This window comes from Peribacillus sp. Hz7 (genome assembly GCF_042136355.1).
In the GTDB taxonomy this organism is placed as follows: Bacteria; Bacillota; Bacilli; order Bacillales; family DSM-1321; genus Peribacillus; species Peribacillus asahii_A.
On the sequence record NZ_JBHHJV010000024.1, the window covers coordinates 1 to 46,980 of the forward strand.

Here is a 46,980-nt window from a genome sequence, read left to right on the forward strand (position 1 = left end):
ATGGATTATATCCATTGGTACAATCATATTAGAATCCATGGGACGCTAAACTACACGAGCCCAATTCAATATAAACTTGAACACCTTAAAAAAGTTGTTTAGTTTAGTGTTGACAGTCCAATACCAAATTTAGTGTGAAATTTGGTTAAGGAAAATGTTTTTACAAGGTGTTCGGTAACTCTGTTTATCTGAACAATTACTTAGCGTATGTTTATAGCGTTTGCTTGTAGTACCCCATGAACCAAAGTACGAGTGGCTTCAATTTCTTATAGATTAGGAAGTTACTCCGTAAACGGGTGCGTTAGTTTAATAAGAATTAAGTGATATTTTAGAACTAATCCCTCTCCTTTGTAATAAACCGTGCACTACATAATAGGGTCATAAAAAACACCACCTTATAAGCTTGAATTAAGATGGTGTTTTTTATTTACAGAAAAGCTTTCATTTTTTTCAACTTTATTAAAGTACTTTGGCTTTTGATTATTGGTTCATTGATATAATTTCGTTTCTAGGTACATGAAAGATGTAAAAAAAACAAACATTAAATTAAGTTGCTTGGAGATGGTAGAGATAAGGAGATGTTAATCATTGTACTTTCTATTAAATGTAATCGGGGTATTTGTGGTAATTGGTTTGGTTTACTTATGTTCTCCTAAAAAACGGGATGTTAAATGGAAAGCTATTTTCTTTTTGTTGATCGCTGAATTGCTTATGACATGGTTCATGCTATCAACTACCATAGGCACGTGGGTCATTAATCAAATCGCATCCTTTTTTACATGGTTAGTTGATTGTGCAAATCAAGGGATCTCGTTTGTATTCCCATCAGCAATGGGAAATGAGCAAATTGATTTCTTTTTTAGTGCCTTAATGCCAATTATATTCATTGTCACTTTCTTTGACATTTTAACCTATTTCGGAATATTGACATGGCTCATCGATAAGATAGGTTGGCTCATCTCCAAACTATCAGGTCTGCCAAAGCTGGAGAGCTTTTTTTCTATTCAGATGATGTTTCTTGGAAACACTGAAGCGTTGGCAGTTCTCCGCCATCAATTCAGTGTATTAAGAGAACAGCGCCTGCTGACGTTCGGAATTATGAGTATGAGCAGCATCAGCGGCTCAATCATTGGAGCATATTTATCTATGGTGCCTGCTACTTATGTATTTGTTGCTATTCCATTAAATTGTTTGAATGCCTTACTGATAGCAAACATGCTGAACCCAATCAAGGTGAGCAAAGAAGAAGATATTGTTTACGTTCCTGATAAAGGGGAACGAAAGGATTTCTTTTCAACTATTTCAAACAGCATGCTTGTTGGCATAAAAATGGTTATTGTTATCACAGCTATGGTTATTGGATATGTAGCTTTAACGGCAGCTGTAAATGGTATATTAGGAGTATTTGCTGACGGTTTGACCATACAAAAAATATTCTCCATTATTTTTAGCCCATTGGCATACTTGCTAGGTTTAACTGGAGACGATGCTATGTATGTAGCTCAATTAATGGGAATAAAAATGGCTACAAATGAGTTTGTTGCAATGCTCGACTTAAAAAATCATATCAAAGACTTGGCTCCGCATACTATTGCGGTAGCAGTGACTTTTTTAACTTCATTCGCAAATTTCAGTACAGTTGGCATGATTTACGGAACGTTTAATTCTATTCTAGATGAACAAAAATCGCATATCATCGGAAGGAATGTATGGAGGATGTTAGTGAGTGGGATGGCTGTCTCCTTGTTAAGTGCTATGGTAGTCGGCTTGTTCATTTGGTAGTCACTAATTAAGTAGCCAAACGAAAACAAATTAACAAAAGGTGCATCAGTAAGATGAGCCATTTTGAGGCGGAATAAATTAAATTTGTATTTCTTAAATGTATTGTGCTTCTTCAACTACCATGAAAATAAACTTCTCTTATTACAAAAAAAGACAACACCAAAGAAGGCCCTTCTAATTCGTAAAAAAAGAGAGCTGCAATTCATTGATCTATAGATTGGTTGACTGGATTAAGAACCATTATAGACATCTTAGTATTTTTTCATTCTCTGTGGTGAAGCGCTGATTTTTGCGCTTCATGGATGGCTAACGGTGCAGTTAGTGTAATAAAGGGTACAAGCGTTATAATTAAGGATTCATCCTTATTCAGCTTTTCCTATTTTCGTTCGAAAGAATTAAGTAAAAAGAATCGCTGCTCGGATACTCACTAAGAGGCATAATATTAAAGAAAATGATAATTGTTTTATCAATAGTACAATCATATAATTGTGTGAAAAAGGATGCGTATGATGCCGATTAATTCTTTTGAAAACTATCCAATGAGCTGGAAGCCATCGATTGATAAAACTAAAAAGCCTATTTATCAAACAATCGCAGGGCAATTGGAACAGGATATATTAAACGGAGTTTTATTACCTGGAACAAAACTTCCTCCGCAGAGAGAACTGGCTGATTATTTGGATTTAAATTTAAGTACCATTTCAAAAGCTTTTAAAGTTTGTGAGTTAAAGGGCTTACTAAGTGCAGCTGTCGGAAGTGGCACATTTGTATCGTATGATGCGTTATCGAACGCATATTTACTTGAAGATTCAAAGCCGAAGCATTTAATTGAAATGGGAGCAACACTACCAGATAATGCTTCGTATGAGCCGCTGCTACTCCAACTAAAAAGTATGCTGCAAGAGACAGATTATGAAAAATGGTTTGGTTATGGCCGGACAGGCGAAAGCCTTTGGCAAAAGGATGCAGCTATAAAGCTAATCCGAAGAGGTGGGTTTGAAACAACCGTTGATCACATTTTATTTGCAAATGGGGGTCAAAATGCGATTGCTGCTACATTGGCAAGTCTTTGTAAGCCTGGAGATCGCATTGGTGTTGATGATCACACATATCCTGGATTAAAGACTGTTGCAGCAATGCTTAGTGTGCAAATAGTACCGATAAAATCAGAGAACTATGAAATGAGTCCAACGTCTTTTGAATATGCGTGTAAAAATGAAAATATTAAAGGTATTTACTTGATTCCAGATTATCATAATCCGACAGCTTCCTTTATGTCGGTCGAGAATCGAAAAAGGATTGCAGCAATTGCCAAAAAGTATAATCAGTTCATTATTGAAGATGGCTCGTACCATCTTCTTAATCAAAAACCACTTCTAGCAGTCGCATCATTTGCCCCAGAACAGGTCATCTATATTGCAAGTTTATCTAAATCATTAGCACCGGGGTTACGACTAGCCTATGTAGCAGTACCAAGTCAATTTAAGGAGCCGATTTCAAAGGCACTTTATAATTTAAATATAACTGTTTCCCCGTTATTAGCAGAACTTACAGCACGTACGATTGTATCGAATCAATTTGAAGTCTTAATTGAAGGTCATCGGGAACAAACCATTCGCAGAAACCAAATCGTAAATCGATATTTTGCAGACTATACGTGTTTAGGTGTTGAAACAGGTATCTTCCGTTGGTTGTTATTACCAGGCGAGATTACAGGTGCTGAGTTTGAAAAGTTAGCTGCTGGGCAGGGAGTACAAGTGTATGCGGCTGAACGTTTTGTAGTTGGAAATAGTTGTCCAGAAAGGGCTGTAAGGGTTTCTGTCTGTGCACCCAAAACACTCGAAGAGCTTGAGCAAGGATTGATTACCCTTAAACGTTTGCTCAACGATCTTACATAATATTGTTTGCCATACAATTATAATATTGTGTGGCTTTTTTTGTGCGTGTTATGATGATTCAAATCTAGTTGGAGGTTTATAGAAAGGGAGGTTAGATTATGTTGCACAAAGATAGTGTAAAAGCGTTAGACGTCCAAACAGCTTCGTTACAAAGCTACATTGGTTCTTCAGAAAAACAAAAAGCGTTATACAAGCGTACGCTATTCGTTGTAAGTATTTCACAAATTTTTGGTGGTGCAGGGTTAGCAGCAGGAGTTACTGTGGGGGCACTTCTTGCACAGCAAATGCTCGGTACAGATGCGTTTGCTGGACTTCCTTCAGCTTTACTTACTTTAGGGTCAGCAGGAGCAGCCCTATTTGTTGGGAGACTTTCGCAAGCGTTTGGACGTCGTACAGGTCTTACAGCGGGTTTTATGATTGGTGGACTTGGAGCAATAGGAGTCATAATTGCAGCAATAATAAATAGTGTTTTCTTGTTATTCACTTCCCTACTTGTTTATGGTGCAGGGACAGCAACAAATTTACAAGCCCGTTATGCAGGTACGGACTTAGCGAATAGTAAACAGCGAGCGACTGCTATTAGTATTACTATGGTTTTTACAACATTTGGCGCAGTTGCAGGGCCAAATTTAGTGAATGTGATGGGGAATTTCGCTCTTTCTATTGGTGTTCCATCACTTGCTGGTCCTTTCATTTTAGCGGCAGCGGCATATATCTTGGCGGGTGTTGTGCTTTTCATAATGCTTCGTCCAGATCCATTAGTTATAGCAAGAACGATAGAAGCGACCAACCAAGAGCCTAGTGATAAAGGACATTTGACAACAACTGAACATGCAGAAAACAAAAGAGGCATAATCGTTGGGGCAACCATTATGGTTCTTACTCAAATTGTAATGGTAGCTATTATGACAATGACACCAGTTCATATGAGACATCATGGACATAGCTTGGGTGCAGTAGGTCTTGTTATTGGTTTTCATATAGGTGCCATGTATCTCCCTTCGCTAGTTACAGGTGTCCTTGTTGATAAGTTGGGGCGTACTGCGATGGCTATTGCTTCCGGAACTACGTTGCTTCTGGCAGGTTTAATAGCAGCATTTGCACCCGGAGATTCTATGGTTCTTCTAGTAATTGCTCTTTCTCTACTTGGATTAGGATGGAATTTTGGTTTGATAAGTGGGACTGCACTTATTGTTGATTCAACTGAAACTTCCACACGGGCTAAAACTCAAGGTACAGTGGATGTTTTAATTGCATTGTCAGGAGCTGCTGGCGGAGCATTGTCTGGAATGATTGTGGCGGGTTCAAGTTATCTAACATTATCAATTACTGGAGGAATTTTATCCTTATTACTAATTCCAGTAGTGATATGGTCTCGCGGAGGTAAAAAATAAGCCAGATTGTTTTACGAAAACAGTATTTTTTGGGGAAATATTCTTGGAACTAAATGGATGAGATTGTTCAATATGAGCAGTCGCTTTTTACTAACTGGGCAGCATTCCTGTAATAAAAAACTGTGAAAAAAGGACAAATTTGTGAAGAAAAGTACTTAAACAAACGGGTTCGTTAATTGAAGAAGAATTAAGTGGTATTATGAGTGAGCTTAGATTTTAGTTAGTCAATTAAAGGGCGCTCTAATTGAACAGGCAGCTAAGCTCATATGCCATTAATTTTATATTGCGGCTTACTTGAAGGGAGTCTGCAAGTTGACGAATTAAGGGCAATTTTTAATTTAACGAACATTTATGTAGTAAAAGAAGGCTTTTAAAATCAAACCTAAAACTATTCGTATAATACTAATTTTACGCATATTTAGTAAAACTGAGAAAAAACTTCCTTTTCCTAACTTAAAATAATAAGCTAACAGTAAATACCGATAAAGCTTTATATCGAGCCAAAAATACTGGACGTAATAAAATATGTGTTGCCAACGCGTTTCGCCTAAATGAGTCAAAAATCAACACTAGGCTTTAACATAGCCTTTATTAAAGAGTTAGAGTACAGTGCTGGCTTTATTATTACACTACGCGCAGCACTATTTGTGTTCTTATGCAACAAACGGGGGTAGTGGTGAAAGAAGAAGCGAAGTGTAGCAAGGACAAAACGGTTCTGGTGCAAATATTTAGAGGCCATATAAAGGAGCAAAAAGTTTTCTAGTGGAATCCATTTTATACTGAAAAAAATAGTTGATAAATGAAATTGATTTGGGACAGACTTCTTCTCTTGAAGGGTTTGTCCCTTTTTCATTTGTATCAGTATGTTCAGGATTTAGAGGTTACTTGGAATTTTCCTGAAGTTTTTTGCGCTAGAACTGAACCGATTGATATGTATAACAGTCATTTTTTAAACTTATAATTTTTTTTGTAGTTATTTGTAGTTTTTTGTTAAATTCCGTAGTTCTTGTTATAAATTAAACCAAACTTTTCATTGGAACAAATATGAAGACGTTTAACAAGTTTTATGTTTTGTAGTTTTTTAAATATTTTTGAATGCACTTGCCTAGTATTGTAATGTTTAACACTTGGAATTCTAGTTGATAGTTAACTAGAGCAAAATAGGTAAAGTAGCTAAGGATTCATACTATCTTCTTTACTATCCAGCTGTTCTTCTAAGGAGGTGGGGTATTTTCCGAAGAGGGTTACTCTAACATTAGATAAAATCAGAAACGAATGGAGTCGCAAAATATTTTCATATAAAACAACTTATAACATAAGAGGTGTAAAGAATGAAAGTGACAGTACCTGTTAATAGTGATCATGTTCAAAAGCTAGAAAGTACGCAAAATGAAACGTTAAATTTATTAAATTCCACTCAGCTCATTATAAAAGAGGCGGTTCAGAAGTTAGGCTACAACGATGAGATGTACGAGTTACTAAAAGAACCAGTTAGAATCCTCACGGTACGTATCCCAGTTCGAATGGATAACGGTTCCATTAAAGTGTTTACCGGCTATCGCTCTCAACATAACGATGCAGTAGGTCCTACGAAAGGAGGAGTCCGCTTCCATCCTGAAGTAAATGAAGAAGAGGTAAAAGCATTATCTATTTGGATGAGTTTGAAGTGTGGCATAACAAATCTTCCTTACGGCGGAGGAAAAGGTGGTATTATTTGCGATCCTAGGAACATGTCGTTTGGGGAGCTGGAGAGATTAAGCCGCGGGTATGTTCGTGCCATCAGCCAAATTGTCGGCCCCGCAAAAGATATTCCAGCACCGGATGTGTATACGAATTCTCAAATTATGGCGTGGATGATGGATGAGTACAGCCGTCTTCGAGAATTCGATTCTCCTGGATTTATTACGGGCAAACCGATTGTTTTAGGGGGCTCACAAGGCCGTGAAACAGCAACAGCACGCGGCGTCACGGTTTGCATTGAAGAAGCGGTAAAGAAAAAAGGCATGGACTTACAAGGTGCACGCATCGTGGTTCAAGGCTTTGGGAATGCGGGAAGCTTTCTGGCGAAATTCATGCATGATGCAGGGGCGAAAGTGATTGGGATTTCGGACGCGCATGGGGCTCTTTATGATCCGGAAGGGCTTGATATCGATTATTTACTTGAGCGACGCGATAGTTTTGGAACCGTTACCAATTTATTTACTAATGTCATCACGAATCAAGAATTACTCGAAAAGGAGTGTGACATTTTAGTACCGGCTGCCATCTCAAACCAAATTACGGCACAAAATGCCCATCGTATTAAAGCATCGATTGTAGTGGAGGCGGCAAATGGACCAACAACCCTTGAGGCTACCAAAACTTTAGATGAAAGAGGAGTCCTCCTGGTACCAGATATACTGGCAAGTTCAGGTGGTGTCACTGTTTCTTACTTTGAATGGGTTCAAAATAATCAAGGATATTACTGGTCAGAGGAAGAGGTGGCTGACAAACTGCGAAAAGTCATGGTTGATTCTTTTGAAACGATTTATCAAACCTCACAGGCCCATCAAGTGGATATGCGTTTAGCAGCCTATATGGTTGGAATAAGAAAAACGGCTGAAGCTTCACGTTTCCGTGGATGGGTATAAAATGTAAATCACTCTACCAATCTATTAAAAAGGGTTAAAACATACTCTTTTAATTGGATGGAATTCTTCATGTGGTTAATCACTGTCCGTTCAAAGAGCAGTATTATAATGTTTGAGTTTGACGCTGAAAAAGAAGCTGTCAGTTTCCTGGTTATCGTAAAAAAGCTTTGGAAAATCTAGAATTATTATTATTAGAAGGTTAAAGCTTAATAAAATAGGTTTTTGGAAACGATTTCTCAGTAGGAAAGAGCCTTGGCTTTATACTTAGAAACCAAAAGAGAGTCCTTAAAGAAATGGCCCTGTTAAAGATTAGTGTTGATTTTCTTATTCAATTAACGGTGCAGGATAGTTGAGGAGGTTTATGTATGGCTTGGTTTTCATTAGAAAAAAGACGATCGAAGTTTGGGAAGTTTTTAGATAAGCACGATTTAACGCAGCAGATTGTAGTCACAAAAAGCGGAGTTTCTCGCAATACAATTAGCAGACTGTGTCAGCCGAAATATGAAGAAGGACCGACAATGAAAAATGCCAGGAAAATTATAAAAGCTCTTCGGGATATTACCGGAAAAGACATTGATTATGATGATCTTTGGAGTATGTAATGATGTTAGACTGTAAAATCAAGAGCGTTGAAAGAAATGCTTTTTTAAAGTGGATAGAAAAAACTTTATTTAGGGATAACGTGCTTTAGACAACCAGGCTTGTATAGGTTCTCATATAAGATTATTGGATAGGGAATACCATTATTTGAAGGCATTCCCTAAAATTTTTACTATTTTTCAACATTAACATTTAACACAGCCAAAGAAATAAAAATGTTAGATTCCTATTGACGAGCATGTAGGATTGGAGCTAATTTCCAGAATGGAATAAATATAACGCTAACAGATTGATATGTTTTAGGGAGATGTGTTTATGAAAGCAAAATATTGCAAAGAATCACGAGTGATACGAACAAGCCGTGTATTCCCAAACGATGTAAATAATCACAATACGTTATTTGGTGGTCGGCTAATGAGTCATTTGGACCAAGTTGCGTCAACCTCTGCAGCTCGTCATAGCCGAAGAGAATGTGTAACTGCATCAACAGATTCAGTTGATTTTTTACATCCTATCCTGTTCGACCAACAGATTCCGTCTGCTTTGAATCGTATGTAACATGGACAGGTACATCATCGATGGAAGTGTTTGTAAAAATCATTGCTGAAGACTTAAAAAGCGGTGAGTGTAAAATTGCAGCGACTGCCCTCTTAACATTTGTGGCACTTGATCAGCATAAACGCCCAACAAGTGTTCCACAAGTTATTCCGGAAACCGAAGAAGAGAGAAAATTACATGAAACCGCACCAGAGCGGACAAGAATGCGTAAAGAACGGAAACAAAAAAGTAAAGAGTTGACCGCATTTTTAACGCTGAATTATCCTTTGGAGCAATATAGCCTATGATTTGTTAGATTATGGTGCAGAAATCTATAAATTTTGGATATGCTACATCTTTTGATCATTACTTATCAATCTATGAGAAAAGGGGATAATCTTGACCTTGTTTTTTGCATTTTATTGTCTGTTCCCCATAAAGAAAAATTTATACTGTATAAAATTAATGGGATGGAGGAATATGGTTAAATGATAAAGGAGCATAACGTTCAGGTTGATAGTCAAAGGAAAGCTTACTTAGATGAATGGGTAATACATTATCGCTCCTATGCTACTAAAGGACAAAACGCCACTTATATTCCTGCTTTAGGAAAAGTAAATTCATCGCAATTAGGCATTAGCATAATGGGGTCAGATGGAACAATGATAAAGTCAGGAGATTGGGAAGTCCCTTTCACCTTACAAAGTATATCAAAAGTGATTAGCTTTATAGCTGCATGCTTAGGTCGAGGTATTTCTTATGTGTTAGAGCGGGTTGATGTGGAACCGACTGGAGATGCTTTCAACTCAATTATTCGTTTAGAGATGCATAAATCAGGAAAGCCTTTTAATCCTATGATTAATGCAGGAGCGATTACGGTAGCTTCACTCTTGCCAGGAAATTCAGCACAAACTAAATTAGAATTTCTTTACACATTAATCGAAAAAATGATAGGGAAACGTCCAGCTATCAATGAGGAAGTGTTTCACTCTGAATGGCAAACAGCCCATCGCAATAGGGCCTTAGCTCACTATTTAAAAGAGACCGGTTTTTTAGAATCGGATGTAGAGGAAGCCCTAGAGGTTTACCTGAAACAATGTTCTATCGAAATCAATACAGAGGATATAGCCTTGATAGGATTGATTCTGGCACATGATGGATATCATCCTATTCTTAAAGAACAAATCCTACCTAAAAAGGTGGCTAGATTAACTAAAGCCTTAATGCTTACTTGTGGAATGTACAATGCGTCTGGCAGATTTGCTGCTTTCATCGGATTGCCAGCTAAAAGTGGAGTGTCCGGAGGAATTATGGCAGTTGTCCCTCCAAGATTGAGAAGGGAACTGCCGTTTCAAGATGGATGTGGTATTGGCATATATGGGCCAGCCATTGATGAATATGGCAATAGTTTGCCAGGCGTGATGTTATTGGAACATATCGCACAAGAATGGGATTTAAGTATTTTTTAAAATCATGGCAAGCAAAAAATGTTCAGACATCGTGCTGAACATTTTTTGTCATGTATTAACGGGCAATAAAATTCTTGCCTTTATATAAAAGAAGCGTTAGAGAGGTGAACGTGCCTGCTTGATTTACGTGTATGCACAAAATGAAAACGGACTTAACAAGTCTTCTTTCATTTTTCTTTCACAGTAACTTTCGCTGTTCTCGGCTTTTCTGTTCTTACATCTTGAATGGCTGAAAAATATTCGTATGAGTATTTGCCAAGAGATTGGCAAACACTCATACATAAACAATTGGACATGGATAAACATCCATGTCCAATTGTTTATTTAGATAGCATCTTCTTTTTTGGAAGGTGAAGCAACTTGAGAGCGATCCCAACATTCAATGTTTTCAAGACCTTTAATACTGTCTTTATAAAAGACGGGATCTTTACCAGCCTTTTTCTGTTTCATATAGTCTGTTAAAGCAGCGAAAGCTACTTTTGATAATAAAAGAATGGCAATTAAGTTCACGATAACCATGAAGCCCATAAATAAATCAGCCAAATCCCATACAAGTTGAATCTTTGCAACTGAACCGAATATAATCATGGCTAATACGCTTGTTCGGTATAGCATCAACAATGCTTTACTTTTGTGTAAAAAGCGAATATTTGTTTCCCCATAATAATAGTTACCAATTAACGCGCCGAATCCAAATAGGAAAATAAAGATGGCAAGGCAGCCTGATGCCCAGGAACCAACGTGTTCACTTAATGCTGCTTGTGTAAGTGCAATACCATTTAACTCTGGTTGTTTGTAAGCATCGGAGAATAAAATAATAAATGCTGTGCTTGTACAGACGATCAGTGTATCCGTTAATACGCCAAAGGCTTGAATAAGTCCTTGTTTCACCGGATGACTTGTCGTTGCCGTTGCGGCAACGTTTGGCGCACTCCCCATACCCGCTTCATTCGAGAATAAGCCACGTTTAACTCCATGCATGATCGCAGCGCCGAGTGAACCGCCTACAGCTTGTTCAAAGCCAAACGCGTTTTTAACAATAAGAGAAAGAACTTCCGGCAGTTGTGTTATGTTCGTAACGATGACAAATAATGCAATACCGATGTATAACACAGCTAAAAGCATAACCTTGTATTCAGCTACTTTTGCAATACTCTTCACACCGCCAAAGATAATCGCAGAGAAAATAAGTGCCATAATAATCCCCAGGGTTAAACGATCTGCACCAAATGCATTCTCAAAAGCAATCGAAACGGTATTTGATTGTACAGAATTGAATACAAGACCGAAAGAAATCGTAATTAAAATGGAGAATAATACTCCCATCCAACGTTTGTTTAATCCTTTTTCCATATAATAAGATGGACCGCCGCGGAAACCGTCTTTATCTTTTACTTTGTATACTTGTGCTAACGTACTTTCAATAAAGCTGGATGCTGAGCTAATAATAGAAATAATCCACATCCAGAATACCGCTCCAGGACCACCCAATGCAATCGCAATCGCAATTCCTGTGATATTACCTGTTCCAACGCGAGCCGCCATTCCAACACAGAACGCTTGAAATGGGGAAATGCTATCTTTAGAACTAGTTTTCCCCTCCAATAAAACACGGACCATTTCCTTCAACATTCGAAATTGTACAAATTTCGATTTAAATGTGAAATAAATACCGAATGAAACTAGCATAATAATCAATAACTTTGACCATAGAAAATCGTTTGTTGTGCCAATCATATTTTCCAGTAAATGCTGCATATCGTCACCTCTTGTTAAAGTTTAGTAATTTATGTTGAAGCAAATAAAATAGATAAATATTATGAAATTTTGTTCGTTACTTCTTTTAAATAGGCGGCTTTATCGTTTTCGTTAAATTGACCTTCCTATTTAGAAATAACAACCGCTGCAAGCGAGTTACCTACGACATTAACGGCTGTTCTCGCCATATCTAAAAGACGGTCAACACCGGAAATAAATGCCAATCCTTCTACCGGAATTCCAACTGTACCGAGTGTCGCTAATAGTACAACGAATGATACTCCAGGAACCCCTGCGATTCCTTTAGATGTAACCATCAATACAAGGACTAAAGAAATTTGGTCAGCAGGGAGTGACGTAGAAGGACGCATGGAACCAACCATGATGATCGGCTTGTCAGAATGAACAGTCAGGTTGAGGAAGTAAGCCGTCTCTTCCATGGTGTCCGTACCGTGAGTGATGACAATGCCGTCACATCTTGGATCATCCAATTCCTTTTGGACTTCCTTCGCCGATTTGACCATTACGGCATTGGTATTGGACGTACAGGAATCTATGCGTGCCACCTGCTCAGTAGAAATGTTAGCTGTGTTTTTTAGTACAGGAACCGCTACTATCAGTTGATCTGGAGTTAGGACACCAGCTTGATAGCCAGTGGTTTGGGTCGAAATAGAACCAGTTCCGGCGATGGTACCGCCCGTTGCCAGAATTTTAATGTTAGGCAAGTTTTTCTTAATGGGACTGGTTGTAGCAACTGCCGTAGTCTATTTGGCTTCAACAGGATTTAATGCATAAGTGTAAAAGAGACGGTAATAATCTCCGAAGACATTAACGCCAGTGCGGTGAGAGCAGCCTATTTCTTTGTAGTTAGTTTCTTCATTAGAAGTTCCTCCATTAACGTGTGATTAGTAAAAATCATTAAGCGCTTTCATATTTGTCCATTAAAAATAAAAACGTAGGTTTAACTTAAAATAGGAGCTACAGAATTATACGTAAAACTACAAAAAACTACGGAAAAAAATTAAAATTTCTAAAAATAAATAAAAGTAGGACTTTTTTTACAAATTCTGGTGCGGATATTATGGACAGAAAAATAGATTGTTTGCTGCCATACTTGGTACAAAGCCTTTAAGATTAGCAGTATGAGTACGTTACGTCCAAGTTGGGTGGATTTCTTATAATCGAATCCGTAATTTTTTTTCGAAAAATAAAGTAAGCGTTGTATTAAGGTGAATGAGGCTGTATACTGATTTTCAGTCAAAATGGGGAAGTGATTAATTTGAATCTTAGCACGTTAGTGAAAAAAGATATCTATATTCTTGTTCTGATGATGGTTACTGTGCCATTAGCTGGCGAAATAAAGTCTTTCCCCTTAAATGAGACGTTTCGAATGAGTTTTGGTGCACCAACATTTTTCTTCTTTTTGTTATTGTTACGGAGAATGCCAGCATTTTTACCGGGTTTTTTAACAGGAGTGGTGGTTGTGGAATTTCGTATCCTGTTAGGCTTCATCATGCAGGAGGATTTTGACTGGACATCTTCTTTCCAGACCCACTATCCTAGTTTTTTCTTTTATTTCACTTATTCTTGTCTCTTTTATTTAGCAAAAATCAATCGCTTTCACCACCAACCTTTAATGGTTGGATTTATTGGCTTCATAATTGAAATATTGTCTGACTGTGTGGAATTAATCATTCAATATTTCGTATTAGAAACAACGATTACACTAGCGGCACTGAATGAGATAATCGTTATCGCATTTTCCCACAGTTTTATCGTTCTAAGCTTTTTCAATATGATGAAGTTGTATGAAGCACAGTCGAGGGAGAGACACATTAGAAAACAAAATGAACACATGCTTATGCTCATTTCCAATTTATACGAAGAATCGATTCATTTAAAGAAGACGTTGCAAGATGCTGAAAATATAACCAAAAAATCGTATGATCTATACAAAAGCTTAGACAGTTTAGAAAATGAACAACTGAGCTTTCCGGTCGAGGATTTCCGACGACAAGCATTGAAAATTGCTGGTGAAGTCCATGAGGTTAAAAAGGATAACCAACGTATTTTTGCTGGACTCTCCAAGCTGATTTCCGATGAAAGTTTTACAGATTATATGTCCATACATGAACTGGCAAACATCATCGTACGAGCAAACGATAAATACGCCCGTTTACTAGGGAAAGACATCCAATTTGTGTACACGGTTGATGGCACACATCCTCATTATCATATTTACACCATTCTATCGATCATTAATAATGTCGTTGCAAACGCTGTAGAAGCCATCAAAGATACAGGAACCATCACAATTGACATTGATAAGAAGCATGATTCGGTTGAATTTCGGATAGGAGATAACGGTCCTGGTGTTGCACTGAAGGATAAAGAATTAATTTTCAAGCCTGGGTTTACTTCTAAATATGATCTTAATGGTAACCCATCGACAGGAATTGGATTATCGTATGTAAAAGAAATGGTCGAAGAACTTGAAGGTGATGTTACGTTCCAGGACAGACCGGAAGGAAAAGGATCGATTTTCATAATTCGATTATTGGTGGATCATTTAATTGAGAAAGGGTGATTCGATGTTTTTTTATATAATAGATGATGACGAAGTGGTTCGCTCGATGTTGGCCCGAATCATCGAAGATGAGGATCTTGGGGAAGTGGTAGGAGAAGCTGAGGACGGTTCATTGTTGGATCAACAAATGCTAACTTTGAAAAATATCGATATTTTATTCATCGATTTGTTAATGCCGATTCAAGATGGAATTAAAACGATTCGTCAAATAAAACCGTCATTCAAAGGGAAAATCATCATGATTTCTCAAGTGGAATCGAAAGAACTGATTGGTGAAGCCTATTCGCTTGGTGTTGAATACTTTATAATCAAACCGATTAACAGGATCGAAGTGTTAACGGTCATTCAGAAAGTCATCGAACGAATCCAATTGGAAAAATCGATACAGAACATTCAAAAGTCGCTCAATACGGTGCTTAAATTGGATTGTCATCAAAGTCTGCAGGAAAAATACCGCAACGAAAAACATATAAGAACTTCCAGTCATTTTCTTTTATCCGAATTAGGGATAGCTACTGAAAATGGGAGTAAAGATTTACTGGATATGTTAGATTATTTATATCAATATGAACAAGATAAAACGTTTGAACAAGAGTTTCCTACTCTAGAAGAGATTTTTGTGAATTTAGCTCGAAAAAGACTTGGAGAATCAGCTGCAGAGATGGAATTAAAAAGAGAGGTTAAAGCATCCAAACAACGGGTCCGAAGGGCAATTTACCAGTCATTAAACCATTTGGCGTCCCTTGGACTTACTGATTTTTTAAACCCGAAGTTCGAAAATTACGCTTCTAAGTTTTTTGATTTTACAACCGTAAGGAGAAAGATGACAGAATTAAACAATGAGTCAACACTACCCGCTCGCATCGATACGAAAAAATTCATTCAGGTTCTCTATTTTGAAGCGAAACGGATACATTTGGAATCGCAATGACGAATTTCATTTTGGGCAGACTTCACTTGGTGAAGCTGTCCTTTTTTCATTATACACATGGCTTCAGTGCCACTCAATATAGAGGCGGTCGTTTCATACAACTTGAATCCAAACATAGAACGAACATGAAGCTTTCTTTAAGAATGCTTTGAAGCCTTTTTTCTTGTTTTACTTAGATAAAAATCAATGGTATCTCCTTTCGAATCGACAGCACGATATAAATACATCCATTGACCTATGACTTTCACATACGTCTCATCGACTCGCCAAGAATCATTGGTTGGCTTAATATGATGTCTTACTCGCTCATCTAATGTAGGACCATACTGATGAACCCAGCGCATGGTCGTTGTATGAGCAATGAAAAGTCACCTCTTTTATTTGTGATTGCCATGGATATTATGCCCATATTTTATAAAAAGAACCGGACATAATAGGCGGAAAAAGACGATTTGAGAAATTTCAAGATGGGTAAATTGAGGAAATAAAAGGAGAAAAACTGCCCGTTAAATAGGTGTGGTGAACCGTATCATAAGTAAATGAGGTTTTATTATACTGAAATATGTTTTTTTAACTTGGAATGTATGCTTTTGAAAACTTTAAAATACAAGACTGAACTAAACCCTAAAAGTTAAACACAATTAACAATTAGGGTTCAGTTCAAACTATCTGTATCAATCCATAGAGTCTTTTTCAATAGTTTTTACATATTTAATAACTGGATCCTTTACTAGTTTATTCAACTCCAATGGTAGATGAATACTAGAACAACAGTGGCTTCTCAATTATATAGTATTCTCTATAGTTTCCTTTAATCGTTTAAGATGAATGATAAAAAAACCGCGAGTACTTGTTCTGTTTACTACTCCTTCAGAAATTAACTCATTTAATAACTCTGTTACGGTTTCACGAATGCTTCCCATCATGCTAGCCAACTCTTGGTGTGTAACCTTTACCCCTAATTGAATCCACTCAGTTCCACCACCAGCATGCTCGTTTAAAGGTTCTCCAAATTTTTCTGATAATCTGTTTAATAAAAAAAGTAGCTTGTTTCGTACGCTCCCATATGCCATTTGCTCCATCATCTCTTCCATTTCCTTTAAACGAGTGGAGAGAATTTTTATTATCTTTAATGCAATATCTGGTTTTTCCATTATAATTATAATTTGTTCAAACTGAACCTTGTCTATTGAACAAATAACAGAATCCTCTATAGCTTTAGCGTATATAAGGTGGGACCCAGGGGCAAAAAGGCTAATTTCCCCAAATATATGTCCCGATCCTAATACATCAATCGTAAGTTCTTTTCCGTTGTTAGATATGGTATACATACGGACTTTTCCCCATTTTATTAAATACAGTCGTTTTTGACTCTTGTTGGGAGAGGTAATTAAAGTACCTTTCTTAGTTACAGTGATTGGAGCAATGGATTCCATTTGTTGTAGTTCTCCTATGTCCAAATCATGGAATAAATGGATTCTCGATAAGTATTTAATTTTATCCACCAAATTTCCCCCTTATACGTTAATTGGTAGGCTAGACTACAGATTACTATTACATTATCAATTATAGTAATTTTAAGTGGGGAATTTTCAATTTTTTGTTTAAGGAGTGTTTATTAATTGAGGATACTTTTAATTATTGCTCAGGTTATTTTAATATGTATGTTTGCATTTTCCGCGGCTATCAAATTTTTACGTAAACCAATGATGGTACATCATTGGAACGAGTATAGGTATCCTATGTGGTTTATGTTTGTCATTGCTACATTAGAATTAACAGGTGTATTAGGATTATTAGCAGCATTTTGGGTTCAAAGAATGTTGATATTTGCAGCTGTTCTTTTTGCTATTTTAATGATTGGTGCAATACATGCCCACTTATTCCGTGCGAAGCATAGCCCACTGATGGCCATTAATGCTGTGATAATGCTTCTTTTATCTATTATTCTTATTATTACCTGAGGTGTTAATGGATAATTGGAGAAGGATGAGGAGAGGAAATCTATTCAAAAAGAAAACTAGAGGCTGAAAGATCTTGTAGTGATTTTTGTAGTAGTATTTTTAGAATGTAATTATTAAAGGATAAGTCTTACCACTTTTTTATACAGATGAAGTAGAATAGATTGGACTAAATCGTAAAAATGAGAGACCAAGAAGAATTTACGCAGCTGGGAAAAAAGTGAGCTTTGCTGAAGATAAACTGTTCGGATTAAGAAATTGATAACTATTAGGCAGATTTCTTTCAATTACAGTTAGGAATAACAAAGGCAACTTACGAGTTTAATTGGAATCCTTGGAGTAAATTTTATGATGAAATCCGGATTAATTATTGATTTCCATGAATTTAGTAAAAAGAAAAGGGATTATATGAATCCCACCTTATAACCCAAAATCTCTAACCTCATTTAGATACATCATGGAAATGTTTGTTTTTATGTAAATAAGTCGAAAATATATAAAGGTGAACAAAACCTTGTATATTTTCGACTTTTTGCTAAAGTACCAGTTTATCAATCACATCTGTACTTGAACTGAGGCTCTGTCTGAATATAAAAAGCATTTCTTACTTGTGTACACCAATTTGCAAAGGCTGATCTCCATTCAGGAGTGTTAAAGAATTGATCTACAGTTTGAGTTTCAGAATGCCAAACTATAAACAGGTTGAGTAGGGCAATTCCTCCTGCCCAAATTCCATTATTTGTGTCAGTATCTTCTTCCCTTACTGGGGTACGGCAAGAATTCCTTCTTTTTTGAGCCACTTGAAGAAAAGCCTTTTTATCCATTTAACGCTTGCTAGGTGTCAATATTTGTACGAAAAAAGCTGTGATTAATGATTTTAACTTGACAAAATAATTTATTTATGCTATTATGTACTTTTGTGATTTTAAATTATATAATAGGATTCCCCTGGCCAGGGGAATCCTATTTTTTTTGTTCTAAAATGAAGGAGTGTGTTTGTATGAAGAAAGATGAGTCAAGTGTAACTTCGTTAATATCAGCTTTTTATCTATTCTTCTTTGGTAAAAATGTATAGATTGTGAAATAATCACTTAAACTAAAGTCATATTTAATGGTACTATATTACTACTAAAACTTAAATATATTCTATACACACGCTTAATTAAGGGGAAAGAAAAGCATGAATGCAAAAAAAGGATTAAAACTACAGGTTGCAATAAGTATATTGGTCATATTTTCACTGATTATTTCTATTCTAGTTAATTGGTACTCAGCTACAAATGCAATGAAAAAATCATTAACAGAAGAATATCTAGAAAACAACTACAATTACGCAAAAAAATTATCCTTAAACACCTATAATTTACTTGAAATTATGCAGCAAAATCTTAATGCAGCAGCACAGCTCGTAGGAAATAAAGGGTTTACCCAAAAAGATCTAGATACATGGAAATCTGCTAATGGTCTTGATTTTAATTCTACTTTTATTGTTGATCAAGACGGAGTTATTCAAAGAATGAGTCCTTCTATTATTCCAGCTAAGGGAGGAGTCAAGATACAAGCAGGACAAAAAATTAGCACAGATACTATGAAACTCGCTCTCTCTAAGAGAGAACCTTTTATTTCAAAACCGTATCGCGCGACTTCTGGTCGGTTAGTATTGCTCCTATCTGCTCCTATTTTTGATCAATCAGGAAACTATAAAGGTCTGATCGTTGGTACCATTTATTTAGAATCAGAAAATGTGCTTAAAAGTACGTTGAAAAACCATGGATATGATAACGGTTCTTATGTGTATGTTGTCGATCATACTGGTCGCATTATTTATCATCCTGACGCAAGCCGAATTAATGAGGTCGTGACTAACAATGCCGTTGTTGATAAAATTCGACAAGGAGAAAGTGGGAAAGCTCAAACTACAAATAGCCAAGGAATCGAATTTTTTATGGGATATGCCTTCGAAGAAAGTACAGGATGGGGAATTGTTTCTCAAACCCCTGTATCCGTACTTCAAGAGCCACTTCATAAATTATTTAAAGAGATGGCTTTTCAATCGCTTCCATTTTTAACGATCCTCTTAATCATTGCTTGGCTCTCAGTTCGCAGCCTTGTAAAACCATTAAATAATTTGGCGGAATTTTCAAAGCATGCAATCACTCAGAAGAAAGTTGTATCGATTGAGAATCTACAAATTCATTCGAGTATCTATGAGTTTCGTGAGCTTTTCTATCACATCAAAAATCACATACATTTATTAAATATGCACATTCAAATCGATGGTTTAACAGAAATCGCTAATCGGAGAACGTTTGACTCCATTATTATGGAATACGTGGAAACAAGAACTCCCTTTTCGCTTATCCTGCTAGACATTGATTGTTTTAAACTAGTAAATGATACGTACGGACATTTAATCGGGGATGACGTGTTAAAGTATTTATCTCGGATTATGGAAAGTTTTTGTGAAGAAGAGGATTTGTGCTTCCGTTATGGCGGAGAAGAGTTTGTCATTTTAATTAAACACAAAACGGAATCTGATACCTTTCATATTGCCGAACGGTTACGAACAAGGATAGCAGAAACGACTAGTCCAACTGGCAAACCGATTACAATATCATTAGGGATTACTTCTTTACAACCAGAAGATCAACATCCAAAAACCATTATTGAAAGAGCTGATAAAGCTCTCTACCAATCCAAATCAGATGGTAGGAATAGAACAACGATTTATAAGTATGAAAATCGCACACAACCTGCTTAAACACAAAAATACCTGTATCCAAAAGTTCCTTCTACTATGCCATATATTTCATTTTATGTATAACGATGTATAAACTTGTGCATTATTTTTAGAAACCCTTGCTACTGGCAGGGGTTTTTATTCGTATATCTTTTTTTGCGAAACTTGGAGCGGTAGCGGAGAGTTTGCAAAATAAAGTATGCGCCTACGAAACGTAGTAGAGTATATGATTTTCTTGTCACTTAAAAATTATTTATTGTACTTTGCTATATTTTATTTCGTCTGGAATACTTCTTGTACGAATAAATTTGAATGAAGCAGATCATTTTTTAGACTCTTTAAAAGAAATTGAAGAGATGACAGGGCAGATGCCTATGGTCATTTTAGAATTTACAGGGCATTACCATACTCCTGTTATTCAATAGTTGGCGGAACAGGGATTCTATATATCTTACTAAATCCGATTATTTTTTATCAGGCAAAGAAGACAGTTTACGGAAGGTAAAAACAGACGCTATCGATACGTACCAGTTGTATGTGCTGTATTACAAAGAGGATTTTGAACCTCATAAAATTAGAGGAATTCAGCTATTAGACCTTCGGAATTTGTCAAGACAACAGGAAATCGTAATGAATATGTTTGTGGAAGCTAAATTTCAGTTTCATACCATTACAGAACAAGTGTTCTTTGGGTGCCGGAAGGTTTTTGGGGGTCTATATTCAAGGGTTTCTTTATTGATATTAAAGAAATATCCCACTTCAGAGGCCGTATTAACAGCCGGGAAAGTAAACTAGCAGAGAGTGTTATAGAGTTCTGTTCTAGCCAATGGGATCAATGGGCATGGAAAAATGCAAAAAAAATAACGGACTCTACATCTCGAAATCCATTCCAAAAAAACGTGTATCAAAGTTACGTAATCAATGTTCGTATGTATATTGAGTTGCTTTTTCATTACCAGGGACACCTCTCTGCGTATAGTGGTCCTGGCAAATGAAATGAAAGAATATAAGATCATCCAATCGATTCCCGGTATAGGAGAAAAAATCGCAGCCACGATTGTCTCTGAAATTGGTGAAATCGATCGGTTTAATCATCCGAAAAAACTGGTTGCCTTCGCTGGAGTAAATCCAAGTGTTCATTCATCGGGGAAGCTTACGGCAATCATTAATCGTATTACTAAAAGAGGTTCGAGCAGACTACGTCATTCTCTGTATCTTGCCGTACTATGCGGCATAAGAAGTTCAAGGAACAAAAAAGCTTAAAGAATTCTATGATAAGAAAAAATCAGAAGGAAAACCTGCCAAAGTGTCAATCGTTGCCTGTATTAATAAGTTGCTTCATTGGAATTACGCTTTATTAAAGAGAAAAGAAACGTTCCTAGATTTAGCCTAATTAACGGTTTTGTGAAACAGAGAAAAATCCTTCCAAAAGGGTTTTGGAGGGTTATTTGGCATAGACAAAAATAGTATATCATAAGGGGGGATTTTAGAGGAATATAGTTACATCCTGTTAGCTGGTTTAGTTCATTAAGAAACACAAAAATGATCAATCTTTTTAATAAAAAATACTCCAATTAAATATTATAAGAACATGTTTTGATTAATCTTTTCTCAAAACATGCTCTTTCTATTTATTCATGTATCAAAGGATCTAACACTTCTATACACCATAGAATGCCGATTAATAATATCTATATCAAATTCTGCACGAACGATAAGGTTCACTTCTATGATCCTAATGTTCCATAATCTTTAATCGTTAATTTTACATGGTAGTTAATCGGGGTCTCACTAAATGTTTGATCCCAATCCTTTTTGACTTTCTTCCATACTTTGGGGTTCTCAATTTTCAAGTAATCTCCGAAGCCAGCAACGTCCACTCGGTATTCTTTTTGCATTTTTTCTATTACATTCCCTACCAAGCGTTTCACTTCATTTTCAAAAGATTTTTCTGCTTTTTTGAGAAATTCACTTTCAAAAGCATTTCCTGAAAGCACCCAATTTTCAGAAAGTCTTCCATCTGATTCAATGTTTACATCAAAAGAGATGTTGTTTCCATTAACTCGAGGTATAATACTGCTTTTCATGGACTCTATCTCATACACAAGCAGCTGACCAGTTTCTTTATCAAAGCTTTTCACTACGCCGCCTTTTCCCTTACCTGTTATCCATGTTATGCCCTCTAGTTCTTCCTCATTCAAAAATCCAGTCATTGTGTGTGTCTTTCCATCGATCACGGCAGCTCCCGCAAATTTGACTTCCCCATTCGCTGACAGTACATTTTGCAATAGAAAACTAGATTCTGATTGGATTTTGCTCTCTACTTTATTATACGACATAGGAGGTAAAATCCTCGTTGAACGATATGCATTTTCTACAATGCTAACCAGACGAAAGGCTGGAATTCCTCCTGCAGTCTTTGTTTCCAGTGTCTTGCTTGCCTTTCCTTTACTAATGAGCACAAGACAGCTTAGTCTAACCTCGCTGTCTCGAAGATTTTGATTAAGTAATTGTTCCAATTTATACGATTTTGCAAGATCTTCACTGATAACAACCACTTTCATATGGTAACCGGTTAGGGGTTGTTCACTTCTCAATGATAATTCACGAACTATTTGATGGTTGGAATCTCCCGTTTCAGAAGCATTAACATAAGATTTTTGTTGTGGTCCGGCTTGTTTTGTTGTTGAACTTGCTACTTCTGGCGTGATAAATTGATAGGTTGCAGTAATCAGGTTTCTTTTTGAATAACCCAACCCTTGTTCGTTTAACTTTTTCTCAATGGAGGACTGCTTGCCTTTATCCAATGCCAAACCTATAACTAGACTTTGCTCTTCAATTTCATGACTGCTCCAACATCCTGTAAGGGATAAGAACAAAAGAGCCGAGATGGAAATGAAGAGAGGGCGTATATGGCTATGTGATTGTTTCATATTTTCCTCCCTTTATTCTTGAGATAATAAGCAGGAGAAGCGGGAGTAAACCAAATAAAAATAATGCGAAATTGCCGATGAAATCTCCAAATTTAAAGAGGTCATTGACATTTTTCCAAATCATGGAAATGATATATAGAATCGGAAGCAAGCCAAACATAAATGGTTGAATGCTCTTTTTTGAAAGTTGAGCTAGCCCTAAAGAAGCTGCATAGTATGTGATGGTGAATGTGGAAAATATTTGCATAATCCAAACCACGAGCAATAAAGATTCAAACCGTTCAAAGATCAAACCGGAGACTTCAAAACTTCGTATAAGATCAAGTGTCGGCCATGTTCTCGTTACCACTCCATCAACGGATAATGCTCCGATAACCATTACGACCGTTATCACGTAAAAAATTAATGAAATGGACGCTCCAACAAGCACGGCTTTTACTGCTTTTTTTGGCTGATTCATAAACGGAATAAGCAGTAACATGATTTCAGGCCCTGTAAAAGCGAGAGCCGTTGTCTTTACTCCTTTTAGTACAGGGATAACTCCTTCTCCTAATACTGGACGCAGATTATTGATCTCAAATATTTTAATGCTCATAAAGGAAACAACCAAAAAAAGGATAAGTGTCAAAGGTAATATAATTTCAAAAAGACGGGCGATTGGGTTAATGCCGCCGATAATCAGATAGAGACTCACCCACATGAAAGTCATAGTAATAGCCCATGTAGGGGTACCTTGCAGAAGTAAATACCTTATGACTTCCGCCATTGAACGGAGTTGAAACCCGGAAGTCATAAGAAAATAACAGATTATAGCTAAATTGAGTAACCCACCCACCCATTTTCCTACAATTTCATTGATGTATTGATAAAAGGTCTTTTTTGGAAACTGCTGGCCTAATTTAACCATGATCACCCCTGCGATTATGGCGATAACCCCGCCTAAAATAACGCTTATCCATACATCTGGTGTATGCGCTTTCTCCGTAGATGATCTGGGTAGGGTGAGTAATCCTGTACCAAGTATAAAGTTGATGACAATGACAGTTGCTTGAGGAGTGGTAATTTGGTCTTTCGGACTGAGAATCATTTTTTAATCACTCTTTCATCGATAGGTTATCCTTTACGTATAGGATTTTTCGTATGCATCATCTTTGGCCGGCGTTTCATCATCATGAGTGGCATGCGAATCATCAGGTCTTTCCATTCACTTAAACGATAAGGAACGGCTGGACTCAAATAAGGTACACCAAAGCTTTTTAATTTCACTAAATGGCTGGCCATAAAAAGAAAAAAGAGAATGACCCCGTATAATCCAAATGTGGCAGCACATAGCATTGCGGGAAAACGAAGAATCCGTAATGTAAACCCCGTACTATATTGCGGAATGGAAAATGATGAAATAGCGGTTAACGCTACTACAATGACCAAAACAGGGCTAACGATCCCGGCCTGTACAGCAGCTTCCCCAATGATTAAACCGCCGACAATTCCCATTGCCGGACCGATTGGCTTAGGTAAGCGCAGTCCTGCTTCCCTCAAAATTTCGATGGATATTTCCATGAATAATGCTTCGATAAGTGCCGGAAACGGAACGCCGGACCTGGTTCCTATAATGGAGATGGCCAGTTTGGTCGGAATCATCCCTGAATGAAATGAGATAAAAGCTATGTACAAAGACGGCGTAAAAAGAGCCAGAATAGCTGCGAGGTAACGAAGCATTCGTATGAATGTGCCAGGAATCCACCTTTCATAATAATCTTCCGGTGATTGCAACACCATGCTTAAGGTAACCGGAGCGATCAAAGCAAAGGGCGTCCCATCTAATAAGATGGCCACTCGACCTTCCATCAAAGCAGCGATCACACGATCCGGACGCTCTGTATTCTGTACCTGCGGAAAAGGACTTAGGTAATTATCTTCAATGAGTTGTTCTACATAACCTGATTCAGGCACATTATCAATATCAATTTTCTTAATTCGATTTTCTACCTCTTGAACTAGTTCGGGATCAACAATATCTTTTATGTAAGCGACAACTAAATCTTTTTTTGAACGCTTTCCTACTTGGAATTTTACTAACGATAAATTCTCAATTTCACCACTGCCCCTTAAAAAAGCTGTATTATCACTCAAAGATTCAGTGAAACCGACTCGTGGACCTCTGACTAGTGCCTCTGATACCGGCTCTTCAATCGTTCTTGTTTTAAGTTTTGTAGTTCCAAGGATTTGCGCATCCAATAATCCATCAATTATAAGAGCGGTAGAGCCTGTTAGTACTTTTGATGCTAACTCTTTAATGGAACGAACTTCTTCCACATCACTAATGGATAACACTTCATTTTTTATAAATTCTTTTGAAATGCCTTCTTTGAAGGAAGGAAGGTTCTGCTTATATTCTGCTGAAAAATCAACCATCAATGATGGCATAATATGCTTATCAATGAGGTCTTTATCCGATAGTCCGTCCACAAAAATGATAATAGACCTTATACCTGTACGCCCTAAATTAAATTCCCGAAAATGCACATCCCAATTATGTCCAATTTCTTGCTTGACCATTTCAAGATTTAAAATGAAATTATCTGTAAACTGACCGGTTGTACCTTGGGAGGTAGATGATTCTTGTTTGTCATTGTTAGTGACTTTGCCTTTTTTATTAATCTTTGATATCCAGTCTTTCATTATCATCACTCATCCTTTGAGGTGCGAAGCCATTTAAACAATTGGCTGATTAGATACGGAATAAAAAACACAATAAAAGCTTGTATAAAAACCTGCCATTCTGGAAGGTAGGAAACAATCGCTTTCCACATTTTTATCACCCTATACTTATCTCAGATCAGCAGCTAAATCTGTAAAATTCCTTTATTTTTTAAATAGTATTAATAATTTCTACGTTCCTTATGCAAAGTAGTTAAAAGTAAAGCCGTATTTCTATCACTCTATATTTAGTATTAGCTTTACCGGACAATAAATGGCCCCATACAATATGGATAGGCTACACTTAGTTGGACAGATATTTTAAGGTCAAGTAGACTACAGTTAATATAGTCGAGGAGAACCTACCATGACCAAAAGAGAGCGAAGAACATTTCCACAAGAATTTAAGCAACAAATGGTGCAGCTATATATGAATGGGAAGCCTGGGAAAGATCTCATTCAGGAGTACAGTCTGACGCCATCGGCTTTAGATAAGTGGATATCTCAATATAAAACCTCCGGTTCTTTCAAAAAATCTGATAATCGAACATCAGAAGAATCAGAACTAATGGAACTACGTAAGCAACTAAAACAATTGCAAATGGAGAACGACATTTTAAAGCAAGCTGCGCTGATACTAGGACGAAAGTAAATGTAATCAAAAACAATCAACACAAATACTCGATATCAGCCATGTGTAAAGTCCTGAAACTTCCCAGAAGCACCTATTACTATGAAGCAAAAGAAAGAGCATCTGAAGATGTTCTTTCTTCTAAAGTAATCGAGATCTTCCGTTCGAGCCGTCAGAATTATGGTACTCGCAAAATCAAAGTAGAGTTGAAGAAATAGGGGTGTGTCGTATCAAGACGTCATATTGGGAGAATTATGAATGAACAGGGATTAGTATCTTCTTATTCAACAAACGGAGGTTAGTGTAAGAAGAAAATCGAATTTTATAAAGTGAAATAAAGAAATGGATGGAGGAATAAAATTGCTTGGATTGCCAAGAGGAAAGGTGTTTTTAGTTCCTTGGACAACTGAATGGGAAAAGGAATTTTTATTAGAGAAAGAGAGAATTCAAAATATTATTCGTGAGTATATAGTAAATGTCCATCATATTGGAAGTACAGCAGTAAAGAATTTAAGTGCAAAGCCAATTATAGATATTGCTATTGAAATTAAGGATTTTCGAGATGGTCAAAACTGTGTAGAGTTTCTAGAAAAGCTGGGATACTCTTATAAAGGGGAAAATGTATTACCTGATAGACATTATTTCAGCAAAGGTGAGCCAAGGACACATCAAATACATATGTATCAAAGTGGAAACAAATATTTACTCGAACAACTAAAATTCAGAGATTATTTAAGAAATAACGATGAATCAAGAGTTGAATATGAACGACTCAAACTTAAACTGGCAACATTAAATAAAAATAATAAGCACAAATACGCAGACAAAAAAACTGATTTCATTAAATCAACCTTAGAAAAAATTTAAAGTATTATAACTTCCTTATTGCTAACGAGGGCGTTAGTTTAAGTAGCATAAGTGTTTTTTTGAATAAGGTCTTATTTTAGTTATTCCATTAAACCAGCTAATAGTTTGTCAATATTTTTCAATAAAAACTTAAAATATTTCATGCTATAAACAGTTTAGTGAAGATGGGATGGTTGGTCTTAGAGAAAAACGTGGCAGAAAAAGTGGGTCTAGAGTCTCTTCATCTACCTTTGAAAATAACCAACAGAAAATAAAGCGATTAGAAGCTGAGAATGAACTGTTAAAAAAGCTTTTAAAGATGTGAAAGGAGGAGTGGATCTAAAGCTTAGTATTCTATTTCAAATCATTAATGATTTATCTAAACAAGCTCATTCTATACAGCTACTTTGTCATCTAGCTAAAGTATCAAGAAGTGGATACTACAAGTGGGTAAAGCGTAAAGCATTACCTTCGGAAAAGCAGATAGAGGATGAGAAGCTAAAGCAGAAAATAATAGAATGTCATCAGAAATATAAGGGCATCTATGGCTATAGAGGAATACAAATTTGGTTAAAGAGGACCTATGATATTCACATTAATCACAAAAAAGTTCAACGGTTACTAAGTGAGCTAGGTATTAAAGCAATTATCAGGAAGAAACGAATTTATTACGGTAAGAAAGAACCTTATCTGATCTCGAATAATTATTTAAATAGAGCCTTTTACGCTTCTCGCCCTAATGAAAAGTGGGTAACTGATATTACGTACCTCATTTTCAATGGACAGAAACTATACTTGTCTGCCATCAAAGACCTATATAATAACGAAGTTGTTGCGTACCAAATTAGTAGACGTAATGATTATAAACTAGTCTTGGATACTCTTAAAAAAGTCATAAAAGGAAGGAATGTAAAGGGACTTCTTCTCCATAGTGATCAAGGATACCAATACACTTCCCATAACTATAATCAGCTACTCACAAGAAATAAAATGAAAGCTAGTATGTCTAGAAAGGGCAACTGTTGGGATAACGCTAGTATGGAAAATTTCTTTAGTCATTTAAAAACAGAATGTTTTAACCTGCATACTTTTAAAACTTCGCAAGAGGTTAGAAGGGCTATTAAAGACTACATTCACTTTTATAACCACGAAAGGTTTCAAACCAAGCTAAACAACCTGACTCCTATCGAATATAGAAGTCAGGCTTCTTAACTGCGCTTATTTTTTGTGTCTACTTGACAGGGGTCAGATCAGAATAAGGATAAGCGCTCATTTTTTATTTAAGTCCCATATTTTAGAATTTTAAAAATTCCTAAATCACGGAATTTAGTATCCAATCGGATTGACGAAATCGACCTAAAACCGATACTAAAAAATAAGCCTCTATTTTTATAAAGAGGCTGTTAACTCGAATAGGACTACAGTCTATTGGTAACTTTAAACCTAATGAAACATAGAGATAAGGGGATTACTTATGACCACCGATAAAGAATTTAATCCAATGGATGTTATGAAACCAATTAATTTAAGTTCAAAAGAATTAGACGGGTCACAGCCATTTACATCGGTTGAAATCGGTAAACTTTGGGTTACCTATATGGGGAACAGTATGGCAAGTCAAATCTTGCCTTATTTTCAACAACATTGTGAGGATGAATATATTAGGACTTTACTTGAAAATGGTTTAGCCTTATCCAAAGATTTTATGCAGAGGATAGAAAATGTTTTTAAAAAGGAAAATTTCCCTATACCTGTTGGTTTTTCAAAGGATGATGTAAATCTTGGTGCCCCTCGTTTATACGAAGATGAATTTTACGTGCAATATTTAAAATATACGGCTAAGGCGGGGCTTAGTATCTATTCAGTAGCAATTCCGTTAATAATAAGAGAGGATATAAGGGAATTTTTTGTTTATGCAAATAAATGCACAGATATCCTATTAGGACAGATTAATAATGTTTTATTTGAAAAAAAATTAATTGTTAAACCTCCAAGTATTCCTACACCTGAAAAACCGGAGTTTGCTAATAAACAAAGCTATCTAAACGGTTGGTTTGGAGATGTTAGACCATTACATGCAATGGAAATTGTTCACCTTTACGATAACATTGAAAATAATATAACAAGTAAAGCGTTATTATTGGGATTTTATCAAACAGTTAAGGATGAAAAAATAAAATCATTGTTTAAAAAAGGTTTAGAAATGACTGATAAAGCAGTGAAGCAGTGTATTGAAAAGCTTCATTCAGAAAACTTACCAACACCGTCATACATTGACCATTTGGTTACAACATCCGACTATCCTCCTTTTTCTGATAAAATAATGTTATCTCATAAGTTGGACATGTTCTCTATGAAGATTAGGTCATTTGGAAACTCATTAGCGGTAAATGGAAGAAGAGATATAGGTGCATTATATGTAAGAAATATGACTAATGTTGGTGTATTTGTTGATGATGCTGCCAATATTTTAATTGATAAAGGATGGTTGGAATCACCACCAAAAGCATTTGATAGAAGTTAATTGACAATCGAATAGATTGAAAAAATCTCCATTAGCAAGCTAATTGAAAAAAGAATATAGAAAAGGAATAGAACAATGTGACGAACAGAAAAGAAGCGTTATTATGGAATATAGCACTTCCTGGATTTGTTCAATTTCTAAATGGTAAATTAATAAAAGGTATTGTGTTGGTCTTCTTGGAATTTTTAATAAATGCTAAAAGCAATTTGAACGAAGTCATTATTTCAAGTTTTCAAGTGGATATAGAAAAGGCGATTGTACAGGTGGATTCTCAATGGTTAATGTTTTATCCCTGTTTATATTTCTTTGCTATGTGGGATGCTTGGAAAGATGCTGGGGGAGGGAAGGGGAAATATTCCTTTCTTCCTTTTGTGTTTGCTGCATACTCTGTTACTAGAAAAAGAATGTATAGATTTCTTACTTCTATTGTTTTTCTTAGTGGGACGAGTATCATTTATTATTCTTTTTTTAAACCAGCAGAAATAGATTATTACAGGATTTTTTCAATTGCTTTGGGTTTATCACTAGGGGTCGCTTTTTTTGATTTGGTGGAAATGATGAAGGAACGAGGCTTATCCATGGCTCACACAACGATCATGTGTTGGGTACACCGATTCCTATCGCTATTCAAGAGTTAAAAGAAGAAAAACAGATGCCTAAAGGCATCCAACTAAGGCAAGTTAAATATCTCAACAATATCGTGGAGCAGGATCATCGCTTTATTAAAAAATGAGTTCGCCCGATGATTGGATTAAAGTCCTTACGGACTGCCAAACGAATGATTACGGGGCTAGAGGCTATGAACATGATCAAAAAAGGACAGAATCTTCAAGGGGAGAAGTCTGTCCAAAATCAAAAAGAATTCATCCATCAACTGTTTGGACTAGTTGCATAAGACCAGGGGTCACTGGAAATCTTTCGCTTTTTTATATTTTTTTCAAGTTTTTGCACCAGAACCACCAATCGATTAACTAAGTGACAATATAAAAGTCATAGGTTTTCAAATAAATTTTCATTTTTCGACTCTTTGCTAAAGGTTAGAACTTCCTCAACTGGTTGATAGGATTCACCATAAAAATGTTGATCCTTATATGTATGTATCAGATTATATGTCTTCTTCATTGCTTCAAAGATCATTTCTTCCGACTCATTATTGGGTGCCCAGTAGAGGATTTCCATTTCATTAAGCTCTTTTGTTGCAAGGGACCTTCTCTCATACCCAATGGAGTTAGCATGCTCAAATCCTTCACGTTTATAAAAATGAAGTCTTTTTTCTGAATCACTGTCTTCATAGTTAATTGGTTCTACTTCAAGTATAATCGGTTTTTCTTTTCGTTTTAGTTTTTCCAATAGTTTATGCCCGAGTCCTTCACCTCTAGCATTTTTTGAAACGAGAAGATAATCAATAAAAATAAAATTATCTAGTTCAACATACATTAGAATATGTTTAGAGCTCTCATCCTTATGATAGATATCTGAACGCTCTTCAAGTAAGGTTTCCATGTGGTCTCTTGATTTCATTTCTTCAATCGGAAAATATTGATTTAACTTTTCATACCAATGCATCGTTTACTCCTTTTTAATGTTTTTCCTTTCAAACTTTTCATGGTGAGTCTTAATAATGAAAATACTTGTCTTTATGCTGTCCATTCTTTAGCAAACAATACTAATAAACCCCTAAATTTTGTTCTAAAGGAGCTCTAAATTTTAACTTGAAGAGTATGTTATGTAGCCTGTACCTCTTTAAATTTAGTAAAAATACTATAAACAGTTCTCAGACCTGCCGCGCTTCCGCTTGTTTACCGCTGCTCACTTCGAGACTTTGCCCTCCCACAAAGGACAATTAATGAACCCTTAATAGATTTCTTTTAAATATTATTTTAATAATAGCTATTGTTTTAACACTATTAATCGCAGGGAAGGGTGACGATAATTATAGTAGCTCAACCAAAAGAAATTTTACAAATTTAACTTTAATTTATGTGGTCATTATTATCTTTGGTTTAATTGCCCTTGGTATATATTAGTCTTTTTTCTTAAAACAAATTATGTGGTTTTTCAACCTATTATTTTAATTATGAAAGATTTCCTAAATGGTAAAGGGTGGGCGAAACGTTAAAATATTATTTCTGGTATTTAAACCAAAGTAACTTTTCTTCAATAGTCACAGTTGCCATAGGTAGCTGTTTTTTTATATCGTTATTCCACAATCGGGCGCTTTCCAAGAATGGATAAGCGCTCATTTTTCATTTTAGGGCGATTTTGCTGAACAAGAATACATAATCAAAGTCGAATTTTAACAAAGAAGACTTTAAAAAATTTTAATATAGATAAATTTGAATCAAACCCCTAAAAAAGGAAACTATATAAACTAATAGCAATGGTTATATACATAATCAAGGGAGGCTATAAGAGTTAAATTCGGGGTGAAAGGTTTGGGGTTTTTAAACTATTTAACAATAATTTTTGAATTTATAGTACTGATCGTAGCGTGGCGTTTCAGCGATTGGAGAAATTGGAAAAAATATTATTCAACCGTGCTTTTTGTAATGACATTGAGTTTGACTGTTAGTCTTCTAACGTACAATAAATCATTATGGTATTTTCCTGGGACGTCATTTCTTCCTAATCATACACTTACTGATTTATTTATGGTTTATCTTTATTATCCTCCATTGATTTTAATTTATCTCTCACACTATCCTTTCAAAAAACGTTTAATTAATCAAATAAGCTATATATTACTATGGACATCGATGTGGGCAGTAGTAGAAGCATTGTGCTTACTTGTAGGATTAAATACACATCATAATGGTTGGAACATTGGGTGGTCAACTTTTATTTGGTTTTGTATGTTCATTGGCATACGGCTCCATTTTACTAGACCATTGTTAACGTGGATTCTATGCTTCATGCTTACTGTTTTTATGATTATATACTTCCATATTCCAATTACTAAATTGAAATAAAATAAGTTGATTCTCTTAGTTGTGCAATTTCAATGGGGATTTTCGGGAAATTAAAAAAGAAAAGAATTAAGGAGGGGAATGCGTATAAAATGTTAATTGATTATATAAATATTGGATTCAATATTGAATCTTTTGCCTATATTATTGTCATTATCATTGGCCTTCTGAACCTTATCTTTTTTTAAAGATTAGATAAGAAAAGATACGGTTTGTTATTTATTTTATCAGCTTTAGCTGGAAACATTTTGTGCTATATGTTTGTGAAATTTAAGTTTTATTCATTTCCGTATCTATTATTCCCTAGGATTGAAATTATGCCTGTAACTGTTGTTACACTTTTCTTTCCTATAATGGTTCTGTTATCCGTTCGCTATAGTCCAGAGAAGTGGGGATGGAAAATACCTTTCTATTGGACGATTATTCATATAGGAATGTTTTTGGAAACATGGTCATTAACAAATACTGGGCTAATTAGATATAGCTTTAAATGGGGCTTTTGGGATTCTTATACATGGTGGTGGATATATTTTTTAGTTTTTGAATGGATTGGCTGTATAATTATCCCTAGAGATTTAAGAAAGCCAATCAATATAAATCATTTCAAATTTGGTAGACTTGGTTGGGCAATTATTCATTTTGTCCTTATTTTGACTATTTTCCTTGGTGGTTATTATCTTGGTTCCTTGAAATAGACGAATTTCTAAAAACTCGTTCGAACAGATAAGATTGCTTAATGCAGACAGTCGCTTTTTAACATAGGTTAGTAAAATGCAGATATACAAGATTAAGGAAATTAAACTAAAAAACCCTAATTTCTTGGTTGCAGCACCTAGAAATTAGGGTTTATTTACTTTAGAAAAGCACCTTTTAGTAATTAAAATATAGATTCTCTTGAATACAGGATGCTTTCTAAAATATGTAAAAATTTATAAGGTAAATAATTTATCTTATACGGTAAGAGGAAAGTAAATACGTGAGTTTTAGCTTCCTCTACAGCGCTATACATTCATTATTCCTTTTTTAGCTAATTGACTCGAATGTTGTTTTTTAATAATAATGACAAATAAGCTTGCTAATAAACAGAAAACTCCTGCCAAGAAGAATGCCCAAGTGTAAGTGTTGAAAAATTTATAGATTAGACCCCCTCCATATGCAGCTACTGCAGCACCTGCCTGATGAGATGCATAAATCCAACCGTAAATGATTCCACTTTTATTAGTGCCGAAGATTTGTCTTGAGATACCAATAGTTGGTGGAACAGTTGCAATCCAATCTAATCCATAAAACACCGTAAAGATAACTAGCATAGTAGTGGAACCTTCAGTTAATGCATAAGGAAGTAAGACAAGAGAAGCCCCTCTTAAACTATAGTACCAAAATAATAGCCATCGATTATCGAAACGATCTGACAGCCAACCGGATAGAGTTGTTCCTACTAGATTAAAGATTCCCATAAATGAAAGAAACGAAGCTGCTGTAACTAAAGGTATTCCAAAACTTATACAGTAAGAAACAAAATGTGTACCAATTAAACCGCTCGTTGAAAGCCCACAAATAAAGAAACTACCAGATAATAACCAAAATTCCTTCACTTTCACAGCTTCGAATAAACCATTGAAGGCTACAACAATAGGGTTTTCCTTTTGTCCTTCATGGCTCTCTTGTATTTCTTCTTCAAGTCCATATGGAGGAATACCAACATCCTTTGGTGTGTTTTTCATAAATAAAAAGATTATGATAAGCATGGTGAAACTAAGGATCATAATTAAACCAATGGCCCAGCGCCACGAATACTGATCGATAATAGCCGCTAAGACAGGAAGTAGAATTAACTGACCTGTCGCTGTACTTGCCGTTAATATTCCTACTGCAAGACCTCTTCTTTTCTCAAACCAATGATTCGCTACATATGGACTTAATACCGTTAAAAAAAGACTTGATCCCAGCCCGATAATTAAGCCCCAAATGATAATCATCTGCCAAGATTGATTCATAATGAAGGTTAGTATGATACCTGTCAGCAAAGTTGTCATAGAAACGATCATCATTTTCTTTAAGCCAATCACATTAAGTAATGCTGCCATAAAAGGACCTGATATACCAAATAAAAACATACTAATGGCAAAAGCGAGTGCAATAACAGATCGATCCCAGCCAAATTCCTTTTCGAAAGGATCTATGAAAACCCCGGATGATGACATGACAATTCCGGCTACAATAATGGAGAAAAATGTTATGGCAAGAATAAACCAGCTATAGTGTATACGTTTCAAAACGCAACCACCTCCGTTGTCTTCATATAAATAGCCTCCTGTTTTTTCTTAATATTAACTTGTGGCTAATCATTAGTAAAATTGAAGTTTATGAAACTATTCATTGATTTTTTTGATACTATAGAAGTAAGAGTAAAATAAAGGTGGGTGAAATGATGGAAATACGCCATTTTGTTACGTTTAAAAAGGTCATTGAAACGGGTAGCTTCACACAAGCAGCAGAGCATTTAGGTTACACTCAATCCACGGTGACTTCTCATATTCAGGCACTTGAAGAGCATTTAGGTGCACCTCTGTTTGATCGGATGGGTCGAAAGATAAGATTAACTGAAATTGGTAATAAGTTGTTACCTTATACACAAGATATTTTAGATACTTATGGAAAAATTGAAAGCATTACCAGTGAGGAAAAGGATATTAGAGGGACATTAAAGATTGCGGCTCCTGAGTCTCTAACAGTATTCCGCCTAGAACCAATATTAAAAGAATATCGAAAGAAATTTCCTCATGTAAGCATCCGTTTAAGTAACGCCTCTTGCGGAGATAACAAGAAAGCCATAATGAATGGTAGTGCAGATGTTGCGTTTGTTATGTTGCCACAGTTTGAGGATTTGGATTTAGTCATCCATCCGTTAATGAACGAACCGATTGTTCTTGTTGGAAGTCCTGACTGTTCGCTGAATATTTTAGATAAAAGCTACGAAAATCAAAAGATAAGCGAGTGTTTGATTGTGAACGAGAAAGAAGGTAGTTATCGAAGAATATTTGAAGAGTTCCTACGTGATAGAGGGATTGTACCTTCCAACATCATGGAGCTTTGGAGTATTGAGGCCATAAAGCGTTCTGTAATGAGTGGGCTTGGTATTGCTTATTTACCTTTAATGACAGTAAATGATGAAATCGAGGCAGGAAGGTTAAAAATTATTCCTTGCGACGCTGATTTAAAACAGATATACTCCCAAGTCGTTTATCACAAAAACAAATGGATTTCCCCAGCTTTATCAATGTTTATCGATATTACTTTGAAACATGCAAGAGACTGGTCATGTGCGGAGACTACTTGTTGAGCGAACATGTATATGTCCCTTTTTACTTACATTTATGCAAAAGTACTGTATAAAAGATAGTTTAGAAAATTGACAGACGCCAAAACTTAATATGACGGAAAGAAGCATAATCAAATGAACTGATTAAAATCGTCTCCTTTTGGGGCGATTTTTTTTTGCTGAAAACGCAGGGGAAAATTGTGTTTTATTGTTCTATATTAAGAACTGATGGTATACTTTTATATAATGTAAAAAAATGTAAATTTTAAAAATGTATCGAAAATCAATCTAAGTGTTAGGACATTTTATATAAACAGAGTAGCCACTCCCGAGAAAGCAAGAAAATAAGCTAAGTAAACAAGTTAAGGAGGAAAAGTGTTTCATTTACATTTGGAGCAATTTGTGAGTCATCGATCTGCTTTAAAACAAGGTTGAGTGTGTAAACAATATAGCCGGGGCTCATTTTATCGCCGGCAAACTCTTTATGCACCGGCATTAAAAGAAGCAGGAGGCGGGAAAGATGAATAAAGCTCAAAATCGCTACATGCGTGTAAGAAAGGCTAAATCACAAGCAAAGCAGAAGCAATCGAGTAGAAGGTTGCTGGCTTTACTAATCTTTTTCTCTTGTTTATTTTTTTTGTATACTGCATTTGTTTTAAATCATTATTTTTTTCACTTTACAGATATGTTCACGGAAGAAAACGCTGTCGATGCGTCTACAGCGATACATGATTCTACACCTGGGTACAAGAAGAAAAACGCTTCACAGCAGGAGACTAACATTGCTCAAAAAGACGGTGCATTGCTGCCGGTTGATGTAACAAATTTCAAGCATATAGAATGGCTCGTTGTAAACAGCGCAATTGTGCATTTTTATCAAGCAAAAAAGCGCTATCCTGTTTCGCTTGAGGAGTTAGTGAGTCCTTATCCGAATAACTGGATTTCGTATGTTCCTAAAGGAATTACGTATAAGCGAACGGGCCGAAGCTATACTCTTCTTTTAGCAGGTACTTCTCTTGATGCTCGAAAAGAACTAGTGGAAATCCTCATTTATCCGAGTGTGCACAAATTGGCACTTTCATTTCATGGCAGAACGATTGCTGTTTACCCTATAGCTACAGGAAAAAAAGGAATGCCGTTTTCATCTTCATATGTAACAGAAAGAGTGGTGGAACCGAATGGTCCAGGCTCTCCGTTTGGCACAAGAGGGATTGTACTCGAACAAGAAGTAGCCATACATGGAACAAACAAGCCTTCTTCGGCCGGAAGAAGTGTGTCAGCAGGCTGCTTCCGCTTGTTGAATCACCATATTGAAGAATTGTATCCATTTGTCCCAAAAGGAACTCTTTTAAAAATATTAGACGATGCTCCCGCTGCTTCATCCTTGCCTGAAGGAATTCCGCTTGTGTTAACAGGGGAATCACTTGAAAGTGAAAAAAATCCGGGTGTCAGGTACAAGTGGCGAGGATAATGAAAGAGGGAATTACATTGTGCTTCGTGTACAACATGTTGGTGGTACGCCTTATACAAGTAAGCTTAATGTACGCTACCTAGTAGTGTGCATTTTTTTATGAATAGTTTTTCGCAAAAACGATTCGCAATTATGCGAAAAATTATCACTTTTGCGAGATTATCTGAATCTAGGTCTTTTTTTATAAAGGATACTTGTTGGTATGAAACTTGCAATATGATTAAGCAAGAGAAGCAATGTTCCGTTCAATATATCAATCACAAAACAACATGATTGTTCTACGTTTAAGTATTGGACAGATAAAACGAGAATGGAGAGATGCAAATGAAAATCTATGTGATTATGAAACTTACTTTTGATACAGCAGAAAAGTCTGTGAATAAAGGAGAGTATAAATGAACTTATCTACTTCGGAATTGTTTATCGGACAAATAGCCCGTTTGCGACGGATATTTACAGAAGACGATGTTCAACAATGCAATGAATTAACAAAAGATTTTAATCCAATCTATCAACGAAATGAGGATAGTTGGAAGAATCGTTATTCGCAGCCGATTGTTCCTGGAATGTTGGTGGAGGGATTAGTTACCCAAGTGATTACCGATAAACTTCCGGGACGTGCTTGTGTATTGCTGCAAAAAGAGATGATTTATTATCATCCGGTACATGCCGGAGATGTCATTACCGCTGAATTGACGATTATTGATGTTAATCTTGAAAGAAATTGGGTTACGCAAAAGGTTACATGCTTCAATCAAAATGGAACCGAGGTAATTAAAGGACAAGTTGTTCTTTTTGTATTATCGGAAAGGTGATTGATATGGAGAAGACGATAAATTTACTAGAAGACTGGGGACACATTGAAGTTGATGGCAGCGGGCGACTGATTCACCTCAGCCCAGATTTTTGTGAAAACTTTTCGATAAATAAGAGTGCTTACTTAGGGGCTCCAATTTATGATGTAATCCATGGAATGTATGGCCGAAGGCGTAAAAAAGTCTTCTTCGGTGTTATTTCCGGGATTAATTGTTTAATTAGAGTGATGAAACAGAATCAACAGGAGATTTATCGGGTGATAGCCCGTGATGGAGATATTGAGCATCATGAAATGGTATCGTTCATGCATGCGATTGATGTAGCTAAAATGAACAAAAAAAAGCCCCACCAAAACAAATACAGCTTTGAGGAAATTATTGGGGATAGTATGGCAATGAAGGAGGCTAAAGAATTAGCCATTCGAATTGCGACTAGTAATTCAACGGTGCTGCTGACAGGGGAAAGTGGGACGGGAAAGGAATTATTCGCTCAAGCGATTCATGGTATAAGCAGAAGGAAAAACAATCCTTTTATTGCAGTAAATTGTGCAGCTATCCCGGGGGAATTATTTGAATCAGAGCTTTTTGGCTATGAACCCGGAGCATTTAGTGGAGCAAGAAAGGAAGGAAAACCTGGAAAGTTTGAATTAGCTATGAATGGTACCCTTTTTCTTGATGAAATATCAGAACTTCCTTATGAAGCACAAGGAAAGCTGCTCCGTGTGCTTCAGGAAAAAGAGGTTGAGCGCATTGGAGGAACCGTTAGTAAAAATATCGATATCCGTATTATTGCAGCAACGAATCGTGACTTAGGAAAACTTGTTGAGGAAGGGAAGTTTAGGCAGGATTTATTTTATCGACTTTATGTCTTCGATTTAACAATTCCTTCACTTCGGGAGAGAAAAGAGGATCTCCTATCATTAGCTCATTATTTTATCGATTTTTTTAATGAGAGGTTTGATCTGGACGTTAAATTCATTGATTCCAAGCTTCAAGAGTGGATCTTGAACTATGAATGGCCAGGAAATGTTCGTGAATTAAAGGCCTTTATTGAAAGGGGTATGAATATTGTTGAAGGAGATACCCTTTCGATGAATACGATCTATTTTTCACGCCAGATGTCTACCAATCCAACAAATAGGGAAATTACGCCTCTGCAAAGTTTAGAGGAAGAAGTGAGAAGTGCAGAGATAAACGCAATCCAACGAGCTTTACAAGAAGCGAATGGTGATCGAACTCTAGCTGCTCAAAAGCTAAAAATACATATTGCCAGCTTGTATCGAAAAATAGCTAAGTACAATCTGAAATAATACTATATTTGCACACTACTCAGTAGTGTGTATTTTTTGTATCAGAATTTGTAATTGCGATAGGAAGAACACTGGAAGAACTAGAGGAAATGAAGTTGATTTTACACCAGCTTGAAAAAGGATCTGTAGAATGAGGTGAAAGAAACAAAAGCGACTGTCATTATTATAACCAATCTCGGATGTCTACTTCAAATGAAAGTAGGGATTGAGCGAGAAAATTTATCTTCATCTTATTGAATATTTAGCGGATGCTGCTGGAATAAGGTAAGGATATTTCTGTATGTATTGATGACTACAGTGCACTCGTCAACATCAACAGTGTATTCAAATAAACATTTTTATGTCGGATTAACAAGTTGAACATATATAGAGTCAACTTGCTGTGACTGGAAAACATAATATTCTTATTTGAAATGGAGCTTATCAGATGGCTTTTTTTGTTTAATTTAAGGATCTTGTGCAGGAAGTTGTTGGTTTTTGGCTTAATCATGTAAAAACATGTTCGCATGGAGATGGGCGAATATGAGTTGAAACTTGTTTTTTCAACAATTATCGTGTGATTCAAAAATGAAATGTTGATTCATTTTTGAAACGCGAGAACCTGCTAGTAATCTATATGGTTGATTTAAATATAAATCGACAAAGAATAAGTGGTAAGTAAAATCTGATAAAGGTAAGCAATGTCCTTTTGGCACACTTTTTGCATTATGTATATAGTATTCCAAATTATTAGGGGGAATTGACATGTTTACGACAGTAAATCCAGAAATTGAGCAAATTAGACAAATGGTAAGAAACTTTGTAGAAAATGAAGTAGAGCCGTTCGCACAGCAAATTGAAGAAGAGGATAGAATTCCTGAGCATTTAATCGCGCAAGCAAAAGAACTTGGATTATTCGGAATGAGTATCCCTGAAGAATACGGTGGAATTGGATTAGGAATGGTTGGAAAGGCTGCGGTTTTGGAGCAGTTAGGAAGAACACATAACGGATTTGCGACGTTGATTAGTGCCCATACAGGTATTGGAAGTACAGGGCTAGTTCGCTTAGCTTCTCCATTTCTAAAGGATAAATATTTACCGGAGCTTGCGACAGGCAGAAAGACAGCGGCATTTGCTTTATCTGAGCCAGGTGCAGGATCAGACGCAACGAATTTATCGACAAGAGCAGAAAAGGTAGGGAATAAATGGATTCTAAACGGAACAAAGCATTTTATTACAAATGCACCGATTGCTGATGTCTTTACGGTTTTTGCACTGACAGATAAAGATAAAAGAGCAAAAGGTGGAATTACTGCTTTTCTAGTAGAAAAAGATTTTCCTGGTTTTACGATTGGTAAAAAAGACAAAAAAATGGGGCTGCGTGGTTCGTATACGGCACAATTAATCTTCGAAAATTGTGAAGTTCCAGAGGAAAACGTTATCGGTGAAGTCGGAATGGGGTACATGGCCGCTTTAAAAATTCTTAGTGAAGGCCGCATTGGGCTAGCCGCAAGAGCAGTTGGATCTTCTGAAAAACTAATTGAATTATCGGCTTCCTATGCGAAGGAAAGAATTCAATTTGGAAAACCGATTGCTTCGAACCAAGCGATTCAATGGATGTTAGCGGATATGGCAACGGAAACAGAAGCGGCAAGAAATTTAATGCTAAAAGCGGCACATATGGTCGATGAAGGGAAAAAAGTAGTGAAAGAGTCTTCTATGGCTAAATTGTTTGCCTCAGATGTCTTTAATCGAGTGGCAGATAAAGCGGTTCAAATTCATGGTGGAATGGGATATGTATCCGATTATCCAGTGGAGCGTTTTTATCGCGATGCCCGCATTACACAAATTTATGAAGGAACAAATGAGATCCAAAGATTGATCATTTCTAGAAACGTGCTTGACGAAAATTAATATGCCTTTGCTGCACTAGGTTTTGCGAGTCTCGTTTGGTTTGTTGCTTTTCAATTTTAGCTCTAAGTTCGTTGATTCCGTTCGTCGTGCTGAGAAAGAATATTCATTTTTGCTTCGCAGTTTTGAGAAAATTATCAATTTTGCGAAAGAATTAGGGTTTTGGCCCATCCTTTCCAAGGATACTTGTTGGCATGAAACCTGCATTATTAATAAGCGAGGAGGGATTTACATTATTTAATTTTCATTTACAGAAGAACAAGAGTATTTTCGAAAAAATGATAAAGGAATTTGCCAAACTAGAAAAAATGGGACAGAGAAGGGATCACTCCAAGACATGTGTAGAAGAAGCTAGGTGAAATGGGTGTTAGTGATGCTCGAATAATTATGAGAATTTACGAAGGGATACCTGAAATTTAAAAGAAGATTATTTCCGTCCAATTACATCGGAAATATCAATAATGAGGAGGAATTCATGATGGTCTATCAAAATCTATTGCTTGAAAAGGAAAATCAGATTGGCATTATTAAAATTAATCGTCCTGAAGTAAGAAATGCCCTGAATAATCAAACGGTTACGGAAATCTTATCTGCATTGGAAGAGTTAGAGAATGATAAGGAAATAGGAGTTATTGTTTTTACCGGAGTTGGTGATAAGGCATTTGCAGCGGGAGCTGATATTAACCAGCTTACGACTAGGAAATCAATCGATGCATTCAATAATGGAAGTATGACCGAAGTGTATCGTCGCATTGAAAATAGTAAAAAGGCAACCATTGCCGCCATTAATGGGTTTGCTCTTGGTGGTGGAAGCGAATTGGCAATGAGCTGTGATATTCGGATGGCATCTGATAATGCAAAATTCGGTTTACCTGAGTTGAATTTATCGGTTATCCCGGGTGCTGGCGGGACGCAGCGATTAACGAGAATCATCGGTAAGGGTCGAGCGATGAATATGATTTTAACAGGGGAATTCATTTCCGCGAGTGAGGCGAAAGCGATTGGTTTAGTGTCAGACGTGGTTCCATTAGAGGAATTGATGGATGCTGTCTGTGAAAAGGCTGAACGAATATTGGCAAAAGGACCGCTTGCTGTTCAAATGGCTAAGCTTGTTGTTAATCGAGGTTTTGAGGTTGATATGGATACCGGATTACTGATTGAAACCTTAGCCCAAGCCTTTTTGTATGGAACAGAAGACAAGGTAGAAGGAACGAAAGCTTTTCTTGAAAAAAGACAGGCATCGTTTTCAGGGAGCTAAATGGAGAAACGGACTTTATTCACTTAATCTTCTTTGTCAGAAGACGAGCCTCAGATGAGTCAGTAAAAGCAATCAATGTAAAAGCGTTGTAGGATTTGCTGGCTTCTTTTGTACAAAAAATAGGGCTGAAAAGATTGCAATATATAACTCTTATAAAAATAAAAGGAGATGTTTATTAATGATAAAAGAACTAACGTACAACGATATTCAAGTAGGGGATATGGAATTTTTCACTAAAACTATTACAGATTCTGATATAACTCAATTTGCTGGGCTGACTGGCGATATTAACCCGATTCACCTTGATGAGGAGTTTGCTAAGGAAACACCTTTTAAAGAAAGAATTGCCCACGGCTTTTTAACAGGTAGTTTTATTTCTACAGTTATTGGAACGAAGTTACCTGGAGTGAATTCTATCTATTTGTCCCAAAACTTAAAGTTTACTGCTCCTGTTAAAATTGGGGATACGATTAAGGCAACTGTTGAGGTAGTCGAAAAAAGGGATGATAAGAAAATTATTAAGTTAAAAACACAAGTATTGAATCAGCACCAGAAGATGGTGGTAGATGGAGAAGCAGTCGTTATGAAACTATAGAAAGTAAGGAGAACTAGGATAGGGATTCCCTCAAGTAATCGGTAAACATGAAATAGAAACGGCAGAGAGGGAATATTTCATTTAATAGTTCAATCACAGGACAACATAATTGTTTTACGTTAGCAAGTATCCAAGATTGGATACATATATCCAACGAAAATGGACAGATGCAAATGAATATCTACGTGATTATGCGGAGGAATTCAAGAAAACCATGATTGGCACAGGAGTTTAATATTGCAATGGGAGGAATTCACTTCCTCCTATTTACTTCAAAAGTTTGTCATTGGAGGGACGAGAGAATGTTATCATTGTTGAATTTACTTGTTTTCCTAGCTGTGGCTGGATATGCAGCCTATTTGTTTGTCAATCTTGTATACACCCGTTATTTATTTATCAAGCTTGGCAAAAAAGCTGAGTTTGAACCAAACCTTAAAGAACGAATCAATCTGATATTAATCAATGGTTTTGGTCAGTCCAAATTATTTAAAGACAAGAAAAGCGGTTTGATGCATCTAGTCTTATTTTATACCTTTTTTATCATTCAAATAGGACTCATAGAACTTATCATAAAAGGATTTATTAAAGGCTATGAATTTCCTTTTGGTGAAGGGCATAAATATTTCAGTCTTCTGCAGGAGTGGGCTACATTCCTTATGCTGTTAGCTGTCGTATATGGATTTTACCGCCGTTATGGGGAAAAGTTAAAGCGATTGCAATGGAAGCGTGATGGCAAAGCTGCTTTTGTCTATATCGCTTTATGTACGCTAACCTTATCCATCTTGCTTACATTAGGATTCGAAGTAATTATGTTAGATCATGAACCGAATCTGGCTTATGCCCCATTTTCTGGTGCTATTGCGTTATTATTTTCTGGCATCGGATCAACCGCAGGAACTGTGTTGTTCTATGTATTTTGGTGGGTTCATATGTTAACGGTCTTCACATTTCTGGTGTTTGTCCCACAGTCCAAGCAATTTCATGAGTTATTTGCCATGGTCAATATCTTCTTTAAGAAAAGCGGACCAGTTGGTAAATTGAAGAAGATTAATTTTGAGGATGAGACAGCTGAAGAGTTTGGTGTCGGGAAAATTGAGAATTTTACTCAGCATCAGCTGATTGATCTGTATGCATGTGCAGAATGTGGACGATGCACCAATATGTGCCCCGCTTCAGGAACGGGAAAAACGTTATCTCCAATGGATCTGATTGTGAAGATGAGGAATCACTTGACAGAAAAAGGAGCAGCGGTTACTTCTAGAGAACCGTGGATGCCGGCTTTTGCTTTTAAAAGCACAAAAGGGAATCAATTAGCTTTAGCTGAGGCTGGGTTTCAGGAAGTAGCAGCAGCGAGCGAAGGTGTGAGTTTAATTGGAGATGTCATTACAGAAGAAGAGATTTGGGCATGTACGACATGTCGTAACTGTGAAGATCAATGCCCGGTGATGAATGAGCATGTAGATAAAATTATCGATCTACGCCGTTATCTTGTCTTAACAGAAGGAAAAATGAATCCTGATGCTCAGCGTGCAATTACAAATATCGAACGGCAGGGAAATCCGTGGGGACTTAATCGAAAAGAACGTGGAGATTGGCGTGAAGGACGCGAAGATATTCATGTTCCAACTGTTAAAGAAATGGAGAAGTCTGGAGAAGAGTTTGAATATTTATTCTTTGTTGGCTCCATGGGTTCCTATGATAACCGTAGTCAAAAGATTGCCCAGTCATTTGCTCGTATCATGAATGCAGCAGACATTTCCTTTGCTATTCTAGGAAATAAAGAGAAAAATTCAGGTGATACGCCACGAAGGCTTGGAAATGAATTTTTATTTCAGGAATTGGCTAATGCCAATATTGAAACATTCCAAAAGCATAATGTGAAGAAAATCGTAACGATGGATCCACATGCCTATAATACATTGAAAAATGAGTACCCGGAATTTGGTCTTGAAGCAGAAGTATATCATCATACAGAATTGCTGGATCAATGGATTAAAGAAGGGAAAATAAAATTCACAAAAGAATTAAATGAGGTAATCACTTACCATGACTCCTGTTATTTAGGGCGCTACAATGATGTATACGACCCGCCACGGGAAATATTAAAAGCGATTCCGGGTGTAAAACTTGTTGAAGCTGGCCGCAACCGCGAAAATGCTATGTGCTGTGGAGCTGGCGGTGGTATGATGTGGACGGAAGAGAATACTGGAACACGGATTAACATTGCAAGAACAGAACAACTTCTTGAGACAAAACCAACAATGATTGGAAGTGGTTGTCCATACTGCTTAACGATGATTAGTGATGGGGTAAAGGCAAAAGAGGTTGAGGAGACAGTAGAAAACTATGACATCGTTGAAATTTTGGAAAAAGCATTGTGATTTATACAATGATAAACTTAATTAAGTAAGAAAAGAACTTAAGAAAATAGATCATGCCAGGGAGTTTATCGGGTATGATCTATTTTTTTCTACTATTAAACTCTCAGTTTAGCGAGAATTTTAGGATTTTGGTGTATGTTTGGTTAGTATGGAACTTGCCCTATTAATTACTAACCGAGGCGCTGATAGAGTAGATTTAGAGCATTTTTATATTCCTTCCAGACCGATGTTCTGAGGGGATTTTTTTGTTACAGAGATTGAACTATTTACACGGAAATAAACATTGTAAAAATGAGTGAAGCATCATTTTGAAAGATATGTTAAATAATTTTTTAGCGACTCCAGTCTTGAATATCTTTTAATTTTAGGGTCTTTTTTCGTTTCTTTCGTGATATTTATTATTTTAAATGAGATAAATTGATTAATTCAAAGTAAATTAGGAGGGAGAATTATGAGAAAGCTATAGTTTATCAAAAAAATAGGCGAGAATACCCCTTCCTCAAGGAATGTGAAGGGTGATAGCCCAATGAGTAGGGAGGGGATGAATCGCCTTCTGATTGGGATGGCTTACTTGCCATCTCGATTGTCCGACTGTTGGTTGAATCATAAGAAAATGACGATGATAGGAGTACCATCCTTTTTGTCCTTCTGATTAGTGACTATTTCAAAAAAAGGGAACTGATGTTTGTGTCCTTGGGTTTGTATATGGTATAATAAGGTAAATGGTGAAGAAGGTGTTCAACCATGTTCATCCACAAAGCCTTTAAATTTCACTTATACCCTAATCAGAAGCAAATGGAACTCATCCATAAGACGATTGGTTGTTCAAGATTTGTCTTTAATCTCTTTCTTGGTAAACAGAAAGAAAAAGACGCTTACTGGTCTATCACAGAAGAAATGAAGCAGAATGGTCAACTTTCCTCAAATCATTGGAAAGGGGACTATTTGAATAAATATGAAACCATCAAAGAACTTCCAGAATTAAAGAAACAGTATTCTTTTTTGAAAGAAGTGGATAGTATCGCTTTGCAAAAATCGGTTGAAAACTTAG

The 46,980-nt window shown here is 36.3% G+C and carries 33 protein-coding genes and 7 pseudogenes; 30 read left to right on the forward strand and 10 right to left on the reverse strand.

Annotation, left to right across the window (positions count from 1 at the left end):
* The 8 genes and pseudogenes from ACE199_RS20300 (at position 1) to ACE199_RS20335 (ending at position 10,310) form a co-directional block, all read left to right on the forward strand.
* Positions 1 to 102 carry an IS3 family transposase gene (locus tag ACE199_RS20300; protein ID WP_375349433.1) on the forward strand — a complete coding sequence of 34 codons (102 nt, stop codon included), beginning with the start codon at positions 1 to 3 and terminating at the stop codon, positions 100 to 102.
* Between the two features lie 486 nt (positions 103 to 588).
* Positions 589 to 1,782, forward strand: a complete 1,194-nt coding sequence (locus ACE199_RS20305) for a nucleoside transporter C-terminal domain-containing protein (protein WP_375351353.1) — start codon at positions 589 to 591, stop codon at positions 1,780 to 1,782.
* A gap of 509 nt (positions 1,783 to 2,291) precedes the next feature.
* A complete protein-coding gene (locus tag ACE199_RS20310; protein WP_375351354.1) occupies positions 2,292 to 3,680 on the forward strand; it encodes an aminotransferase-like domain-containing protein in 1,389 nt (462 codons plus the stop codon).
* Between the two features lie 95 nt (positions 3,681 to 3,775).
* Positions 3,776 to 5,074 (forward strand): MFS transporter, encoded by a 1,299-nt coding sequence (locus ACE199_RS20315; protein ID WP_375351382.1) that lies wholly within the window; start codon positions 3,776 to 3,778, stop codon positions 5,072 to 5,074.
* 1,331 nt (positions 5,075 to 6,405) lie between these two features.
* Complete coding sequence (locus tag ACE199_RS20320) at positions 6,406 to 7,704, forward strand: Glu/Leu/Phe/Val family dehydrogenase (RefSeq protein WP_375351355.1); 1,299 nt, start codon at positions 6,406 to 6,408, stop codon at positions 7,702 to 7,704.
* 365 nt (positions 7,705 to 8,069) lie between these two features.
* Positions 8,070 to 8,306: a helix-turn-helix domain-containing protein gene (locus ACE199_RS20325; RefSeq protein ID WP_252295216.1), complete on the forward strand. Its 237-nt coding sequence runs from the start codon at positions 8,070 to 8,072 to the stop codon at positions 8,304 to 8,306.
* Between the two features lie 313 nt (positions 8,307 to 8,619).
* A pseudogene (locus ACE199_RS20330) lies at positions 8,620 to 9,149 on the forward strand (acyl-CoA thioesterase).
* Positions 9,150 to 9,329: 180 nt separating this feature from the next.
* A complete protein-coding gene (locus tag ACE199_RS20335; RefSeq protein WP_375351356.1) occupies positions 9,330 to 10,310 on the forward strand; it encodes a glutaminase in 981 nt (326 codons plus the stop codon).
* 324 nt (positions 10,311 to 10,634) lie between these two features.
* On the opposite strand, the gene ACE199_RS20340 is transcribed toward ACE199_RS20335, so the two are convergent.
* Positions 10,635 to 12,068 (reverse strand): alanine/glycine:cation symporter family protein, encoded by a 1,434-nt coding sequence (locus tag ACE199_RS20340; RefSeq protein WP_375351357.1) that lies wholly within the window; start codon positions 12,066 to 12,068, stop codon positions 10,635 to 10,637.
* A gap of 125 nt (positions 12,069 to 12,193) precedes the next feature.
* Complete coding sequence (locus tag ACE199_RS20345; RefSeq protein ID WP_375351358.1) at positions 12,194 to 12,793, reverse strand: cation:dicarboxylate symporter family transporter; 600 nt, start codon at positions 12,791 to 12,793, stop codon at positions 12,194 to 12,196.
* 545 nt (positions 12,794 to 13,338) lie between these two features.
* Between ACE199_RS20345 and ACE199_RS20350 the strand changes: the two genes are divergently transcribed.
* Together ACE199_RS20350 and ACE199_RS20355 are read left to right on the forward strand one after the other, a co-directional pair.
* Positions 13,339 to 14,655: an ATP-binding protein gene (locus tag ACE199_RS20350; RefSeq protein WP_375351359.1), complete on the forward strand. Its 1,317-nt coding sequence runs from the start codon at positions 13,339 to 13,341 to the stop codon at positions 14,653 to 14,655.
* Positions 14,656 to 14,659: 4 nt separating this feature from the next.
* A complete protein-coding gene (locus tag ACE199_RS20355; RefSeq protein ID WP_252295220.1) occupies positions 14,660 to 15,586 on the forward strand; it encodes a response regulator in 927 nt (308 codons plus the stop codon).
* On the opposite strand, the pseudogene ACE199_RS20360 reads toward ACE199_RS20355, so the two are convergent.
* Positions 15,547 to 15,954, reverse strand: a pseudogene (locus ACE199_RS20360) (DDE-type integrase/transposase/recombinase); the annotation flags it as partial. The gene ACE199_RS20355 and the pseudogene ACE199_RS20360 overlap by 40 nt on opposite strands.
* 417 nt (positions 15,955 to 16,371) lie before the next feature.
* Positions 16,372 to 17,091, reverse strand: a complete 720-nt coding sequence (locus tag ACE199_RS20365; RefSeq protein ID WP_375351360.1) for a Crp/Fnr family transcriptional regulator — start codon at positions 17,089 to 17,091, stop codon at positions 16,372 to 16,374.
* Between the two features lie 117 nt (positions 17,092 to 17,208).
* Between ACE199_RS20365 and ACE199_RS20370 the strand changes: the two genes are divergently transcribed.
* Positions 17,209 to 17,550 carry a DoxX family protein gene (locus tag ACE199_RS20370; RefSeq protein WP_375351361.1) on the forward strand — a complete coding sequence of 114 codons (342 nt, stop codon included), beginning with the start codon at positions 17,209 to 17,211 and terminating at the stop codon, positions 17,548 to 17,550.
* A gap of 548 nt (positions 17,551 to 18,098) precedes the next feature.
* Here the strand turns inward: ACE199_RS20370 and ACE199_RS20375 are convergent.
* A pseudogene (locus ACE199_RS20375) lies at positions 18,099 to 18,311 on the reverse strand (hypothetical protein); the annotation flags it as partial.
* A 416-nt stretch (positions 18,312 to 18,727) separates the two neighbouring features.
* Between ACE199_RS20375 and ACE199_RS20380 the strand changes: the two are divergent.
* Positions 18,728 to 20,308 carry a sensor domain-containing diguanylate cyclase gene (locus ACE199_RS20380; RefSeq protein ID WP_375351362.1) on the forward strand — a complete coding sequence of 527 codons (1,581 nt, stop codon included), beginning with the start codon at positions 18,728 to 18,730 and terminating at the stop codon, positions 20,306 to 20,308.
* Between the two features lie 299 nt (positions 20,309 to 20,607).
* Positions 20,608 to 21,680: pseudogene (locus tag ACE199_RS23525) on the forward strand (IS110 family RNA-guided transposase); the annotation flags it as partial.
* Positions 21,681 to 22,014: 334 nt separating this feature from the next.
* Here the strand turns inward: ACE199_RS23525 and ACE199_RS20390 are convergent.
* Genes ACE199_RS20390 through ACE199_RS20400 form a run of 3 tightly spaced genes read right to left on the reverse strand, consistent with a single transcriptional unit; the run spans position 22,015 to position 25,902 of the window.
* Positions 22,015 to 23,220, reverse strand: a complete 1,206-nt coding sequence (locus ACE199_RS20390) for a Ger(x)C family spore germination protein (RefSeq protein ID WP_375351365.1) — start codon at positions 23,218 to 23,220, stop codon at positions 22,015 to 22,017.
* Positions 23,204 to 24,307 carry a spore germination protein gene (locus tag ACE199_RS20395; protein WP_375351367.1) on the reverse strand — a complete coding sequence of 368 codons (1,104 nt, stop codon included), beginning with the start codon at positions 24,305 to 24,307 and terminating at the stop codon, positions 23,204 to 23,206. Before ACE199_RS20395 ends, ACE199_RS20390 begins: the two co-directional genes overlap by 17 nt.
* Positions 24,308 to 24,333: 26 nt before the next feature.
* A complete protein-coding gene (locus ACE199_RS20400) occupies positions 24,334 to 25,902 on the reverse strand; it encodes a spore germination protein (protein ID WP_375351368.1) in 1,569 nt (522 codons plus the stop codon).
* A 385-nt stretch (positions 25,903 to 26,287) separates the two neighbouring features.
* On the opposite strand from ACE199_RS20400, the pseudogene ACE199_RS20405 reads away from it, so the two are divergent.
* From ACE199_RS20405 to ACE199_RS20430, 6 genes and pseudogenes are all read left to right on the forward strand, one after another.
* Positions 26,288 to 26,838, forward strand: a pseudogene (locus ACE199_RS20405) (IS3 family transposase); the annotation flags it as partial.
* 73 nt (positions 26,839 to 26,911) lie between these two features.
* Positions 26,912 to 27,418, forward strand: a complete 507-nt coding sequence (locus ACE199_RS20410; protein ID WP_375351383.1) for a GrpB family protein — start codon at positions 26,912 to 26,914, stop codon at positions 27,416 to 27,418.
* A 312-nt stretch (positions 27,419 to 27,730) separates the two neighbouring features.
* Positions 27,731 to 28,609: an IS3 family transposase gene (locus ACE199_RS20415; RefSeq protein ID WP_375351369.1), complete on the forward strand. Its 879-nt coding sequence runs from the start codon at positions 27,731 to 27,733 to the stop codon at positions 28,607 to 28,609.
* Between the two features lie 262 nt (positions 28,610 to 28,871).
* A complete protein-coding gene (locus ACE199_RS20420) occupies positions 28,872 to 29,921 on the forward strand; it encodes a DUF3231 family protein (RefSeq protein ID WP_375351370.1) in 1,050 nt (349 codons plus the stop codon).
* Between the two features lie 77 nt (positions 29,922 to 29,998).
* On the forward strand, positions 29,999 to 30,559 hold the full coding sequence (locus tag ACE199_RS20425; RefSeq protein WP_375351371.1) for a hypothetical protein: 561 nt from the start codon (positions 29,999 to 30,001) through the stop codon (positions 30,557 to 30,559).
* A pseudogene (locus ACE199_RS20430) lies at positions 30,538 to 30,816 on the forward strand (DDE-type integrase/transposase/recombinase); the annotation flags it as partial. The gene ACE199_RS20425 and the pseudogene ACE199_RS20430, both read left to right, overlap by 22 nt.
* A gap of 95 nt (positions 30,817 to 30,911) precedes the next feature.
* Here the strand turns inward: ACE199_RS20430 and ACE199_RS20435 are convergent.
* Positions 30,912 to 31,487 carry a GNAT family N-acetyltransferase gene (locus tag ACE199_RS20435; protein ID WP_252289503.1) on the reverse strand — a complete coding sequence of 192 codons (576 nt, stop codon included), beginning with the start codon at positions 31,485 to 31,487 and terminating at the stop codon, positions 30,912 to 30,914.
* A gap of 860 nt (positions 31,488 to 32,347) precedes the next feature.
* Between ACE199_RS20435 and ACE199_RS20440 the strand changes: the two genes are divergently transcribed.
* Together ACE199_RS20440 and ACE199_RS20445 are read left to right on the forward strand one after the other, a co-directional pair.
* The gene (locus ACE199_RS20440) at positions 32,348 to 32,890 is read left to right on the forward strand and encodes a CBO0543 family protein (protein WP_375351373.1); all 543 of its coding nucleotides are present in this window, start codon (positions 32,348 to 32,350) and stop codon (positions 32,888 to 32,890) included.
* A 206-nt stretch (positions 32,891 to 33,096) separates the two neighbouring features.
* Positions 33,097 to 33,582 (forward strand): annotated as a pseudogene (locus tag ACE199_RS20445) (CBO0543 family protein); the annotation flags it as partial.
* A 306-nt stretch (positions 33,583 to 33,888) separates the two neighbouring features.
* Here the strand turns inward: ACE199_RS20445 and ACE199_RS20450 are convergent.
* Positions 33,889 to 35,163 carry an MFS transporter gene (locus ACE199_RS20450; RefSeq protein ID WP_375351374.1) on the reverse strand — a complete coding sequence of 425 codons (1,275 nt, stop codon included), beginning with the start codon at positions 35,161 to 35,163 and terminating at the stop codon, positions 33,889 to 33,891.
* A gap of 152 nt (positions 35,164 to 35,315) precedes the next feature.
* Between ACE199_RS20450 and ACE199_RS20455 the strand changes: the two genes are divergently transcribed.
* The 9 genes from ACE199_RS20455 to ACE199_RS20495 all read left to right on the forward strand — a co-directional run.
* Complete coding sequence (locus ACE199_RS20455) at positions 35,316 to 36,230, forward strand: LysR family transcriptional regulator (RefSeq protein WP_375351375.1); 915 nt, start codon at positions 35,316 to 35,318, stop codon at positions 36,228 to 36,230.
* 499 nt (positions 36,231 to 36,729) lie between these two features.
* The gene (locus ACE199_RS20460) at positions 36,730 to 37,680 is read left to right on the forward strand and encodes a L,D-transpeptidase family protein (protein ID WP_375351376.1); all 951 of its coding nucleotides are present in this window, start codon (positions 36,730 to 36,732) and stop codon (positions 37,678 to 37,680) included.
* 395 nt (positions 37,681 to 38,075) lie between these two features.
* Positions 38,076 to 38,495, forward strand: coding sequence for a MaoC/PaaZ C-terminal domain-containing protein (locus ACE199_RS20465; protein ID WP_252289495.1), 420 nt, complete (start codon positions 38,076 to 38,078; stop codon positions 38,493 to 38,495).
* Positions 38,496 to 38,500: 5 nt separating this feature from the next.
* Complete coding sequence (locus ACE199_RS20470; protein ID WP_375351377.1) at positions 38,501 to 39,805, forward strand: sigma-54 interaction domain-containing protein; 1,305 nt, start codon at positions 38,501 to 38,503, stop codon at positions 39,803 to 39,805.
* A 744-nt stretch (positions 39,806 to 40,549) separates the two neighbouring features.
* Positions 40,550 to 41,698, forward strand: coding sequence for an acyl-CoA dehydrogenase family protein (locus ACE199_RS20475; protein ID WP_375351378.1), 1,149 nt, complete (start codon positions 40,550 to 40,552; stop codon positions 41,696 to 41,698).
* A gap of 472 nt (positions 41,699 to 42,170) precedes the next feature.
* Positions 42,171 to 42,953: an enoyl-CoA hydratase/isomerase family protein gene (locus tag ACE199_RS20480; RefSeq protein WP_375351379.1), complete on the forward strand. Its 783-nt coding sequence runs from the start codon at positions 42,171 to 42,173 to the stop codon at positions 42,951 to 42,953.
* Between the two features lie 178 nt (positions 42,954 to 43,131).
* A complete protein-coding gene (locus ACE199_RS20485; protein ID WP_252289491.1) occupies positions 43,132 to 43,548 on the forward strand; it encodes a MaoC family dehydratase in 417 nt (138 codons plus the stop codon).
* 302 nt (positions 43,549 to 43,850) lie between these two features.
* Complete coding sequence (locus ACE199_RS20490; RefSeq protein WP_375351380.1) at positions 43,851 to 45,929, forward strand: (Fe-S)-binding protein; 2,079 nt, start codon at positions 43,851 to 43,853, stop codon at positions 45,927 to 45,929.
* Between the two features lie 744 nt (positions 45,930 to 46,673).
* The coding region (locus ACE199_RS20495) for a helix-turn-helix domain-containing protein (RefSeq protein WP_375351381.1) at positions 46,674 to 46,980 on the forward strand (307 nt) is incomplete at its 3' end.

Excerpts from the sequence above, each read along its gene's own strand:
- ACE199_RS20300 (WP_375349433.1), top strand. The coding sequence starts at position 1 with ATGGATTATATCCATTGGTACAATCATATTAGAATCCATGGGACGCTA.
- ACE199_RS20310 (WP_375351354.1), top strand. The coding sequence starts at position 2,292 with ATGCCGATTAATTCTTTTGAAAACTATCCAATGAGCTGGAAGCCATCG.
- ACE199_RS20320 (WP_375351355.1), top strand. The coding sequence starts at position 6,406 with ATGAAAGTGACAGTACCTGTTAATAGTGATCATGTTCAAAAGCTAGAA.
- ACE199_RS20325 (WP_252295216.1), top strand. The coding sequence starts at position 8,070 with ATGGCTTGGTTTTCATTAGAAAAAAGACGATCGAAGTTTGGGAAGTTT.
- ACE199_RS20335 (WP_375351356.1), top strand. The coding sequence starts at position 9,330 with ATGATAAAGGAGCATAACGTTCAGGTTGATAGTCAAAGGAAAGCTTAC.
- ACE199_RS20340 (WP_375351357.1), bottom strand. The coding sequence starts at position 12,068 with ATGCAGCATTTACTGGAAAATATGATTGGCACAACAAACGATTTTCTA.
- ACE199_RS20355 (WP_252295220.1), top strand. The coding sequence starts at position 14,660 with ATGTTTTTTTATATAATAGATGATGACGAAGTGGTTCGCTCGATGTTG.
- ACE199_RS20380 (WP_375351362.1), top strand. The coding sequence starts at position 18,728 with ATGAATGCAAAAAAAGGATTAAAACTACAGGTTGCAATAAGTATATTG.
- ACE199_RS20390 (WP_375351365.1), bottom strand. The coding sequence starts at position 23,220 with ATGAAACAATCACATAGCCATATACGCCCTCTCTTCATTTCCATCTCG.
- ACE199_RS20395 (WP_375351367.1), bottom strand. The coding sequence starts at position 24,307 with ATGATTCTCAGTCCGAAAGACCAAATTACCACTCCTCAAGCAACTGTC.
- ACE199_RS20400 (WP_375351368.1), bottom strand. The coding sequence starts at position 25,902 with ATGAAAGACTGGATATCAAAGATTAATAAAAAAGGCAAAGTCACTAAC.
- ACE199_RS20420 (WP_375351370.1), top strand. The coding sequence starts at position 28,872 with ATGACCACCGATAAAGAATTTAATCCAATGGATGTTATGAAACCAATT.
- ACE199_RS20435 (WP_252289503.1), bottom strand. The coding sequence starts at position 31,487 with ATGCATTGGTATGAAAAGTTAAATCAATATTTTCCGATTGAAGAAATG.
- ACE199_RS20455 (WP_375351375.1), top strand. The coding sequence starts at position 35,316 with ATGATGGAAATACGCCATTTTGTTACGTTTAAAAAGGTCATTGAAACG.
- ACE199_RS20460 (WP_375351376.1), top strand. The coding sequence starts at position 36,730 with ATGAATAAAGCTCAAAATCGCTACATGCGTGTAAGAAAGGCTAAATCA.
- ACE199_RS20465 (WP_252289495.1), top strand. The coding sequence starts at position 38,076 with ATGAACTTATCTACTTCGGAATTGTTTATCGGACAAATAGCCCGTTTG.
- ACE199_RS20470 (WP_375351377.1), top strand. The coding sequence starts at position 38,501 with ATGGAGAAGACGATAAATTTACTAGAAGACTGGGGACACATTGAAGTT.
- ACE199_RS20475 (WP_375351378.1), top strand. The coding sequence starts at position 40,550 with ATGTTTACGACAGTAAATCCAGAAATTGAGCAAATTAGACAAATGGTA.
- ACE199_RS20480 (WP_375351379.1), top strand. The coding sequence starts at position 42,171 with ATGATGGTCTATCAAAATCTATTGCTTGAAAAGGAAAATCAGATTGGC.
- ACE199_RS20485 (WP_252289491.1), top strand. The coding sequence starts at position 43,132 with ATGATAAAAGAACTAACGTACAACGATATTCAAGTAGGGGATATGGAA.
- ACE199_RS20490 (WP_375351380.1), top strand. The coding sequence starts at position 43,851 with ATGTTATCATTGTTGAATTTACTTGTTTTCCTAGCTGTGGCTGGATAT.